Genomic DNA, 56,236 nt, shown 5'->3' on the forward strand with positions numbered 1-56,236 from the left:
GGTGGCGCGGGGGGGGGCCCGGGGGGGCGGGGGGGGGGGGTTGGGGGGGTTCCCCCCCCCCCGGGGGGGGCGGGGGTGGGGGGGGGGGGGGGGGGGGGCCGGGCCGCCCCCCACCCCGACGGACTCTCGGAGCCTGTCGGGCGATCTCTGACCGGGCGGCGCGCCCTGGCACGCACTCCCCCCCACGCCGATGCCTTGAGGGCCAGGGGCCGCCTCCGGCGTTGCCGGGATGTCCGCGTAGCTCCTTCCCCAAGCTCTCAACTCCGTTCGAGCAGGGGAGGCCCCATCCGAGGACATCCCGGCGCCTTGGAATCGCACGCACCTTACCGCGTCCGCGTTCCGATCGAAGGTCACCCGGCAGGCTCTCAGACGGCGAGCGCCTGGGCGCGGCGCTTCACCTCCGTGCCGCGATTCTCGCTCAGTGCCTGGGCGGGGGTGCCCGGCAGGGTCGGGTCGGGGGTGAAGAGCCACTCCAGCATCTCTTCGTCGTTGAAGCCGTCGTCCCGCAGGAGGGTCAGGGTGCCGGAGAGGCCCTTGACCACCTTGTTGCCGGCGATGAAGGCAGCCGGCACCTGGAGAGCCCGGTTCTCACCGCGGCGTACGGCGATGAGCTGGCCCTCCTTGACCAGCTGCCGCACACGTGTCACCTCGACACCGAGCATGTCGGCGATGTCGGGGAGGTGGAGCCAGGCGGGGACGAGAGCATCGATCTTTGCGTCAATCTCGGTCACGGGACAAGCCTGCCATCCCGGACCGACAGTCGGTAGCCGGGCCGACCGTACGGGCGGTGCCGGTACGCCGTCGGAGGGTCGGCGGCCGTGGAGTACGGGTGTCAGAGGGCCGTCGACTTCAGAGGTACGGAGGGATCGGCGGCCCGCGCCGGGTCGATGCGGGTGCCCGCCTCGATGAGCCTGCGGCCCTGCGCCAGGTCGCGGGGGCGGCCCACGGCGAGGACCGCCACCAGGACGCCGTCGCGCAGCCAGCACACCGACCAGGTGGGGTCGGCGGCGTCGCCGCGCCACAGCAGGGTGTCGGCGCCCGCGTGGTGGCCCGCGTACTGCACGAACCGGTCGAACTGCTCGGACCAGAAGTACGGGACGGGGTCGTAGGCGGGCGGCGCCGGGTGGTCCCCGCCCGCCGCCGCGACGATGTCGGCGGCCACGGTCCGGGGGCCCTGGAGCGCGTTGTCCCAGTGGTGGACGAGCAGGCGTTCGCCGTAGCGGGCGGACGGGAACGAGGCGCAGTCGCCGACCGCGTACACGTCGGGCAGCGAAGTGCGCAGCGCGGCGTCGGCGGTCACCGAGCCGTCGGGGCCGAGCGCGATGCCCGAGCCGGCCAGCCAGCCGGTGGCGGGGCGGGCGCCGATACCGACGACGACGGCCCCGGCCGGGATCGCGCGGCCGTCCGCGAGGACCACCCGGCCCGGTTCGACGTGGTCGACCCGGGCGCCGGTGAGAAGCTCGGTGCCGCTCTCCACGTACCAGGCGGCCATCGGGGCAGCGACCTCGGCGGGCAGCGCACCGGCGAGCGGCCGGTCGGCGGCCTCCAGGACGGTGACCGCGCAGCCGGCGGCGCGGGCCGCGGTGGCGAACTCGGCGCCGATCCAGCCCGCACCGACGACCACGACGTCCTGCCGCTCGTCGAGGACGGGCCGCAGCCGTGCCGCGTCGTCGAGGGTGCGCAGCAGGTGGACGCCGGGGACACCCTCGGTGCCGGGCAGGACGATCGGTTCGGCGCCGGTCGCGATCACCAGCACGTCGTAGGGGACGGGACCGGACGGGGTGTCCAGTTCGTGCGCCGCGGCCCGCAGGCCGGTGACGTCGAGGCCCAGTCCGAGCTCGATGTCCAGTGCCTCGAAGTCGATGTCGAAGGCGGAGTCCTCGGCCTTGCCGAGCAGCACCGCCTTCGACAACGGGGGCCGGTCGTAGGGCTGGTGGGGTTCGGCGCCGATCACCGTGACGGGGCCGGTGAAGCCCTGTTCCCGCAGGGCCACGGCCGTCTGCACACCGGCCATGCCCGCGCCGACGACGACGACACGGCGCTCCGACTGCTGCGACTGCTGCTGATCGCTCACCCGTACACCATAAACACCTGACAGAACGTCACGGCAGGGGGAGTTCCTCCACGGTGCTGGTGCCGCTGCCCTCCTGCGACTCCCATTCCCACCGCTCCTCCAGCCGGACCCGGCCGTCCGGGAGATCGACGACGGTGGAGACGCAGTGGCCGCAGGACGTCGTTCCGTCCTGCTTGAGCTGCACGTACCGGAAGTCGAGGACGTCACCGGCGCGGGTGCCGACGAGATGGCCGCGGACCACGTCGCCGCCCGCGTACTCGGCCCAGATCCGGCCGTCCTCCTCGTGGTACGTGAAGCGGGTACGGGTACCGACCTGACCGGGTGCCTGGTCGGCGACCGGCGAGAGGACGACTCCGTCGAGCGAACGGGCCATGGCGCTGCTCCCTTGCCTGGGTCCGGCGGTCCCTCGCCCGGGTCCGGTGGGCGAGGTTTACGACCTCGTCCACGATTGGCAGTGGAGGAAGTCGTTAGGGTGGCCACGGTAAGACACTCGCGGGAGCCCGGACGCAGCGGGCTGAGAGGGAGGCTGAAGCGGCCTTCGACCGTACGAACCTGATCCGGGTCATGCCGGCGAAGGGAGGGGCTGGACGCCCATGCGTTCTTCTCACCACGAGGGCCGGTCCGACCGGGACGGGGGGCCGTACGACGTCCTCGTCGTCGGGGGCGGGATCATCGGCCTGGTGACCGCCTGGCGGACCGCGCAGCGCGGACTGCGCACCGCGGTCGCCGATCCCGATCCCGGCGGCGGGGCCGCCCGCGTGGCCGCCGGGATGCTGGCCGCCGTCACCGAACTCCACTACGGCGAGGAGCTGTTGCTGGGGCTGAATCTCGCCTCGGCCGCCCGCTACCCGGCGTTCGTGGCGGAGCTGGAGGAGGCGAGCGGCCGGGACACGGGCTTTCGCGCCTGTGGCACGCTCGCCGTCGCGCTGGACTCCGACGACCGGGCCCATCTGCGGGAGCTGCACGCCCTGCAACGGCGTTCGGGCCTGGAGTCGGAGTGGCTGACGGGCCGCGAGTGCCGCCGCCTGGAGCCGATGCTCGCGCCGGGCGTGCGCGGCGGGCTGCGGGTCGACGGTGATCATCAGATCGATCCGCGCCGACTGGCCGCCGCGCTGCTGACCGCGTGCGAGCGGGCCGGGGTGGTCTTCCACCGGGCCCGGGCGGAGCGTCTGACGGTGGTGCGCGACCGGGCCACTGGAATCGTGCTCGCCGGGGGCCCGGAGCTGGCCGCCGACCAGGTCGTGCTCGCCGCGGGGAGTCTCAGCGGCCGACTGCCGGGCCTGCCGGACGGGGTCGCGCCACCGGTCCGGCCGGTGAAGGGGCAGGTGCTGCGGCTGACCGTGCCCGCCCGGTACGCGCCCTTCCTCTCCCGGACGGTCCGGGCCGTGGTCCGGGGCGGCCCCCTCTATCTCGTACCGCGCGAGAACGGCGAACTGGTCGTCGGTGCCACCAGCGAGGAGATGGGCTGGGACACCACCGTCACCGCGGGCGGCGTCTACGAGCTGCTGCGGGACGCCCACGAGCTGGTGCCCGGCATCACGGAGCTGCCGCTCGTCGAGACCCGGGCCGGTCTGCGTCCCGGCTCCCCCGACAACGCCCCGTTGCTGGGCCCCACCGCGCTGCCCGGTCTGCATCTCGCGACCGGCCACCATCGCAACGGGGTGCTGCTCACGCCCGTCACCGGAGACGTCATGGCGGCGTCGCTGGCCGAGGGCGAGCTGCCCGAGGTGGCCCGCCCCTTCACCCCGTACCGCTTCTCGCCAGCCGTCGACTCCGTACGTCAGGAGCAGCCCGCATGACCGAGCCCGCGCCCTCCCCCGCTCCCGATTCCGTGCCCCTCACCGACCCCGCGCCCGGCCCCTCCCCCGCCTCCGTGTCCGTGTCCGTGAACGGGGAGGTCCGGCACCTCGCCGCGGGCACCGCCCTGGACGCGCTGGTCGCCGGGCTGACCTCGGCCCGCTCCGGTGTCGCGGCGGCCGTCAACGAGAGCGTCGTGCCGCGCGGGCAGTGGTCCGCCACGGCGCTGCGCGACGGAGACCGGGTCGAGATCCTGACCGCGGTCCAGGGAGGCTGACCGTGTCCGACGACCTCCTCGCCCTCGGCGACACCACGTTCGGCTCCCGGCTGATCATGGGCACGGGCGGGGCGCCCAGCCTCGATGTGCTGGAACGCTCCCTCGTCGCCTCCGGCACAGAGCTGACCACCGTCGCGATGCGCCGCCTCGACCCGACCGTGCAGGGCTCGGTGCTCTCCGTCCTGCGACGGCTCTCCATCCGCGTCCTGCCGAACACGGCGGGCTGCTTCACCGCGGGCGAGGCCGTGCTGACCGCCCGGCTGGCCCGCGAGGCCCTCGGCACCGACTGGGTCAAGCTGGAGGTGGTGGCCGACGAGCGGACCCTGCTGCCCGACCCGGTCGAGCTGCTGGACGCCGCGGAGACCCTGGTGGACGACGGTTTCACCGTGCTGCCGTACACCAACGACGACCCGGTGCTGGCCCGCCGTCTCCAGGACGTGGGCTGCGCGGCGGTGATGCCGCTCGGCTCCCCCATCGGCTCCGGTCTCGGCATCCGTAATCCGCACAACTTCCAGCTGATCGTCGAGCAGGCGCGGGTGCCGGTGATCCTCGACGCGGGCGCCGGGACCGCCTCGGACGCGGCGCTGGCGATGGAGCTGGGGTGCGCGGCGGTGATGCTGGCCTCCGCCGTGACCCGGGCCCAGGAGCCCGAGCTGATGGCCGCCGCGATGCGGCACGCGGTGGCGGGCGGACGGCTGGCGTACCGGGCGGGCCGGATCCCGCGCCGGCACTTCGCCGAGGCGTCGTCGCCGGTGGCGGGGCGCGCGGTGCTGGACCCGGAACGCCCGGCCTTCTGACCGGGGCACCCGGGCGGGCCCGTCGGGCCGGGGAGGCGACGTGTCCCTGTCACGCCTCGGCTGCGGTTCGGCCCCGGGACCGTCCGGGCCGTCGGACGTGTCCGCCGCGGCTCGTAGACTCACATCCGTGGATACGACCCTCCAGGACCCGCTCGTCGGGCAGCTGCTCGACGGCCGCTACCGCGTCGATGCCCGCATCGCCGTGGGCGGCATGGCCACGGTCTACCGGGCTGTGGACACCCGGCTCGACCGGGTGCTCGCCCTCAAGGTGATGCATCCGGCACTCGCCACCGACGCGTCCTTCGTGGAGCGGTTCATACGCGAGGCCAAGTCCGTGGCCCGGCTCGCGCACCCGAATGTGGTCGGGGTCTTCGACCAGGGCGCCCAGGGCCAGTACGTCTACCTCGCGATGGAGTACGTCCCGGGCTGCACGCTGCGCGACGTGCTGCGCGACCGCGGCGCCCTCCAGCCGAGGGCCGCGCTGGACATCCTGGAGCCGGTGCTCGCCGCGCTCGGCGCCGCGCACCGGGCGGGCTTCGTGCACCGCGACATGAAGCCGGAGAACGTCCTGATAGGGGACGACGGCCGGGTCAAGGTCGCCGACTTCGGTCTGGTGCGGGCGGTGGGTTCCGTCACCAGCACCACCGGCTCGGTGCTCGGGACCGTCTCGTACCTCGCCCCCGAGCAGATAGAACACGGTACGGCCGACACCCGTACCGACGTGTATGCGTGTGGTGTGGTCCTGTACGAGATGCTGACCGGGTCCAAGCCGCACGTCGGCGACACCCCCGCCCAGGTCATCTATCAGCACCTCAACGAGGACATCCCGGCCCCGTCGGCCGCCGTCCCGGAACTCCCGGTCGAGCTCGACGACCTGGTGGCGAGCGCCACCGCCCGTAACCCCGAGGTCCGCCCGTTCGACGCGGTGGCCCTGCTCGCCGAAACCCGCGAGGCCCGTTCCGCGCTCACCGACGCCCAGCTGGACGCCGTACCGCCGCAGGCCCTCGCCGAGGCGCACGGCTCCGCCGAGGACCGCACGAGCGTGATCCCGCGGCTGCTCCCGGCCGACCAGGGCGTCGCCCATCACACCAGCCGACTGGAAATGCCCCTGCCGGAGCCGCCGCGGCCCGCACCGCGCGCCCCGTGGCGCCGCGGCCCCCGGCGCTCCGTCGTCACCGCGCTGGTCGCCGTGCTGCTGGTGCTGGGGATCGGCACCGGTGTCTGGTACATCAACTCCGGGCAGTTCACCCGGGTGCCCTCGGTGCTCGGCCAGACCGAGAAGACCGCCCAGAAGCGGCTCTCGGACGCCGGTCTGGAGCTCGAGGGCGTCGAGCGGGCCTACAGCGACACCGTGGAACGAGGCAAGGTCATCAGCAGCGACCCCGGTTCGGGCGACCGCATCCGGGGGAACGACGCGGTGAAGCTCGTCGTCTCGCGCGGCCCCGAGATCGTGAAGGTGCCCGATGTCCAAGGCCTCGCGCTCGCCGACGCCAAACGTGATCTGAAGGAGGTCGGCCTGGTGCCCGGCATGGTCACCAAGGAGTTCAGCGAGGAGACGGCGCGGGGCGAGGTGATCCGTACGGACCCCGCGGCGGGCGCCGAGCGCCGCTCCGGCTCCGCGGTCGCCCTGGTCGTCAACAAGGGCGCTCCGGTCGATGTGCCCGATGTCACCGGGCTGTCCGTCGAGGACGCCACCGCCGCGCTGGACGAGCAGGGGCTGAAGGCCGAGGTGCTGCCCGACCGGGTCCACTCCCCCGAGGTCGCCGGCGACATCGCCCATCAGTCGCTGGGCGAGGGCAGCCGGGCTGCCGAGGGCGACACCATCACGCTCACGGTCTCCAAGGGGCCCCGAATGATCACCGTCCCGGACGTCACCGGGAAGGGCGTCGACGACGCGAGGAGCGAACTGGAGGACGCGGGCTTCGACGTCAAGGTCGACCGCCCCTTCCTCTCCTTCAGCGACACGATCGCGAGCCAGTCCGTCGCGGGCGGCGAACGGGCCCCCGAGGGCGGCACCATCACCATCAGGACCAAGGGGCTCTAGATCCACATGCGCAACCCAGTCGGCGGCCACGTCCCCGTGGCCGGCGGTCTCGCCAAGGTCGGCCTGCCCTATGCCAGGGAAATGGGGGCGGAGGCGGTGCAGGTCTTCGTCGCCAATCCGCGCGGCTGGGCGACCCCCGTGGGCAACCCCGCCGAGGACGAGCGGTTCCGCGCCGAGTGCGCCGCCGCGTCCGTACCGGCGTACGTCCATGCCCCGTATCTGATCAACTTCGGTTCGCACACCGAGGCCACCGTGGAGAGGTCGGTGGACTCGCTGCGCCATTCGCTGCGCCGGGCCCGTGAGATCGGAGCGCTGGGCGTCGTGGTGCACACCGGGTCGGCGACCGGCGGCCGGCCGCGCGAACGGGCCCTCGCCCAGGTGCGTACGCACCTGCGGCCGCTGCTGGACGAGCTGACGCACGACGACGACCCGTACCTGCTGCTGGAGTCCACGGCCGGTCAGGGGTCCTCGCTCTGCTCACGGACCTGGGACTTCGGCCCGTACTTCGAGGCGCTCGACTCCCACCCCAGGCTCGGCGTGTGCCTCGACACGTGCCACATCCACGCGGCGGGCCACGACCTGTCGGGCCCGGAGGGCATGCGGCAGACCCTGGACCTGCTGGTCGAGACCGTCGGCGCGGGCCGGCTGAAGCTGATCCACGCCAATGACTCCAAGGAGGCGGCGGGAACCCACAAGGACCGGCACGCGAACATCGGCGCCGGGCACATCGGCGAGGGGCCGTTCCGGGAGCTGTTCTCCCATCCGGCCACCGCGGGCGTGCCGCTGATCATCGAGACACCGGGCGGAAAGGACGGCCACGCGGCGGACGTGGCCCGGCTGAAGGGGTTGCGCACCCAGGACTAGTGCCGTGACCGGCAAGGTATGCCCGGAAGGAGCGTCGTCCGGCGCGTGCGCCGCAGGGCGGCGAAAGCCCTCGGACGGGGTCTCCCCTGCTCGGACGAAGTCGGGAGCTTGGGGAAGGGCTGCGCGGGCTCTCGGCCAACGCCGCAAGCGCGCATAGCAATACCGTCGCCACCACGCCGGTCGACAAGTGGATGATCGGCCGGGGCAAGGGCCACGCGGTGGTGCACCAGTACCACCACTGAGGGCGGACCGGGCGCGTCCGTCGCCCATCGGGTCAGAGCTCGGGGCCGTCCCCGGGCTCCTCCTGGTACGAGTAGCGCTGCTCGCGCCACGGGTCGCCGATGTTGTGGTAGCCGCGCTCCTCCCAGAAGCCGCGGCGGTCCGCCGTCATGTACTCGACGCCGCGGACCCACTTGGGCCCCTTCCAGGCGTAGAGGTGCGGCACGATGAGCCGGAGCGGGAAGCCGTGCTCGGCGGTGAGCAGCTCACCGCCCTTGTGGGTGGCGAAGATCGTTCGGTCCGAGGCGAAGTCGGAGAGCCTCAGATTCGAGCTGAAGCCGTACTCGGCCCAGACCATCACGTGCGTGACGTTCGGCGCGGGCGGCGCGAGTTCCAGAACCGTACGGGCGAGGACCCCGCCCCATTCGGCGCCGAGCATGCTGTATTTCGTGACGCAGTGCAGGTCGGCCACGACCGAGGAGTACGGCAGCGCCGAGAACTCCTGATGGTTCCAGCAGTGCTTCGCGCCGTCCGCGGTGGTACCGAAGACGCGGAACTCCCAGCGGTCCGGCTTGAACTTGGGCACCGGCCCGTAGTGGGTGACCGGCCAGCCGCGCTGGAGTCGCTGTCCCGGCGGAAGCTCCGACTGCTCTGACGCGCGGTTTTCCCGGCTTTCCGGCTGACCCATGCCTCCATGGTGACAGACAGACAGGGGTGGTTCCGACCAGGGTGTAGATAATTCCGGCAAATCCCACTAAGCGTGTACTTACTGGACGATCAACGAGCGCGGTGCGAGGATTCGGCCAACTTGCCGTATTCGTTGGCATTCACTGTCATTCACCGGTATAGGCCGGTACCCACCGGCCGGAAGGAGCCTCTCCGATGCAGGGCGATCCCGAGGTCCTTGAGTTCCTGAACGAGCAGCTGACCGCCGAACTGACCGCGATCAACCAGTACTTCCTTCATTCCAAGATGCAGGAGCACGCCGGCTGGCTGAAGCTCGCGAAGTACACCCGCGCCGAGTCGTTCGACGAGATGCGGCACGCCGAGATCCTCACGCACCGGATCCTCTACCTCGACGGACTGCCCAACTACCAGCGACTGTTCCACGTGAGGGTGGGGCAGACCGTCACGGAGATGTTCCAGGCCGACCTGCAGATCGAGGTGGAGGCGATCGACCGCCTGCGGCGCGGGATCGACCTGATGCGCGGGAAGGACGACATCACGTCGGCGAACATCTTCGAGGCGATCCTCGCCGACGAGGAGCACCATGTCGACTACCTCGAAGCCCAGTTGGAGCTCGTCGAGAAGCTCGGCGAACCGCTCTACATCGCGCAGCAGATCGAGCAGCCGCACGACGAGGGACACAGCGGCGAGACGGGCCTCAAGGGGTACGGAGGACACTAGTGCCGCGCTCCGAAAGCGCTGGCCGGCGAAAGAGGTCAGGCCGCCTCGGGGAGCCGGGCAGGCAGTACGGCACCCGGGGCGAGGGCGTCGGTATCGCCTCCGGTGGCGTCGGAGTCGGCGCCGGGCGTCCGCTTCCGGTCGAGCAGCTCACGGCGCGAGCAGGTGCCGCGGCCCAGGACGGCCTGGATGGCACGGACGCAGCCGCCGCAGTCCGTGCCCGCCTTGCAGACGGAGGCGATCTTCCGGGGGGTGCAGGCTCCGGCTTCCGCATGCTCCTTGACCTGCTGCTCCGTAATGCCGAAGCACGAGCAGACGTACATGCGGTTCACCTCCCGACGGGTTCGGTCCTTGACTGCCAGACCGTCCCCCTACCCGGTGAGGCAAACCTAACCTTACCCTGTGCGCAAGGTGCCCGGAACCTTCGAAAGCCTTGTGGGGCACGGATCACAGCGATCCGTGCCCCACAGTCGTACGCCTGTCACCCGAGGTGACGCGGTGCCGCCTACTGGTCGCGGTACATCTCGGCGACCAGGAACGCCAGATCGAGGGACTGGCTCCGGTTGAGGCGGGGGTCGCAGGCCGTCTCGTAGCGCTGGTGCAGATCGTCCACGAAGATCTCGTGCCCGCCGCCGACGCACTCGGTGACGTCGTCGCCGGTGAGCTCCACGTGGATGCCGCCCGGGTGCGTGCCGAGGCCCTTGTGCACCTCGAAGAAGCCCTTGACCTCGTCCAGGACGTCGTCGAAGCGGCGGGTCTTGTGGCCGGAGGCCGCCTCGAAGGTGTTGCCGTGCATCGGGTCGGTCACCCACGCCACGGTGGCGCCGGACGCGGTGACCTTCTCCACCAGCTCGGGGAGCTTGTCGCGGACCTTGTCCGCGCCCATGCGGACGATGAAGGTCAGCCGGCCCGGCTCCCGGTCGGGGTCGAGGCGCTCGACGTACCGCAGCGCCTCCTCGGCCGTCGTGGTCGGACCGAGCTTGATGCCGATCGGGTTGCGGATCTGCGCGGCGAACTCGATGTGCGCGTGGTCCAGCTGCCGGGTGCGCTCGCCGATCCAGACCATGTGGCCGGAGGTGTCGTACAGGCGGCCGGTGCGCGAGTCGACACGGGTCAGGGCCGACTCGTAGTCCAGCAGCAGGCCCTCGTGCGAGGCGTAGAACTCGACGGCCTTGAACTCCGCCGGGTCCGTGCCGCACGCCTTCATGAAGTTCAGCGCGTTGTCGATCTCGCGGGCGAGCGCCTCGTAGCGCTGGCCCGACGGCGACGACTTCACGAAGTCCTGGTTCCAGGCGTGCACCTGGCGCAGGTCGGCGTAGCCACCGGTGGTGAAGGCGCGCACCAGGTTCAGCGTGGAGGCGGACGCGTGGTACATCTGCTTCAGCCGCTGCGGGTCCGGGACCCGGGCCTCCTCGGTGAAGGCGAAGCCGTTCACCGAGTCGCCGCGGTAGGTCGGCAGGGTGACGCCGTCGCGGGTCTCGGTGGGCTTGGAGCGCGGCTTGGAGTACTGGCCGGCGATCCGGCCCACCTTGACGACCGGCACGGACGCCGCGTAGGTGAGGACGGCGCTCATCTGGAGCAGCGTCTTCAGCTTGGCCCGGATGTGATCGGCCGACACGGCGTCGAACGCCTCGGCGCAGTCACCACCCTGGAGCAGGAACGCCTCGCCCTTGGCGACGGCTCCCATACGGGCGCGCAGCTGGTCGCACTCGCCCGCGAACACGAGCGGCGGATACGACGCGAGTTCCGCGAGTACATCGCGCAGAGCCTCGGCATCGGGGTACTCGGGCTGCTGCGCCGCGGGAAGGTCTCGCCAGGTGTTGCCACCGGCGACGGAGGTATTGGCGTTCACGGTCACACCGACAACATTACGGGGTCCGGCGCCGCGTCCATCCGAAAGCTCAATAGTTGAGACGCGCGCTCGGATGACCGACGCCTGGCCCATCCGCCCGCCGGGGCCGCCGCCTGTCCGCCGGGGGATCCGCCCACGACGTCCCGGGCGGATCCCCCGGCGGGGATCGCGCCGGTTTCCATTGGGGGATGCCCCGCCCATCCGCTAGGGTTCGGGGCATGTTCGCGCAGACGACCCAGAACTGGTGGTGGACCGCTCATCCGGCGGCCCACTGATCGATCGCGCGACAGACCACGCGAAGGCCGCCCGAGGGGCGGCCTTCTTCGCGTTCGGGAGCCGTTCCTCCTCATGGAAGGAACACCCGTGTCCCAGCCCCAGCCCCGCCCCCGCCGCACCGGCTCCGTCGTCGATCGGCTGCTCGGTGACGACTGCCCGCCGTTCGCCCTGCTGCACCGGCGCACCCCCGGCCACGACCAGGACGTCGTCGAGGTCCTGATCGGCCCGGTGCGGGAGGTGGACCGGCTCGCCGACCTCCCGGTCGGGCCGCTGCCCTCCCTCGCCCTGGTGCCGTTCCGGCAGATCGCCGAGCGCGGCTTCGACGTGCGCGACGACGGCACGCCGCTGTCCGTGCTGGCCGCCCAAGAGGTGCACGAACTGCCGCTCGCCGAGGTGCTGGAGCACCTGCCGGTGCGGGACGTGCCGGTCGTCGGCGGTGGCTTCGACGTCCCCGACGAGGAGTACGCGGAGATCGTCCGCAGGGTCGTCGAGGACGAGATCGGGCGGGGCGAGGGCGCTAACTTCGTCGTCCGGCGCACCTTCCGGGGCGAGATCCCCGGCTTCGGCCGGGCCGACGCGCTGGCCCTGTTCCGGCGGCTGCTGGCCGGTGAGCGGGGCGCGTACTGGACGTTCGTGGTGCACACCGGGAGCGGACGGGGGCCCGACGGGGCTTCCCCGGAGGGGGCTTCCCCGGAGGGGGCTTCCCCGGAAGGACGGGGGACGGCCGGGCGGACGCTGGTCGGGGCGAGCCCCGAGGTGCACGTGCGGATGTCCGGCGGGACGGTCGTGATGAATCCGATCAGCGGCACGTACCGCTACCCCGCCGAGGGACCGACCGCCGAGGGCCTGCTGGAGTTCCTCGCCGACCGCAAGGAGCGCGACGAGCTCTCCATGGTCGTCGACGAGGAGCTGAAGATGATGTGCACCGTGGGCGACATGGGCGGGGTGGTGGTCGGGCCCCGCCTCAAGGAGATGGCCCATCTCGCGCACACCGAGTACGAGCTGCGCGGACGCTCCTCGCTCGACGTGCGGGAGGTGTTGCGGGAGACCATGTTCGCGGCGACGGTCACCGGCTCGCCCGTGCAGAACGCCTGCCGGGTCATCGAGCGGTACGAGTCCGGCGGGCGCGGCTACTACGCGGGGGCGCTGGCGCTCCTGCGGCAGGAGCCGGGCGGGGCGCAGACCCTGGACTCGCCGATCCTGATCCGTACCGCCGACATCGGGGCCGACGGCCGGCTGCGGGTGCCGGTCGGGGCGACGCTGGTACGCCACTCGGATCCGGAGGGCGAGGTCGCCGAGACGCACGCGAAGGCGGCCGGGGTGCTCGCCGCGCTGGGAGTGCGGCCCGGCCGGCCCGCGGCAGGAGCGGCGGGCCCGGCGCGGCTGGCCGACGACCCGCGGGTGCGGGCGGCGCTGGACGCCCGGCGGGACGGGCTCGCCCCGTTCTGGCTGCGGATGCAGGAGCGGACCCATGAGGGGGCCGGCCGTGCGCTGGTGGTCGACGGGGAGGACACCTTCACCGCGATGCTGGCCCATCTGCTGCGCTCCTCGGGGCTTCAGGTGGCGGTGCACCGCTTCGACGAGCCGGGGCTGCGCGAGCGGGTGCGCGGCCACGCGGGTCCACTCGTGCTGGGTCCCGGGCCCGGGAACCCCGGCGACACGGCCGATCCGAAGATGCGGCTGCTGCGCGGGCTCGCGGCGGAGCTGGTCCGCGACCACCGGCACGGGCTGCTGGGGGTCTGTCTGGGCCATGAGCTGATCGCGGCGGAGCTGGGGCTGGACATCGTCCGCAAGACCGTGCCCCATCAGGGCGCCCAGGTCCGGATCGATCTCTTCGGGCGGCCGGAGACGGTCGGCTTCTACAACAGCTTCACGGCACGCTGCGACGAGGCGGCGGCCGTCGAGCTGGCGGCGCACGGCATCGAGTCGAGCGTGGACCCGGCGACCGGGGAACTGCACGCGCTGCGCGGACCGGGCTTCGCGTCGGTGCAGTTCCATCCGGAGTCGGTGCTGACGCTGCGCGGCACGGCGATCGTGGCGGAGCTGCTCGCGGGGCTGCCGGTCGTCGGCTGAGACGCGCCCGAGGAGCGGGACGGGCCCGGGGACCGGCGCGGCCCCCGGGCGTCAGCCCGCCGGGAGCGCCGGTACGAGGACGTTCTCGCTGCGGCGGCCGGCCAGATGGTCGGCGATGTTGCGCACCGTGGTGTCGATGATCTGGGACACGGCGTCCCGGGTGTAGTACGCCTGGTGCGAGGTCACGACGACGTTGGGGAAGGTGACGAGCCGGGCGAGGGTGTCGTCGTCGATACCCTCCAGGGACTTGTCGACGAAGAAGAGCCCTGCCTCCGCCTCGTACACGTCGAGTCCGACGCCCAGGAACCGGCCCGCGCGCAGCTCGGCGACCAGCGCGTCGGTGTCGACGAGACCGCCGCGGCTGGAGTTGACCAGGATCGCGTCGTCCTTCATCCGGGCCAGGGCCCGGGCGCCGATCAGGTGGTGGGTCGCGGGCAGCAGCGGGACGTGCAGGCTGATCAGGTCGGACTCGGCGAGGAGCCGGTCCTTGTCGACGTACTCCATGCCGAGTGCGGTGCAGACGGGGTTCTCGGTGACGTCCCAGCCGAGCAGTCTCATGCCGAAGCCGTGGGCGATACGGGTGAACGCCTCGCCGATCCGGCCCGTGCCGATCACCCCGGCCGTGCGCCCGTGCATGTCCCGGCCGAGGAGGCCGTCGAGCCGGAAGTCGAAGTCGCGGGTGCGGCCCGCGGCCCGGACGACGCGGCGGTTGACCGCCATCGCGAGGGTCCAGGCGAACTCCGCGACCGAGTACGGCGAGTAGTGGGAGACCCGGGCGACCCGCAGGGCGAGCCGTTCGGCGACGTCGAGATCGATGTTGTTGAAGCCGGTGGACCGCTGGGCGATCATCTGCGTGCCCCCGGCCGCGAGCGTCTGCAGGACTGGGCTGCCGAGGTCCGCGTTGACGCTGGTGGAGATGATCTCGTGGCCCGCCGCGATGGGGGCGGTGTCGGCGGTGAGGAAGACGTCCAGGCACCGGACCTCGTGCTGCCCGGCGAAGGCCCTGTCGAAGGCCCTCTCGAGCAGCGGCTTCTCGTCGGACTGCACACCGAAGGCCAGGATTTCCACGACTGCTCCCGTTCGACGCGCGGACCGGGGGCCGGGGCAGGCGCCGGTCGTCGCCCATGTGCCGGTCATCGCGAATATACGGTCCCGGTCCCCGCCGCGCCGCTCGGAGGCCGCCGCCCGCTCGGGGGCCCGGACGCCCGCTCGGCGGGCCCGGACTCGCTCAGACGTCGTCGAGGCCGCGCTCGATCGCGTATCGCACGAGCTCCACGCGGTTGTGCAGCTGGAGCTTGCCCAGGGTGTTCTGGACGTGGTTCTGGACGGTGCGGTGCGAGATGACCAGACGCTCGGCGATCTGCTTGTACGAGAGCCCCTTGGCGACCAGCCGCAGCACCTCGGTCTCGCGCTCGGTGAGCCGCGGGGCCCCCGGCTCGTCGGCGGCGACGGGCGCGGGGTCGGAGGCGAGCCTGCGGTACTCGCCGAGGACCAGTCCGGCCAGGCCCGGGGTGAAGACGGGGTCGCCGGCCGCGGTGGACCGCACGGCCTCGGTCAGCTCCTGCGTACTGGCCGACTTGAGCAGGTAGCCGGTGGCGCCGGACTTGACCGCCTCCAGCACGTCGGCGTGCTCGCCGCTCGCGGAGAGCACCAGCACCCGCAGACCGGGCAGGGCGCCGACGAGTTCCTTGCAGACCTGCACGCCGGGCATGCCGGGCAGGTTGAGGTCGAGGACGAGGACGTCGGGCGTGACCGCCTTGGCCCTGCGGACGGCCTGCGGCCCGTCGCCCGCGGTCGCCACCACCTCGAAACCTGACTCGGACAGATCGCGGGCGACGGCGTCGCGCCACATCGGATGGTCGTCGACCACCATCACCGTGGTGGTCCGCTCCTCGGCGCTCCGGTCGCCCTGAATGCTCATCCCGCTGATCCTGCCTTCCCCCGTGAAACCTTCGGAACCTTCAACTCCACCTCGGTGCCCTGACCGGGCACCGAGACCAACTCCGCCGTACCGCCCAGGTCACGCAGCCTGCCGCGGATCGACAGCGCGACCCCCATCCGTCCCTCCCCCTCCGCCTGGGCGAGCCGCCCCTCCGGAATGCCCGGCCCGTCGTCCCGGACCGTCACGACCACTTCGTCCGGCCAGTCCTCGACAAGGATCCACGCCTGGGCGTTCTCCCCCGCGTGCACCCTCACATTGTCCAGGGCGGCACCGACGGCGGCTGCCAGCTCCGCCGCGGTGGCGGGGGCGAGCAGCACCGGGGCCCCCGGCTCCGCGAAGGTGATCCGGGAGCCCGCGTGCGGGGCGAGCAGGGTGCGCAGGTCGCAGACCGTCGGCCCGGACGGTTCGTCGTCGACCTCCACGCTGCGGACCACCGCGCCCTCGGCGGCGTCCTCGGAGACCCGGGTGGCGGGCACCAGTCCGCTGGTGACCAGGGTGCGCAGGGCGATCTCCTGCTCCCCGGCCAGCCGGCCCAGCTCGGCCGCCTCGCCGCCCAGCGCGGTGCCGCGGCGCTGCACCATCGCCAGCACCTGGAGGACGCTGTCGTGGATGTCGCGGGCGAGCCGTTCCCGTTCCCGGGTGGCGGCCTCGATCTCCAGGGCGCGGGCGAGGGTGCGTTCACTGGCCCGGGCGACCTCGACGACGTACCCGATGGCGATGGAGGCGACCCAGACCAGCAGGACGTTGTGGAAGGTGTCCCGGCTGGGATCGCCGCGTTCGACGATGTTGACGACGGCGACGAGGGTCGAGGCGAACGCCGCCCAGCGCCAGCCGCCCTTGAGGGCGAAGGCCAGCACCGAGCCCGCGGTCCAGATGGACGGCAGCGTGGGGCCGTCCACCGACTGGGCCTCGAAGTCGGCGAGCGGGGTGAGGAGGATGCCGGCAAGGGCGAGCGTCAGGTCCACGACGAGAAAGCGCTTGGTGCAGGCGACGGCGCCGGAGACCTTCGGGAGCGAGGCGAGCGTCCAGACCGCCAGCACGGTCAGGAAGACGACGGCGACCCACGGCCGGTCGTACCGCTCCCGGCCGAACACGGCGAGCAGCACCGCGTAGACCATCGTCAGCACGCGATAGGCCGTCAGGGCACGCCACAGCGGCTGCTCGACCGACATCCGTACGACGCGTTCGCGCCTGGCCACTTCTTCCCCCTCGGGCAGGATCGGCGCGCTGTGCGCCGAACCGTTCCGTCACCCCTGTGTTCCGGACTCTCCGCCCGCGCGCTTCTCCTCCGCGCGGCGCTTGGTCTCCTCCGCGCGGCGCTTCGCCTCCTCCGCGATCTGCCGCTTGGCGACGGTCGCGTAGATGTCGACGTACTCCTGCCCGGAGAGCTTCATGATCTCGTACATCACCTCGTCGGTGACCGAGCGCAGGATGAAGCGGTCCCCGTCCATGCCGTGGTAGCGGCTGAAGTCGAGCGGCTTGCCGATCCTGATCCCCGGGCGCATCAGCTTGGGCATCACCTTGCCGGGCGGCTGGATCTTCTCCGTGTCGATCATCGCGACGGGGATGACGGGGGCGCCGGTGGCCAGCGCGACCCGGGCGAGTCCGCCGGGCTTGCCCCGGTAGAGACGGCCGTCGGGCGACCGGGTGCCCTCCGGGTAGATGCCGAACAGCCCGCCGCTCTCGATGACTTCGATGCCCGCCCGGACGGCGGCCTCACCGGCGCCCCGGGCGCCCGAGCGGTCCACCGGGAGCTGGCCGACGCCCTTGAAGAAGGCGGCGGTGAGCTTCCCCTTCACGCCGGGCGTGGTGAAGTACTCGGACTTGGCGATGAAGGTGACCTTGCGGTCCAGGACGGCGGGCAGGAAGAACGAGTCGGAGAAGGACAGGTGATTGCTCGCGAGGATCGCCGGCCCGTGCGCGGGGATGTTCTCCAGGCCCTCCACCCAGGGCCTGAAGGCGAGCTTCAGCCCGTTGCCGATGGAGAGCTTCATTGCGCCGTAGATCAACTCGGTGCCTCCTGTGTGCTGTCCGACAGACCTTAACCCGTGCGGGCGTCCCCGCTCCCGCCCGGACCGGGCGTTGCGGCGGACGGGGCCGGGACGGCCCTGGTCGGTGTCAGTCCGGTCGCGTACGGTGAAGCAATCCTCTGTACTTCCCTCTCTCCTTCCCCTTCAAGTCTCGTTCCCCTTCGAGCTCTCGTCCCCTTCGAGCCTCACGAACAGGAGATCCCCGGTGCCGGTCCTGCCTGGAGCCGAGCCGTTCCGCCACGAGGGCGGAGAGGTCGGTGTCCTTCTCTGCCATGGATTTACCGGTTCCCCCCAGTCGCTGCGCCCCTGGGCCGACCATCTGGCGGAACGCGGCCTCACCGTCTCGCTCCCGTTGCTGCCCGGACACGGCACCCGCTGGGAGGACATGCAGGTCACCGGCTGGCAGGACTGGTACGCGGAGGTGGACCGGGAGCTGCGCGGGCTGCTGGAGCGGTGCGGCCAGGTCTTCGTCTGCGGCCTCTCCATGGGCGGCGCGCTGACGCTGCGGCTGGCGGCGAAGCACGGTGACGCGATCAGCGGGCTGGTGCTCGTCAATCCGGCGAACAAGGTGCACGGTCTGTCGGCGTACGCGCTGCCGGTCGCCCGCCACCTGGTGCGGACGACGAAGGGCCTGGCGAACGACATCGCCAAGGAGGGCTCGCCGGAGCTGGGGTACGACCGCGTGCCGCTGCACGCGGCGCATTCGCTGCGGCAGTTCCTCCGCCTGGTCGACGCCGAGCTGCCCCAGGTCACGCAGCCCCTCCTGCTGCTGCACAGCCCGCAGGACCATGTGGTGCCGCCCGCCGACTCGGCCCGGATCCTCGGCCGGGTGTCGTCGACGGACGTCGAGGAGATCCTGCTGGAACAGAGCTACCACGTGGCGACGTTGGACCACGATGCGGAGCGGATCTTCGACGAGAGCCACAGGTTCATCGGCCGCCTCGCTCCGAGCGTCGGGAAGAAGGGGAGCGGGTCCGGTGGCTGAGCACGAGGCGGAGCGCACGGGAGGCGAGGACGGGCGCGAGTCCCTTCCCGCCGAGGGAACCGCACGGCCCGTGGAGGGCGTGGCTCCGGAGGCGGCGGACGCGCCCGGGGACGGACGCCGAGGCGGCGACCGTACGGACGCGCGGGACGCGGGCCCGTCGTCGGCTACGGCCCCGGCCGAGAAGGCGTCCGCCGACGCCGGCCCGCCGGACGGCCCCGGCCCGGGAGAGGGCCCGGACAACGAACGGCTCGACGAGGACGCGGCCTGGCAGGCGATCGTCGCGGGGTACGGCGAGGAGCCGCCGGACCCGCCGGGCGCCAGGCCGTTCCGGTCGATCGAGGACCTCGCGGGGCTGGAGGACGACCGGTCGGGCGTGCTCGATCCGGACAAGGGGATCGGCAAGAAGGCCCCCGGGCCGCCGGAGCGCCCGCTCGGCAGCTCGGTCGTGTTCGCGCCCGGTGTCGGCGGACCGCGCGACTACGAGCTCGCGAAGCCCGAGGACGACGACCTCGACGACACGGACGAGGGGCACTTCGTCCCCCCGGAGCCGCCGCCGCTGCCGGAGGCCGACGTCACGGCGAAGTTCGCCTGGCTCGCGGTCGTCGGCGGTCCGGTGCTGATGCTGCTCGCGGTCCTGCTGCGGTGGGAGATCACCTGGTGGCTCGGCACGGTCTGCGTCGGCGGTTTCGTGGGCGGCTTCATCACCCTGGTGGCGCGGATGGGGGACGACGACGAGGACGAGGACGACCCGGGTCGCGGGGCGGTCGTCTGAGAGCCTGTCGGGGCGGGGCGCCCGTCACCCGGGCTCCCCGCGTGCCCCGTTCCTGCGGCAACCGGGGGCGGACGGCGGGATCAGGGCCTGAGCGCGGGCACCCGTAGCACCGCCAGGACCGGCAGGTGGTCGGTGGCCGCCCGCAGGTCCGCGTCGGCGAGGCCCGGCAGCCCGGTGGGGACGCCGCAGCCGAGCACCTCGATCCCCTCCGTCGCGAAGACCGCGTCGATGCGCTGTTGGGGGTGGTCCGACGGCGAGGTGTTCTCGTCGCCCCACGGCCGTACCGCCCAGCAGTCCTGGAGCCGCCCGGCCAGCCGCCGGAACGCGGCCCCGCCCGGGGTCTCGTTGACGTCCCCGGCCGCGATGGCGTGCTCGACGCCCATCGCGTCCAGCTGTTCCAGCACCATCCCGGCCTGGGCCAGGCGTTCGTCGGAGCGCAGGCTCAGATGGAAGCTGAGCAGACCGATCCGGGTGCCCGCGATCCGTACCACCGACGTGGCGAATCCTCTGCGGTGCAGACCGGGGGTCAGCGGCAGCAGGAGGTCCTCCGTGCGCTCCACGGCGGCCCGCAGCGAGCAGAGCAGCAGCGGCCCGGCCGCCGTGGCGCCGCCGCCGAGCACGACGAGATCGGTACGGGCCGCGAGCCAGGCGGCGTGCTTGCGCCAGCGGAAGAAGCGCGGGGCCTCCTGGACGAGGACGAGGTCGGGGGCACAGGCGCCGATGACACGGGCCAGTGCCTCGCGGTCGTCACGCATCGACCGGACGTTGTAGCCGAGCACTCTGATGACCGCCGAACCGTCCGGCTCGGTGCGGGAGTCGGGCAGTGGCGTCGCAACCATGGGAACCACGATACGGCGGACGCCCGTCGCGTCCCATGGGGCGCGACGGGCGTCCGGCTCCGTACGGTGGCGGGCTCGGAGCCGCCGGGCGGCCTGACGGCCTCTCAGCCCTGGCGGGCCAGGTCCGCCGCACCCACCAGCCCCGCCTTGCCGCCCAGTTGGGCCGCGAGCACCTGGGCGTGCGGGCGCCACTGGCTGCCGATCAGCCAGCGGCGGAAGGACTTGCGGATCGGTTCGAGGACCAGTTCGCCCTCGTCCGAGACGCCGCCGCCGATGATGAACGCGGACGGGTCGAAGAGCGAGGCGAGGTCGGCGAGTCCGGCACCGGCCCAGCGGGCCAGCTCGCGGAACGAGTCGATCGCCACCGGGTCGCCCTGCCGGGCGGCCTGGCTGATGTGCTTGCCCTCGATGCCGTCGATCGTGCCGTCGCCGAGCGACAGCAGGACCGCGGCGTTCTCGGGGGTGGCGTTGGCGCGCTGCCTGGCGTACCGGACGAGGGCGCGGCCGGAGGCGTACTGCTCCCAGCAGCCCTGGCTGCCGCAGCCGCAGAGCAGACCGTCCGGAACGACCCGGATGTGGCCGAACTCGGCGGCCACGCCGAAGCGTCCTCGGCGCAGCTTGTTGCCGATGATGATGCCGCCGCCGAGGCCGGTGCCGAGCGTGATGCAGATGACGTCGTCGTGGCCCTGGCCGGCACCGAAGCGGTACTCGCCCCAGGCGGCGGCGTTGGCGTCGTTCTCGACGACGACGGGAAGGCCGACGCGCTGTTCGACCTTGTCCTTCAGCGGCTCGTGCCGCCAGTCGATGTTCGGTGCGAACAGGACGGTGGCGCGCTTGTCGTCGACGTATCCCGCGGCGCCGATGCCGACCGCGTCGATGCGGTGCCCCTCGCTCGCGCCGGACACCGCGTCCGCGATCGCGTCCACGATGCCGCCGGCCGTCGACGGGGTCGGCACCTTGAACGTCGAGAGGATGCGGCCCTCCTCGTCGACCACTCCAGCCGCGATCTTCGTGCCGCCGATGTCGACGCCGATGGTGAGTCCCATGAATCCCTCAGTTTCGGTCGAGCCCCGCTGGGGCCAACCGTACCCGAGCCGCGGACCCGGACTTCGTCACTGTCAGTCCAGGTCGATGTGCTCGCCGCCGGAGGCTCCCCCGTCGCGCGGGTCGGTGGGGTCGTCGGACCGCTTCCCGGTGCCGGCCCGGTCCCCCGCGTCCCTGGTCCAGCGGCGTTCCTGACCCTGGACGGCGGAGCGGTAGGCGGCGAGGAGCTCGCCGCCGGCCGCGGCGAGATGGTCGAAGACGTCCGGGTTGCGTTCGATGACGGGCTGGGCGGCGGACTTCGCCTGCTTGATGATCTGCTGCACGGTGCCCTGGGCCGCCGGGCCCAGCAGCGGCGTCGGGAGGGACGAGATCCGGTCGGCCACGGCGTCGATCAGCTTGCGCAGCTCCTCGGCGGCGGTTCCGGGGCCCGGGCCGTGGTGGGCGCGGCGGCGGGCCTTCTCCGCTTCGAGGTCCTCGGCGCAGGCCCGTGCCCACGCGTCGTCGTCGACGGGACGATCGGTGGCTTCGCTCATGGCGGACTCCTGCGACGTGGTTCGCCCGCGGTCGCGCCTGCGGGACCGTACGGGTACGTACTACCGACGTTACCCGAACGGTGGGGTGCCGTTCAGTCCGTACGGGGCCACAGCCCGGGGTCGGGGGTGAACCTGACCCGGAGCACCCCGTCGGTGAGGGCGGCGCCGGAGACGGTGCAGCGGCGCAGTCCGGACTCCAGGGGGATGATCCGGTGGAACGGGCCGACGGTGAGCAGCAGTTCGTCGCCGCGGCGCACCAGTTGCAGGTCCGACTTGACGGCTCCGGGCAGCGGCAGGCACCAGACGAGGACGGGGCCGCCGTCGGCCGACGGGGCGCCCATGGCCCGGGGGCCGGGCGGCGGTGTGCGTCCGTCGTCCGCGGCGCCCGGTTCGCCGGTCCGCCGGGGGTCCTCGATCCACCACGGGTCGTCGGCCCGGCCGGGGGCCGGTTCGTCCGGTGCGGCGCACAGTCCGTCCCCCGCCCCGAAGCCGCCGGTGGCCGCCCCGGCGGGCGCGGTGGAGCGGGCGAGGCCGTCGAGGAGGGCGAGGTCGCCGAGGTTCCGGGGGTCGCGGCCGAGGTGGGGCACCTCGTACAGCGCCGTCGTGGGGCCCCATTCCTCGTACCAGTGGTCGACGGTCTTCTCCTGCCGCGCGGCGAGGTCCGCGAACCAGGGGTCGCCGGAGTGCCGGGGCAGGACCCGGTTCACGGCGAGGGCGTCGACGCGCAGCCCGTGCAGGGCGAGGCCGGTGCGGGCGCTGCGCAGGGCGTCCTCGGCGGCCGGCCCCGGTTCGGCGACCAGCCGGAGCGTGGTGGCGCGGTCCTCGATCAGGGCCTGGACGGCGGCCAGTTCGGCGTCCTTGCGGGCGGCGGCCTCGTACAGCCACTGGGCGGGCATGGGCACCCCGGCGAGCTGGGCGAGCATGGGGCGCAGGGCGCGGGCGGCCTGGCGTTCCGGGGGCAGCAGTCGGCGCAGATAGCGGCGCAGCTGTTCGGGGAGGGCGAGGACGGCGAGTGCTTCGCGCAGCGGCGGCAGGTCGACGACGAGGAGGTCGAAGCGGCCGTCCGACCAGTCGCCCTCGGCGGCGCGGCGCAGCGCGTGCAGCAGGGCGAGCTGGGAACTGCCGGGGAGTTCGGTGAGTTCCTCGCCGTCCATCCGGTGCCCGCCGAGCAGGTCGAGCACGCCGGAGGCTCGGTCCTGGAGGGCGAGGAGTTCGCCGCGGAAGTGCTCGCCGGAGTCGATGCGGGCGGACCGGAGGCCGTCGGTGACCTCGACGGGCTCCGTGCCGTCGGGGAAGCCGGGTATGGGGTCGGCGGAGAGCAGCAGGACGCGGCGGCCCCTGCGGGCGGTGGCCAGGGCGGTCGCCGCCGCGACGGTGGTACGGCCCGCGCCGCCGGGCCCGGTGACGAGAACCGTACGCACCGGGTCAGCCCTTCGGCACGGACTCGACGCGCTTCTTCAGGCCGGCCAGGGCCCGGTCGATGATGACCTTCTCGGCCTTGCGCTTGATCATGCCAAGCATCGGGATCTTGACGTCGACGGTCAGCCGGTAGGTGACCTCGGTGCGGTCGCCGTCGCCGAGCGGGGCGAGCGCGTAGGTGCCGTCGAGGGCGCGCAGCATCTGCGACTTGACGAGGGTCCAGCTGACCTCGCGGTCGCCGGTCCAGGTGTACGCGAGGGTGTGGTCGTCCTTGATCGCCCCGGCGTCGAGGACGAGGCGGACCTTCTCGGCACGGCCCCGGTCGTCGGTGGCGAGCACCTCCGCCTCCTTGACCTCGCCGGTCCACTCCGGGTAGCGGGCGAAGTCGGCGATCACTCCCATGACGTCGGCCGGTGCCGCCTCGATCGTGATCGTCGAGCTGGTGTGTTCAGCCATCGCCGTGGCTCCTCCAGTGCGGTGTGACCGGTGCGTCGGCAGATGCCTGCCGTCAGAAGGCTATCGCGTGCCCGCGGTGCTCCGTCCCAGGGTCCGGCGCCGTGGCCGGTGGGGCGGCCGTGCGGGTCGAGGTCCGCCGCCGGGCCCGGGGCCCGTGCCGGGAGCGGCCATCGGGCCTGTCACCACTCCAGGGCCCACGGCCTTCCGGTGGAGGCGAAATGGCCGACGTTCACGCATTCGGTCGCGCCGATCCGCATCCGGCGGACCAGGGGCTGGTGGACGTGGCCGAACAGCGCGTAGCGGGGGCGGGTCGCGCGGATGGCGTCGAGCAGGGCCCGGCTGCCGCGCTCGAAGCGGCGCGCCACCGTGTCGTAGGTCAGTTCCGGCACGTCGGGCGGGATGTGGGTGCAGAGCACGTCGACCGTGCCGACCGCCTCGATCTTGGCCGCGTACTCCTCGTCGTCGATCTCGTACGGGGTGCGCATCGGGGACTTCAGGCCGCCGCCGACGAAGCCGAGGACCCGGCCGCCGATCTCGACGCGCCCGCCGTCGACGACCGTGGTGCCCGGTCGGGCGTACTCGTCCCACAGTCCGGGGATGTCGACGTTGCCGTAGGTGGCGTACGTCGGGGTGGGGAAGGCCGCGAAGAGTTCCGCGTACTGCTTGCGCACACCCGCGACGATCGCGGCCTCGCGGTCCATGCCCGCCCACAGGCGACGGCCGAGCTCGCGGGCCTCCTCGAAGCGGCGGGCGGTGCGCAGGGCCACGAGCCGGTCGGTGTTCTCCACGCCGAAGAGGTCGGGGAAGATGCCGCGCGAGTGGTCGGCGTAGTCGAGGAAGAGGACCAGGTCGCCGAGGCAGATCAGGGCGTCGGCGCCGTCCCCGGCGCGGGCCAGGGCCTCGGTATTGCCGTGCACGTCACTGACCACGTGGAGGCGCGTGCGCCGCGCGGCGGGGCTGACTCGGGTGTCCGGTACGGCAGGCATGGCGGCCAGCCTAGTGCCGCCCGGACAGGGCCCGCGGACCTGCGGCGGGCCCCGGGCCATGACGCGCGGTGGGCTACTGTGCGCGCAAGGATCGCCATCGTGTGTGACGCACAAGACATTGGCCCGAACCCCCTATCGAGAACTGAGTACTGGTGGGTAACGTCCGGGCAGTCCAGTCGTGCTCACTTCACACATGAGCATCTGCCTATCTTGGACCGCAGTCGGTGGGTCACACAGAGCCGTGGCACCGGAGCCCGATGAGGAGCAGCAGTCTTGCGCGAGTTCAGCCTTCCGGCCCTGTACGAGGTCCCCTCGGACGGCAACCTGACGGATCTCATCCGCCGCAATGCCGCTCAGCATCCCGACGTCGCGGTGATGAGCCGCAAGGTGGGGGGCGCGTGGGCCGACGTGGACGCCAGGCAGTTCCTCGCCGAGGTCAGAGGGGTCGCCAAGGGGCTGATCGCGGCGGGCGTCGAGGCGGGCGACCGGGTGGCCCTGCTGTCCCGCACCCGTTACGAGTGGGTCCTCCTCGACTTCGCGATCTGGAGCGCGGGCGGGGTCACCGTCCCCGTGTACGAGACCAGCTCGCCCGAGCAGATCCAGTGGATCCTCGGGGACTCCGGCGCCGCCCTGTGCGTCGTGGAGTCCGCGGCGCACGAGGCGTCCGTGGAGTCGGTCCGGGCGGATCTGCCCGCCCTGAAGGGGATCTGGCAGATCGAGGCGGACGCGATCGCCCGGCTGACGGAGGCGGGCGCGGACGTCCCGGACGAGACCGTGGACACGCGGATGGCGAGCGCCAAGGCGGACGACCCGGCCACCATCGTCTACACCTCGGGCACCACCGGCCGCCCCAAGGGCTGTGTGCTCACGCACCGCAGCTTCTTCGCGGAGTGCGGCAATGTCGTCGAACGGCTCAAGCCTCTGTTCCGTACCGGCTCGTGCTCCGTGCTGCTCTTCCTGCCCACCGCGCACGTCTTCGGACGGCTGGTCGAGGTGGCGTCGGTCATGGCGCCGATCAGGCTCGGCTGCGTACCGGACATCAAGCACCTCACCGATGAACTGGCCTCGTTCCGGCCGACGTTGATCCTCGGCGTGCCGCGCGTCTTCGAGAAGGTCTACAACGGGGCACGGGCCAAGGCGCAGGCCGACGGCAAGGGCGCGATCTTCGACCGGGCCGCGAACACGGCCATCGCGTACAGCCGCGCGCTGAGCACCCCGCAGGGGCCGTCCCTGGGACTGCGCCTGAAGCACAAGCTGTTCGACAAGCTGGTCTACGGCAAGCTGCGCGCGGTGCTGGGCGGACGCGGCGAGTACGCGATCTCCGGCGGCGCGCCGCTGGGCGAACGGCTGGGCCACTTCTACCGGGGCATCGGCTTCACCGTCCTGGAGGGGTACGGCCTGACCGAGACCTGCGCGGCCACCGCGTTCAACCCGTGGGACCGCCAGAAGATCGGCACGGTCGGCCAGCCGCTGCCCGGCTCGGTGGTCCGGATCGCCGACGACGGCGAGGTGCTGGTGCACGGCGAGCACCTGTTCACCGGCTACTGGAACAACGAGGCGGCCACGGTCGAGGCGCTGGCCGACGGCTGGTTCCACACGGGCGACCTCGGCACGCTCGACGAGGACGGCTACCTCGCGATCACCGGCCGCAAGAAGGAGATCATCGTCACGGCGGGCGGCAAGAACGTCGCTCCCGCCGTGATCGAGGACCGCATCCGCGGGCACGCCCTGGTCGCCGAGTGCATGGTGGTCGGTGACGGGCGGCCGTTCGTCGGCGCGCTGATCACCCTGGACGAGGAGTTCCTGCGCCGCTGGGCCGAGGAGCACGGCAAGCCGGCCGGGGCGACGGCCACCTCGCTGCGCGAGGACCCGGAGCTGCTGGCCGAGGTGCAGCGGGCGGTGGACGACGGGAACGCCGCGGTGTCCAAGGCGGAGTCGGTCCGCAAGTTCCGCATCCTGCCCTCCCAGTTCACCGAGGAGGCGGGGCACATCACCCCGTCGCTGAAGCTGAAGCGGAACGTGGTGGCGAAGGACTACGCGGACGAGATCGAGGCGATCTACCAGCGCTGACCGCGACCGCGCGGACCACCGGCGCCGACCACGGATCACCGGCGCCGAGCGCACGAAACCCCGGCGCCGAGCGCACGAACCACCGGAACCGAACGCGACCGAGCGAACGGGCCCGCACCGGACAGGGTGCGGGCCCGTTCGCGTTCTACCGTCCGGACGGCGTCAGAGCAGCTCCTCGAGCCGCTCGGCCAGCAGGTCCCAGCGCCACTTCTCCTCGACCCAGGCCCGTCCCCGCTCCCCCATCCGCTGCCGCAGCTCCGGGTCGTGCAGCAGGGTGACGATCCGGTCGGCGGTCTCCTCGACGGAGCCGCCGCGCACCACCCACCCCGTCTCGCCGTCGAGCACGGCGTCCGGCGCGCCGCCCGAGTCGCCCGCGACGACCGGCAGCCCGGTCGCGGACGCCTCCAGGAAGACGATGCCGAGGCCCTCCACATCGAGCCCGCCGCGCCGGGTGCGGCACGGCATGGCGAAGACGTCGCCCGCGCCGTAGTGGGCGGGGAGTTCCTCCCACGGCACGGACCCGGTGAAGTGCACCGACTCCTCGACACCCGTCCGACCGGCCAGCCTCTTCAGGTCGTCGGCGTACGGTCCGCCACCGACGATCAGCAAGGCCGCGTCCGGGACCCGCTCCAGGATCGCGGGCATCGCCAGGATCAGCGTGTCCTGGCCCTTGCGCGGCACGAGCCGTGACACGCAGACGACGACGGGCCGGTCGGCGAGCCCGAGCCTGGCCCTGACCAGGTCCCCGCCGGAGCCCGGATGGAAGGTCTTCTCGTCGACGCCGGGCGGCAGCTGGACCATCCGGCCGGCCGCCGCGGGGCTGAGCGCCGAGGCGATCCGGGAACGGGTGTACTCCCCGAGGTAAGTGAGGGTGTCCGTGCCGTCGCCGATCCGTCGCAGCAGCCGACGGGCCGCAGGCAGCTGGGCCCAGCCGGCCTCGTGCCCGTGCGTGGTGGCGACCAGGCGGCGGGCCCCGGCCCGGCGCAGCGCCGGGGCCATCAGCCCGAGCGGGGCCGCGGCGCCGAACCATACGGACGTACAGCCGTGTTCGCGCAGCAGCCCCACCGCACGCCGGGTGACCCGGGGGGTGGGCAGCAGCATCGTCGTGGGGTCCCGGACGACGGTGAACGGCTGCTCGGCGTCGAAGGCGGAGGTGGCCGCGACGCCTTCCGCGGTCCGCTTCCAGGTGGAGGCGTACACGACGACCCGCTCGGGGTCCAGCCGCAGGGCCATGTTGTGCAGGAACGCCTGGATGCCACCGGGGCGCGGCGGGAAGTCGTTGGTCACGATCAGGGTCTTGTCCATCGCGGCCGACAGTACCGGGCGGGTGGTCTTGATGGCCGACGCAGGGGGCGGGCGGGCATGATGGCCCCTCGTGCCGCGCGAGTCCGCTCGTGTCCGCGCCGTACGCACCGCACACGCACGACGGAACGGATGAGCTGCCATGACGGGATCGACCGGGGCGCGGCTCGCTCCCGCGGTGTGGGCCCTCACCAGGATCGCGCTGCTGCTCTGCGTCACGAAGGTGATCGTCCTGCCCGGTCCGGACGTGACCGACGACGTCTCGGTGATCTACCGGGGCTGGTCGGAGGTGCTGCGCTCCGGCACGTACCCGATGTCGGACGTGACCTGGCAGTACCCGCCGCTCGCCGCACTCGCGGTGCTCTCCCCCGCCCTGCTGCCCTTCCTCGACTACACCTCGGCGTTCTTCGTCCTCGTGCTGCTGTGCGACGGTCTGGTGCTGGGGCTGCTGCTGCGCGCGGGCCGCTGTAAGGACCGGTCGGCGGCGGGGGTGTGGGTGTGGGTGGCCGGGGTGCCGCTGCTGGGAACGACCGCGTACGCCCGCTACGACCTGATGGTGACGGCGGTGGCGGTGGCGGGGCTGCTGGCGGGCGTGCGGCACCCGCGGGTGCTGGGGGTGCTGGCCGCGGCCGGGGCGCTGCTGAAGGTGTGGCCGGCGCTGATCCTGGCCGGCACCGCGCCCGGCTCCCGGACGCGCCGGGCGTGGACGGCGGCGGCGGTGACGGCGGCCGGGCTCGCACTCGGCTGCGCGCTGGCGCTCCCCGGGGCGTTCGCCTTCCTCGGCTTCCAGCGCGACCGGGGCACCGAGGTCGAGTCGCTGGGGGCGCTGGTGTTCCACGTGGCGCGGGCGTCCGGCTGGCCGGGGCGGGTGGAACTGCACTACGGCTCGCTGGAGTTCCTGGGGCCGGGGGTGGAGCTGGTGAGCACCGTCTCCCTCGCTCTGTCCGTACTCGCGCTCGGCTGGCTGCTGGTGTGGCGGCTGCGCGCCCGTACCTTCCGGGCGAGCACCTCGGCCGACGCGGCGTTCACAGCGGTCCTGCTGTTCACGACCACGAGCCGGGTGATCAGCCCGCAGTACATGCTGTGGCTCGTCGGGCTCGCGGCGGTCTGCCTGGTCTTCCGGGGCAGCGGGATGGGGCTGCCGGCCGGGCTGGTGCTGCTCGCCACCGGCGTGACCCAGGCGGAGTTCCCGTTCGGCTTCGACAACGTGGTGGCCAGTGACGCGACGGGCGTGGCGCTGGTGTTCCTGCGCAACGGTCTGCTGGTCGCGGCGACGCTGATCGCCTGCCGTCGGCTGTGGCGGCGCACGGCACCCGGGGCCCCCGGCGACGACGCCGGGAGCCGGCACGGGATCGCGGCGGGCCGCCGTCGCGCCGCCCGGGAGTCGGAGCGCGTCGGTTCCTGAGCCGTGTGCGCGGACCGTGGCAGGGGCATGTCCGGGACCGGCCGGGCTTACGACCTCGTCCACGATTGTCAGCGGCGTCGCGGCGTCTGGGACCTCCGCCTTGGATTCGAAGGCTCCAGACGCCGCTCCTTCCTCCACTGCCCATCGTGGACGAGGTCGTTACGGGCTTCCCCCGGACAGGCTCAGCCGAGCCGGGCGCGCAGGTACTCCCGCCAGCGCGCGGTGAACGCGGCGGGGGTGCTGGAGAGCACCTCCCGCAGGGCCCGTTCCACCGCCCCGCCCCGCTCCCGCTGTCCGGCGACGGCACGGTAGAACGCGGAGAGCCTCCGCTCGCCCCAGGCGTCGGCGATCAGCTCGCAGGCCAGCAGGCCGCCCTCGTACGCCTTCGCCAGCCGGGCCTCGTCGCCCGCGAATCCGAAGTCCTCGTCCGCCGGGAGCGCGGCGGGAAGCTCCCCGCGCCGGACCGCGGCGGCCAGTTCGGGCGCCGCCTGCGCGGCGGTGCGGTGCTCGGCGCGGTAGGCCACCCGGTCCGCGAAGCCCTCGGAGAGCCAGACCGGGGTGGCGCCGGTGGTGCGGGCCCGGGTGGCGACATGGGTGATCTCGTGGGTGAGGACGACCCGTTGCCCGAACGCGCCGAGTGCGCCGTACGCCTGCGGATTGACGATCACCCGGTCCGCGGGGGCCCCGTCCGGGCCGCCGGGCCGCGCGGTGGTGACGGCCGCCATGCCCCGGTAGTCGGCGGCGGGCGCGCCCAGCAGCCCGGCCATGTCCTCCACGGTGTGCGGTACGAGCACCAGCACCCGGCCGGGCCAGCGTTCCGGCCAGGCACCGGAGACCACGGGCACCGCCCGGTCGGCGGCCCGGGAGATCGCGCGCAGCTCGCGCCCGGTGCGGCCGACGCCGAGGACGAGACTGTGCGTGCCGCGCACCGCCCGGACCCGCCCCTGCTGCCAGAGCAGGCCGGCGCCGCCGTCCGCGCCCGGCCGGTCGGCGGTGAGGTACCAACGGCCGTCCGCCCCGTCCCGGCGCAGGTCGAGCACCCGGTCCGCGGTGGCCGGGGCCCGGTCGTACCCCTTGATCCGGTAGCTCAGCCGGACGTGCGCGGTGACGCGGTCGGCGCCCGGTCCGGTCAGCTCCGTGACCCGGTACGTCCAGGAGGCCAGCGGCACGTCCGCGAGGTTGTCCAGCTCCTGGCGCTGGGCCGCGCGCAGCCCGGTGGCGCGGGGATCGACGGAGGCCAGGTAGGCGTCCGTGTCATGGGCCGTCACGGCGGCGGCGCGGCGGTCGAGGAGGGCGCGCACGGAGCGGGCGTCGTCCCCCGTGACGCGATCGGCGGAACCGGCCCCGGAGCCGCCGGGGGCCGCGCAGCCGGACAGGAGCAGCGCCCCGGCGAGCAGCACTCCCGCCGCGCGCCGCCCACCGTCCCGTCCCCGTCGCCGACCCATCCGGTCGAGAGTACGGGGCCGGTCGCGGGTGAGGGCACCGCGGGCGACCGGGAACCGGACGCGGACGGCCGGTCAGACGCGGGTGACCGAGGAGACCGGCATCATGCCGACGGGGTCGTAGCGCACCGGGGCGCCCGGGTACGGGGCGTGGACGACCCGGCCGTTGCCGACGTACATGGCGATGTGGCTGGCGTCGGCGCGATACGCCACCAGGTCCCCGGGGCGGGCCTGGGAGAGCGGCACCATGTGTCCCGCGTACCGCTGGGCCTGCGAGGTGCGGGGCAGGCCGACACCTGCCCGGGCGTACGCCCACTGCATGAGTCCGGAGCAGTCGAAGCCGTCGGGTCCGTTGGCCCCCCAGACGTAGGGACGTCCGAGGGCCTGCTGGACCGCCATGACGGCGACGGCCGCCCGTGCGGAGCCGGCCGGCGGTCCGGCCGCCGCCGCGAACGCGTCCTCGCGGCCGGAGCGGGAGGCGTTGGCGAGGTCCGTCCGGTCGGCGCCGGGCAGCGTGCCCAGCAGCCGCTTGGCCTGGGCGAGTTTGCGCTCGACGGTCCGCTTGTGGCGGGCGGCCGTCTCGCGGTTGCGTTCCAGTCCGGCCAGGGCGCGGGCGGCCTCCACGCGGGTCTGTTCGAGGGAGCGCCGGGTCTGCCGGAACTCCCGAAGCCCAGCCGCCTGACGCTCCGTCAAGCGGTTCAGCGCCGCCGCGCGTTCGAGGTAGGTGTCGGGGTCGGAGGAGAGAAAGAGCTGCACCGACGGGTCGAGGCCGCCGGAGCGGTACTGCGCGGTGGCCAGCGAACCGAGCGAGGTGCGCAGCCGGTTGAGGTGTTCCTGCCCCCGGGCCGCCCGGTCGCGCGCCCGGTTCGCCTCGTCGCGCAGCCGGTCGGCGCCCTCTGCGGCCCTGTTGTACTGCTCGGTGGCACGCTCGGCCTCGACGTACAGCCGGTCGATCCGGGCCTTCACGCTCCGGGGCGTGTCCTGCGGCTCGGCGTTCGCGGTGGCCGCCCCGAGCGTGGCGGCGGCGGTCGCCGTCGCGGCCGACAGAACGGTGGCGCGAGCACCCCGGTTGAGACCGGGCTGTGTGGAACGGCGATGGGACACCACAGGACACCGCACTCCCTTCCGCTGTGCGCGGATGTGCGCGGCCCCTGCCGCCCGGACGGGCGGACCGACGACGGGAGCCGCACAGCAGGCAGACAGTAGTCGTACGGCCGGGCGGCGACCAGGACCTCGCCGGGCGGCCGGACGGGCGGGAAAGCGGGCGCCCCGCCGGTGACCTGTGGTCTCCGGCGGGGCGGGCCGATCTGCGGGGCGCGGGAATTCGCCCGTTCGGGCGTCGTCAGGCGACGCGCACGCCGAACTGGAAGCTGCCCATGGTGTTCATCGACTCGTAGCGGACGTACGCGCCCGGGTACGGGGCGTGCAGCACGGTGTTGTTGCCGGCGTAGAGGCCCACGTGCGAGGTGTTGTTGAAGAAGACCAGGTCGCCCGGCTTCAGCGCGCCGCGCCCGATCCGGGGGCCGTCGTTGACCTGCGTGTACGTGACCCGGGAGATCTGGACGTTGGCCTGTGCGTAGGCCCACTGGGTCAGCCCGGAGCAGTCGAAGGAGTTGGGGCCGGTGTGACCGGAGGCGTACGGCTTGCCCACCTTGGTGGAGGCGGCGCTCAGGGCGGCCGCGCCGCGGGCGGAGGCCGGGGCCTCGTTGCCCAGCTCGACCCGGTCGACGGCGTCGCGGCTGGCGCGGCTGCTGGCGCGCTGTTCGGCCTCCTGCATCTTCGCGCGCTCGGCCGCGGTCAGCGTGTTGAGCAGCTGGCGCGCCTTGGCGAGCCTGGCCTGGAGCTGCTTCTTCTTCTCGCCCATCACCTTGCGGGCGTCCGCGAGGTCACCCAGCTTGTCCTGGGCCTCCTTGCGCTGCTGCGCGAGGACCCGCTGCTTCTCCTGGATCTTCCGCAGCGCATCGGCCTGCTTGGCCGTCAACTGGTCGAGCGCGGAGGCCTCGTCGAGGAAGGTGTCCGGGTCTGAGGAGAGGAAGAGCTGCACCGACGGGTCGAGGCCACCGGAGCGGTACTGCGCGGCGGCGAGCGAACCGAGGCCGCTGCGCAGGTTGTTGATCTCCTGCTGGCCGCGGGCCACCTTGTCCTGCAGCGCGCTGACTTCCTTCTCCAGCTTCTGCTGCTTCTCCTTGGCGCCGTAGTACTGCTCGTTGGCCTCGCCGGCCTCGTGGCCGAGCTTGTCGACCTCCGCCTTGACCTCGCTCTTGGAGGGCTTGGGGTCGGCCTGGGCCGCCTGGGAGGACAGGGCCACGGCTGCGGCGGCGGTCGCGGTGAGCACGGTCACACGGGCGCGGCTCGGCTGCTTGGGACGACGGTGGGACGCCACGAAGGCGATCTCCTTCTTCCTCCGGCCGCCTACCGGGCTGTGGGGGGCTCGGGTCCCCGGCTCCGTGCACGTCACGGACTCGGCGGGTCCTTCGCCGTCACCCCGGATGGGTGATCAACCGAGCGAAGGTTCGATGGTGACCCTAGTGACCAACTTGTGATCAGTTCAAATCCTCAACGGAAAAATCTCACCACAGCAGGTACTTCTTTACCCATATCACACAGGCCGTAGCGACGGCCTGACGGTGCGTTCCATGAAATCCGGCGAGTCGTGACAACCATCATGAGACGCGCGAAAGACGCTTCAGGAGCAAGGCGGACGCGACGGGCCGGGCGCCCGCCTTCGCCACCCCGTCGGCGACCTCGCGGTCGGTGGAGACCACCACGACCGGGCGTCCCGGCGGTTCGGCACGGGCCAGTTGGCGGATCAACTCGTCGGCGGTCACGCCCGGCTTGCTGAACAGCACGCGGACGCCGCGCGGCGGCGCGAGCAGAACCGGGGCGGCGAGTTCGGCCCCGTCGAAGACACAGGTCATCTCCGCGCCGGTCTGCGCGGCGAGCACCGAGAGGCCGCCCAGCAGCCTCAAGCGCTGCTTCTCCAGCGGCAGTTGGGGGTAGCCGGTCTTGGTGACGTTGTAGCCGTCCACGATCAGGTGCGCCTGCGGCAGCGCGAGCAACTGGTCGAGCAGGGCCGGGTCGGTCTCCGAAAGCGCCCTGGCGGCAATGTCCTTGGGCGACATCCGGCCGGGCTCGACCGCGTCGACCCCGTCCGCGGGGCGGACCGAGGCCGGGGGCAGGGCCAGTTCACGGCGCAGCCCCCGGGCCGCGTCGAGCACCGTGTCCAGCAGCAGCCGCAGTCGCATGTCCTCGACCGAGCGGCCCTCCCGCGCGGCCCTGCGGCCCGCCTCGGCGGACGCCTCGGCCTCGCCGAGCCGCGCCTTGAGCCGACGGCTCTCGCTCTCCGCCGCGGAGAGCTGGGCAGCCGCCTCGGCGCGCACGGCATCGGTCTCCGCCCGGCTGCGGCGCAGCGCGGCCTCGCCGCGCCTGACGTCGTTGACCGCGCTGCGCAGTTTGCGCTGGAGGGAGTCGGCCTCCTTGCGGGCGGCGTCCAGTTCGGCGCGCAGCCGTTCCGTCTCGCTCCTGGTCTGGGCACGGGCCCGGGCGAGCTCCTCGCGCAACTGCTCCAGCTCGCGGCGGCTCGCCTCGTCGGCCCGTTCGGCCTCGGCGCGCTGGACCTCCTCGCCCGCGGCGGCGACCAGCTTCACCCAGCCCACCGGGCGCAGCACATAGGCGGCCGCGGCGACGTCGACGGGATCGGCGGCCGCGGGCGGCGAACCGGATTCCAGGGCACGGGCCAGCTCCGGCTGCTGCTCCCCCAGCCGTTCACCGATGCGCTGCCGGAACAGCGCGTCGCTCTCCAGCGCCGCCGCCATCGCGTTCCCGGCGAACTTGGCGCGCCGGGTCGGCGTGAAGCGGGCGTACTGTCTCAACGGGGCCGGGAGTTCGCCGACCGTCAGACCGCCGAACGCGTCCGAGACCAGCGCGACGACCCGCCGTCGCACGCCTTCGGGCAGCGGGCGGTCGAGCGCCTCGACAGCGCCGTCGGCCGCCTCGGCCGGTTCGGCGCCGCTTGCGGGCCGCTCCACCATCCGTCACCTCAAAATCGATTGTCTGTGCGCGGCTCCGTCAGGAGTCGGCACCCGGCCTGGCGACCAGTTCGATCTGGTCCACCGCGTTGCACCAACGGCAACGCACCGACTCGATGGTCTCACTGACCACCTCGCGTTCCTCGACGGTTGCCTCCCCGGCCAGGTCGAGATGGACGTACTCGACGACCTTGGAGGAACGCGTCACGTCGAAGCGCGTGAGATTTCCGCAGAGCGTGCAGCGCCAGCGGGTCCCGTCGGTCGGCTGCGGAACCGTCGTCATCGTTGCGTCCTCTTTCGTCGATCCTGATGCCGTCTGTTTCAAGGATCTCGCGGTGCGCCGTCGAACTGCGGATTGTCCTGCCGTGCAAGGGGCCGCTCTGCTCACCACCGGCCCCTCTTAACCCTACGGCCTCGCCGCGTCCGCCCGACACGGCGAGGCGGTCTGTCCCGTTCCCTCCACTTGCGTCATGCTCTGTTCATGATCGATCTGCGAGTTGCGGCCGGCAGGCTGACCAGCGGACTCCTACGGACGGTCACCTCCGGCGGCCCGCTGGTCACCCACACCCTGATCGCGGCGTGCTGCCTGATCTTCGTGCTCGGCCCGCTCTCCGGCCTCCGCCCGCCCCAGGGCACCGCCGAGGCCGTGCTCGCCGCACAGGCCGGCTACTTCGAACGCTGGGGGGTGATCCCGAACGAGCTGTGGAACGGCTCCGGGCGCGTCCTGCTCACCCCGCTCACCGCCCTCTTCGTGCACGGCAGCTGGCTGCATCTGCTCGGGAACATGCTGTTCCTGTACGTGTTCGGGGCGATGACGGAGGAGCGCATGGGCCGCGCCGAGTTCGCCCTCTTCTACGTGGTGTGCGGCTATCTCGCGCTGGCCGCCTACGCCGCCGTGCACGCCACGTCCGACCAGACACTGGTCGGCGCCTCGGGGGCCATCTCGGCGGTACTGGGGGCCTTCCTGTACCTGTTCCCCAGGGCCCGGGTCACCAGCCTGTTCCCGTTCCTCTTCTTCCTGCCGCTGCGCTTCCCCGCCTGGATCGTCCTGATCTTCTGGTTCGTCCTGCAGTGGCTGGCGGTCCGGAACTCCGGCGACGGCGGGCCCGGCGTGGCCTATCTGGCCCATGTGGTCGGCTTCGCGCTCGGCTTCCTCTACGCATGGGGGCGCTACCGGCGTGCGGATAGAGTGAAGGCCCCAGCAGCGGCCACCGAGGGAGAGAACCAGCCGTGATCAGCGCGATCGTGCTCATCAAGACCAGCGTGGACCGGATTCCCGAGATCGCCGAGGCCATCGCCGCGCTGGACAACGTCAGCGAGGTCTTCTCCGTCACCGGCACCTACGACCTGATCGCCATGGTCCGGGTGGCCCGGCACGACGACCTGGCGGACGTCATCCCCGGCCGGATCAGCAAGATCCCCGGCGTCGAGGCCACCGACACGCACGTGGCCTTCCGCACGTACTCGCAGCACGACCTGGAGGCCGCCTTCAACATCGGCCTCGACGCGTAGCGTCCGCCTCCCGCACCCCGGTGGAGGCGGCGCCGCCTCCCCCACCGGGGTCACGCACCTCTCAGCCCCGGTCCGGCACGCAGCGACCGCCTTCGGTGCGGTAGGTCCACCGGGCGCCCTGACCGACCAGCTCCCTGACCGCCCGCACGAAGCGCTCGATGTGCTCGTCGGGCGTACCGGCGCCGAAGCTCACCCGGATCGCGTTGAGCGACCTTTCGCCCGGCGCGGCCTCCGGAGCGCCGCACTCGCCGACCTCCTGCGGGTCGCCGCCCAGCAGCGTACGGACCAGCGGGTGGGCGCAGAACAGTCCGTCGCGCACCCCGATGCCGTACTCGGCGGAAAGCGCCGCGGCGAAGTGCGAGCTGTTCCAGCCCTCCACCACGAACGAGATGACACCGACCCGCGGGGCGTCGTCGCCGAACAGCGAGAGCACCGTGACCTCGGGGACCTCGGCGAGCCCGGCGCGGACGGCGGCGACGAGCCGCTGCTCCCGGGCGACCAGGTCGTCGAAGCCCGCCTCGGTGAGCGCCTTGCAGGCGGAGGCGATGGAGTACACGCCGATGACGTTGGGGGAACCGGCCTCGTGACGGGCCGAGGTGGTGTGCCACTCGACGTCCACACCGCCGTCGGCCCGGCGGGCGACCTTGCGCGAGGCGCCGCCGCCGGCGAGGTACGGCTCGGCGTCCCGGAGCCAGTCGGCCCGGCCCGCGAGCACGCCCGAGCCGAACGGCGCGTACAGCTTGTGCCCGGAGAAGGCGACCCAGTCGACGTCCAGTTCGGTGATGTCGATGGGGTGGTGCGGGGCGAGCTGCGCGGCGTCCAGCACGATCCGGGCACCGTGCGCGTGCGCGGCGGCCGCCAGCTCCCTGACCGGCCACAGTTCGCCGGTGACGTTGGAGGCGCCGGTGACGCAGACCAGCGCGGGGCCGTAGGGGTCGCGGTCGGCGAGCGCCCGCTCCAGCGTCTCGACGGCCTGGGCCGGGGTGCGCGGGGCGTTCAGGTACGTCACCCGGGCGTCGCGCCACGGCAGCAGCGAAGCGTGGTGCTCGGTCTCGTACACGAACACCTGGCAGTCGGCGGGGACCACCGCGGCCAGCAGGTTGAGCGAATCGGTGGTCGAGCGGGTGAAGACGACCTGGTCGTCGGGGCGGCAGCCGAGGAACTCCGCGACGGTCTCGCGGCTGCTCTCGAAGAGGTCCGTGGAGAGCTGCGAGAGGTACCCGGCGCCGCGGTGGACGCTGCCGTAGTACGGGGCGTACGCGGCGACGTCGTCCCAGACGCGCTGGAGGGCCGGGGCGCTGGCGGCGTAGTCGAGTGCGGCATAGGTGACTTCACCACCCGTGACCAGCGGAACCGTTACATCCTTTCCCAGAACCGACAGAGGGGCACAAAGCGACTGGTCGGCGGCAGCGGTGAGGACAGACATGGCGAACTCCCGTAGAAGGCAGGCGAAACGCATGCGCCGGCGGATACGCGGCAGCGCAGCGGAAAGAGAAAGAGGGCGCGGAAAGGGCGAGAACGCCCTAGCGCATTCGCATGCTCACAAGAGACTCCCTAGGGACCAGGACCCCGGGGGTTGGCATTCACTGATGCCGAGGGGCCCGCGCTTGCCGCAGACCTCGCTGCCTGCGGCCTGGTCTTCACCCGGGGCACCCCGCCACGGACGGAGGGTTGCCGGACAGCGGGCCGGGGCCGTAGTCGCTGTCACTCATGACCTGCCTGCATCCTGCCATACGGATGCGAACGCGCAAGGGCGCGGTCCAGGATCCGGACCGCGCCCTGCGTCACATTCCGTCGGTTCGGAGGCTGTCGGATGTCCGATCGCTGCTCACCCGACGGGTGCTCAGGTGTTGCTGGCCGCCACCCAGCGCTCCAGCGCGCGCCGTGCCGCCCCGGAGTCGATGGACTCGGCGGCCTTCTCGATCCCGGCGGCGAGCTGCTCGTTCAGCGTGCCGTCCGTCGGGTCCAGGGCCACCAGCGCCGCGGCCGAGTTGAGAAGCACGGCCTCCCGTACGGGCCCGTGCTCACCGGCCAGCACCCGGCGGGCCACATCCGCGTTGTACGAGGGGTCGCCGCCGCGCAGTGCCTGGGCCGGGACCAGTTCCAGACCGATGTCGCGCGGGTCGAACGCCTCCTCGCGCACCGCTCCGTCGCGGACCACCCAGACCCGTGAGGTCGCGGTCGTCGTCAGTTCGTCGAGCCCGTCGTCGCCGCGGAAGACGAGCGCCGAGTTGCCCCGTTCGGCGAGGACGCCGGCGACGATGGGCGCCATCCGCAGATCGGCGACGCCGACGGCCTGGGCGCGCACCCGGGCCGGGTTGGTGAGCGGGCCGAGGACGTTGAACGTGGTCTGGGCTCCCAGCTCCTTGCGGGCGCGGGCCGCGTACCGCAGCGCCGGGTGGAACTTCACGGCGAAGCAGAAGGTGATGCCCGCCTCCTCGGCGACCTCGACCACGCGCCGCGCGCCGAGGTCCAGGTTGACTCCGAGCTTCTCCAGCACGTCGGAGGAGCCGCTCGCCGACGAGGAGGCGCGGTTGCCGTGCTTGACGACCTTGGCGCCGGTGCCCGCGATGACGATCGCCGACATCGTGGAGATGTTGACCGTCTTCGCGAGGTCGCCGCCGGTGCCGACGATGTCGACCGTGCGGCCGGGGACGTCGATGGTGTTGGCGTGCTCGTACATCGCGCGCACCAGTCCGGACACCTCGTCGACCGTCTCGCCCTTGGCACGCAGGGCCACCGCGAAACCGGCGATCTGCACGTCGGTGGCCTCGCCGCTCATGATGCGGTCCATCGCCCACGCGGTGTCGTCCGCGCTCAGGTCCTCGCCGCGCAGCAGCGGGTTCAGCACGCCGGGCCAGGAACGGTCCGCCACGCTGTCGCCGCCGCCCGGGGTCACAACGTTCATGGTCCGCTCCTGGGGTCCACAGCCGATAAAGGGTTCGGCTCCCACCCTATCGAGGGCGGGGGACAGCGAAGAGCCCCGTCCATCGGATGGACGGGGCTCCTGCTGTGGCGATCAGTTCAGGCGATCAGTGGTGACCGTGGCCGCTGGTGATCTCCTTGTACTCCTCGACGGTGGGCTTGGCGATCTGGTTGTTCTCGCCGTAGAAGCCCTTGCTGAGCCGGGCGCGCAGCTTCTGCATCGCGGAGACCTTGCGCTCGACACCGTTCTCGTCGACCGTCGGGCCGATCTCGAGCGGCTCGTACTGCTCGTGCTGGGTGAGCGTGTGCAGCTGCCCGGGAGCGAGCGGCTCGTGGATCTCGACGAACTCACCGTGCGGCAGGCGCTTGATGATGCCGGACTCGCGCCCGTGCAGCACCTTCTCCTTGTCGCGGCGCTGGAGGCCGAGGCAGATCCGCCGGGTGATGATGAACGCGATGACCGGGCCCGCGAAGATGAAGATCCGGATGAACCAGGTGATGGCGTTGATCGACAGGTGGAAGTGCGTAGCCCACAGGTCGTTGCCACCGCCGATGAAGACGATGACGTAGACGGTGATCCAGGCGACGCCGAAGGCCGTCCGGGTCGGGGCGTTGCGCGGGCGGTCCAGCAGGTGGTGCTCGCGCTTGTCACCGGTGACCCAGGACTCGAGGAACGGGTAGACCGCGATGATCGCGAGGACCAGTCCGAAGAGCGCCAGCGGGATGAACACACCCAGGACGAGCGTGTGACCCCACAGGTTGATCTCCCAGCCCGGCATCACTCGGATCAGACCCTCGGCGAAGCCCATGTACCAGTCGGGCTGGGCGCCGGTGGACACCTGGTCCGGCCGGTACGGGCCGATGGACCAGACCGGGTTGATCGTGGCGATGGCCGAGATGATGGCGATGATGCCGAAGACCAGGAAGAAGAAGCCGCCAGCCTTCGCCATGTACACCGGCATGAGGGGCATGCCGACGACGTTCTTCTGGGTGCGGCCGGGGCCGGGGTACTGCGCGTGCTTGTGGTAGACGACGAGGATCAGGTGCGCCACCACGAGACCGAGCATGATGCCCGGCAGCAGCAGGATGTGGATCGAGTAGAACCGGGCGACGAAGTCGTGACCGGGGAACTCCCCGCCGAACAGGAACATCGAGATGTACGTGCCGACGATCGGCACGGACAGGATCGCGCCCTGGGTGAAGCGGATACCCGTACCGGACAGCAGGTCGTCCGGGAGCGAGTAGCCGGTGAAACCGGTGAACATGCCGAGCACGAACAGCAGGAAGCCGAACAGCCAGTTGATCTCGCGCGGCTTGCGGAAGGCGCCCGTGAAGAAGACGCGCATCATGTGCACGAACATGCCGGCCAGGAAGATCAGCGCGGCCCAGTGGTGGATCTGGCGGACCAGCAGACCACCGCGGACGTCGAAGCTGATGTCCAGCGTCGAGGCGTAGGCCTCGGACATCCTGATGCCCTGCATCGGCTCGTACGAGCCGTGGTACACGACCTCGTTCATGCTCGGGTGGAAGAACAGCGTCAGATACACACCCGTGAGGATGATGATGATGAAGCTGTAGAGCGCGACTTCCCCGAGCATGAAGGACCAGTGGTCCGGGAAGATCTTGCGCATGTTGGCCTTGGCCAGGGTGTAGATCCCCAGTCGGCCGTCCGCCCAGTCGGCAACCCGCTCACCGGCGGGCGCCTTGCGATTGCCCGGCGCCGAGGAGCCGGGGGCTTGCGTGGTCGCAGTACTCATCCGCGCTCCCAGAATGCAGGACCGACGGGCTCTTCGAAGTCACCGAGCGCTTCGAGGTTGCCCTCGCTGTTCACGCCGATGCGCAGCTGCGGAAGGGCGTGACCGGCCGGGCCGAAGATGACGCGGGCGCCGTCGGAGAGGTCGAAGGTGGACTGGTGGCAGGGGCAGAGCACGTGGTGCGTCTGCTGCTCGTAAAGGCTGATCGGGCAGCCGACGTGGGTGCAGATCTTGGAGAAGGCCACGATCCCCTCGTGCGCCCACTTGCGCTCGCGCGCGTCCTTGATGTCCTCCGGACGGATCCGGACGATCATCAGCGCCGCCTTGGCGATCTGGTTGTTGAAGTCCTCCGCCTCCTCCGACAGGCCCTCGGGCATGGCGAAGGTCAGCGAACCGACCACGACGTCCTCGGGACGCAGCGGCTGCATGGTGTTCATGTTGATGAGCTGCTTGCCCTGGGCCCACAGCGACTTGCGGAGCTTCTTCTCCGGCAGCGGGCCGAGGTCGCGCAGCAGCACCACACCGGAGAGCGGCACCAGGGCCAGCGCGCCGAACATGGTGTTGCGGATCAGCTTGCGCCGACCGAGCGCGGACTCCTTGGCGCCCTGGGCGAAGTCCGCCAGGACCTTCGCCTTGACCTCGGGAGCGGCCTCGATCGGGTGACGCTCGTCGGCGACCTCCGCGTCGGACATCAGGGTGCGCGCCCAGTGGACGGCCCCGGCACCGATCGTGAAGAGGGCCACGCCCAGGGTCAGACCCAGGGAGAAGTTGAGCACGCTCACATGGCCGAAGGGCCAGATGTACACGATCTTGTCGACCGGGAAGACGACGTACGACGCGATGAAGCCGATCGTCGCCAGCATCGACAGCGTGAAGAACAGGGCGACGGTGCGCTCGGAGCGCTTCGCGGCCCGCTCGTCGATGTCCTGGATGCGCGGCTCGTGGGCCGGCAGCCCCGGGTCGGCGAACGGGTTGTCCGCGACCTCTACCGCGGCGCGCGCGGTGTCCTGCACGGTGGGCAGGTTCTCGTCTGGAATCTCTTGGCTACTCATGACTTCTTGGCCTTAGCGGTGTGGGCCGCGACCCAAACGGCGAGTGCGATCAGGGCGCCGAGACCGAAGATCCAGGCGAACAGACCTTCGCTGACCGGACCCAGGCCACCCAGCGCGAGACCACCGGGGCTCGGGGTGTCATCGCTGTTCACGGCCTTGACGTAGGCGATGATGTCCCGCTTCTGCTGCTCGGGCATCGTCGTGTCCGGGAAGGACGGCATGTTCTGCGGGCCGGTCTGCATGGCCTCGTACAGGTGCTTCGTCGACACGCCCTCGAGGCTGGGTGCGTACTTGCCGTTCGTCAGCGCACCGCCCTGACCGGTGAGGTTGTGGCACTGGGCACAGTTGGTACGGAACAGCTCGCCACCCTTGGCGGCGTCCGCGCCGGAGGGGTCGTACTGCTGCTTGGTCGGCGTGATCGGACCGGCGCCGAGGGACGCGACGTACGCCGCGAGCTGGTCGATCTCGGCCTGGCTGTAGATGTTCTTCTTCTTCGGCACCTGGGCGCCCGGCTGCTGCGCGGGCATGCGGCCCGTGCCGACCTGGAAGTCGACGGCGGCAGAGCCCACGCCGACCAGGGGCGGCCCGTCGGTGGTGCCCTGACCGCCGGTCCCGTGGCAGCTGGCGCAACCGACGGCGTACAGCTTCTTGCCCTCGTCGATGGCGAGGGACTGGGCGGTTTCGTCGGCCTGCGCCTTACTCGCGGGCGCAAACGCGGCATACAGCCCCCCGGTAGCCGCCAGCGCGAGGAGTAGTACGACGACCGCCGCCAACGGATGGCGTCGTCGAGCGGAGAGCTTTTTCACGGATTACCCCGGTGTCAGGATCTTCTGCGTCGATGCTGGATGTGGTTCGGGTCGAGCCCGGTTACTTGATCGTGTGGTTCGGGTCGGGCCCGATCACTTGATCATGTAGATCGTGGCGAAGAGGCCGATCCACACGACGTCGACGAAGTGCCAGTAGTAGGACACGACGATGGCCGAGGTGGCCTGTTCGTGGGTGAACCTCTTGGCCGCGTACGTCCTGCCGAGGACGAGCAGGAAGGCGATGAGCCCGCCTGTCACGTGCAGGCCGTGGAAGCCGGTCGTCAGGTAGAACACCGAACCGTACGGGTCGGAGGAGAGGGAGAGCCCCGCTTCCTTGACCAGCTCGGTGTACTCGAGTACCTGGCCTCCGATGAAGATCGAACCCATCACGAAGGTGATGATGAACCAGGTGCGGAGCTTCTTCACATCGCCCCGCTCAGCGGCGAAGACGCCGAGCTGGCAGGTGAGTGAGGAAAGCACCAGGATCGTGGTGTTCGTCGCCGAGAACGGGAAGTTCAGGTGCCCGGCCATCTCCTTCCAGTGATCCGGTCCCATCACCGATCGCAGGGTGAAGTACATCGCGAAGAGGGCCGCGAAGAACATCAGCTCGGAACTCAGCCAGATGATGGTTCCGACGCTGGTGAGGTTCGGTCGATTGACCGACGGGTGCGCGTGCCCGGTTTCTACTGTCGTTGCTGTCGCCACGACCGACATTATGTCGGTCGCTTATCCCGCCCTCACTCCGGGGGGTGCCGTTCGGTGTGTCAACCGGGTGTGCCCTCCCCTAACGGTCCATGAAACCGCTGTCACGGGCGATGCTGACAGGCCGTCGGGCGGAGTACGATCCGCGCATCGGTTCATGCCCGCCAAGCCCCGCAGACACGGATGTCACGGAGGAACAATGCAGCCGACCGCCACGGTCCTGGTCTACAGCGACGACGCCAACACCCGTGAGCAGGTGAGGCTGGCAGCCGGGCGCAGGCCCGCGGCCGACGTGCCCGAGGTGGAGTACGTGGAGTGCGCCACCCTGCCCGCCGTCCTGGAGGCGCTGGACAACGGCGGGATCGACGTCTGCGTGCTGGACGGCGAGACGGCGCCCGCGGGCGGCATGGGCGTCTGCCGGCAGATCAAGGACGAGGTCTTCCACTGCCCGCCCGTCCTGCTGCTGATCGGGCGCCCGCAGGACGCCTGGCTGGCCACCTGGAGCCGTGCGGACGCCGCGGTGACCCTTCCGGTCGAACCGGTCGAGTTCGCGGACGCACTGGCCGCCCTGCTGCGCAGCAGGCGCTGCGTGGACGCCTGAGGCCCGTCGCACCACCCGTCCTCTCAGAAGGGCAGCGCACTCCCCGGGTCGTCAGACCTGGGGGCGCAGGCGTGCCGCCTGGACCGTGTCCGCGCGTTCCGGCTCGGCGTCATTGCGCAGTGCGCTGCCCTTCTGCCATTTGTCCCAGGACAGGTTCCAGTCGCCGTAGCCATTGTCGAACGGGGTCATCGTCTCGCCCTGGCTGCCGACGACCGTGACGAGGTCGCCCTCGCGCACGGTGTTGAAGAACCACTCGGCCAGGCTGGTGGTCATGCCCGTGCAGCCGTGGCTGACGTTCGCGTACCCCTGCGAGCCGGTGGACCAGGGGGCCGCGTGGACATACTCGCCGCTCCAGGTGACGCGTGTCGCGTAGTAGACCTGCAGGTCATACGAGTCGTCGGAGCCCGCCGCGATGCCGATCGTCTCGCCGCGCATGCGTACGGAGTACTCCTTGGACAGCACCACCTTGACCCCGTTCCGGGTGGCGAAGCCGGGTTTGCCGGTGGTGACCGGAATGGTGTTGATCACTTTCCCGTCGCGCTTGACGGTCATCGTGTGCGCGGCGGCGTCGGTGACGGCCTCGACGCGATCGCCGGTGGTGAGCTTCAGCGCCTTCGTGGGCGCCCCGTACAGGCTGTCGGTGACCTTGATGCCCGCAAGGCCGCTGCTGACGTCGATCCTGGCCCTGGCGGGCCAGTACTCCTTCGGACGGTAGTGCAGGGTCTTGTCGTCGACCCAGTACCAGGATCCGGTGACGGCGGGCGTGGAACGGACGCTCAGGGCGCGCTCCACGACGGCCCTGGCGGCCTTGTCCTTGATGGGGGCGCTCAGTTCCGCGGTGATGGGCTGCCCCACGCCGTAGGTGCCCGCCTTGGGGCCGAAGGCGACCTTCAGCGTCTTCTTCCTGGTGGCGCCGGTCTCGAAGGAGAGCGTGCGGCTGCCGGGGGCGCCGTCGCCGTCCTCCACGCTGACCCGCACGGTGTACCGGTGGCCGGCGGCGAGCGGGGATGTGGAGCGCCAGCGCTTCCCGTCGGCGTCGAGTTCGCCCGCCAGGCGGCGTCCGGTGGCGTCCGCGGCCGTCACGTCCGTGATCCGGCCGTCGTCGTCCTTGACACCGACCTCGATCGGACGGTCGGAGTCCGCCTTCTTGTCGCCCTCCGGCAGGTTGGAGGTGATCTCGTCCCCCGCGTCGTAGGGCTTCGCCGCGAGCGGGTGGTCGTCCGAGGCTCCGCATGCGGTCGCGGCCGCTACCAGGGTCGCGACCAGCAGCGTGCCGCTCACTAGGGGGCGGATGCGCAGCGTGTGGTCCATGAACACACGTTATGGATATTTCATCCCTTTTGGCGCGTCTTGTGCGTGCAAACGGGGGCCCGTACCTCCTTTGGTGGAGAGGTACGGGCCCCCGTCCGGTGGAGCCGATGGATCGGTGACCTCAGGTCACTGGGTGCGGTTCTCGCCGTGGTAGTACTCGAAGACCCAGCCGAGCAGGCCGATGAGGATCATCGGGGCCGAGAAGTACATCAGCCACCAGCCGAAGATGACGCCCATGAAGGCGAGGGTGCCACCGATGGCCAGGGAGAGCGGCTGCCAGCTGTGCGGGGAGAAGAACCCCAGCTCGCCGGCCTCGTCGGCGATGTCCGCCTCCTTGTTGTCCTGCGCCATGGCGTCGACCCGCTTGGCCGTGAAGGCCAGGTAGAAGCCGATCATGACGGCCAGGCCGAAGGCCAGGAGGAGCGTGGTGGTGCCGACCGGCTCCTTCGCCCACACGCCGTAGGTGACGGCCATGGCGAGGATGAAGACGCTCAGCCAGAGGAACATCTTGCCCTGGATCTTCACTTGCCCGCCTCCTTGCCGCCGGCGAGGGCCTTCTCACCCTCGGGGGCGAACTCCAGCTGCTCCAGGGCCGCGATCTCCGGGTGGTGCAGGTCGAACGCCGGGGATTCGGAACGGATCCGCGGCAGCGTGAGGAAGTTGTGCCGCGGCGGCGGGCAGGAGGTCGCCCACTCCAGGGAACGGCCGTAACCCCACGGGTCGTCGACCTCGATCTTCTTGCCGTACTTGGCGGTCTTCCACACGTTGTAGAAGAACGGCAGCATCGACAGGCCGAGCAGGAACGAGGCGATCGTCGAGACCGTGTTCAGCGCGGTGAAGCCGTCGGCGGCGAGGTAGTCCGCGTAACGACGCGGCATGCCCTCGGCACCGAGCCAGTGCTGCACCAGGAACGTGCCGTGGAAGCCCACGAACAGCGTCCAGAACGTGATCTTGCCGAGCCGCTCGTCCAGCATCTTGCCGGTGAACTTCGGCCACCAGAAGTGGAATCCGGCGAACATCGCGAAGACCACGGTGCCGAAGATGACGTAGTGGAAGTGCGCGACGACGAAGTACGAGTCCGTGACGTGGAAGTCCAGCGGGGGCGACGCCAGGATCACACCGGTCAGACCACCGAAGGTGAAGGTGATCAGGAATCCGATGGCCCAGAGCATCGGGGTCTCGAAGGACAATGACCCCTTCCACATCGTGCCGATCCAGTTGAAGAACTTCACCCCGGTGGGTACCGCGATGAGGAACGTCATGAAGGAGAAGAACGGGAGCAGCACACCGCCGGTGGCGTACATGTGATGCGCCCACACCGTCACGGAAAGACCCGCGATGGCGATCGTGGCACTGATCAGACCGATGTAACCGAACATCGGCTTCCGGCTGAACACCGGAATGATCTCGGAAATGATTCCGAAGAATGGCAGGGCGATGATGTACACCTCTGGATGGCCGAAGAACCAGAAGAGGTGCTGCCAGAGCAATGCCCCGCCATTGGCCGCATCGAAGATATGCGCACCGAATTTACGGTCGACCTCCAGCGCGAAGAGCGCGGCGGCGAGAACCGGGAAGGCCAGCAGGACCAGCACACCGGTGAGCAGGACGTTCCAGGTGAAGATCGGCATGCGGAACATCGTCATGCCGGGTGCGCGCATGCAGATGATCGTGGTGATGAAGTTGACCGAACCGAGGATCGTACCGAACCCGGAGAAGGCCAGACCCATGATCCACATGTCGGCGCCGACACCCGGCGAACGGACCGCGTCCGACAGCGGGGAGTAGGCGAACCAGCCGAAGTCCGCCGCCCCCTGCGGGGTGAGGAAGCCGGCCACCGCGACCAGCGAGCCGAAGAGGTAGAGCCAGTAGGCGAACATGTTCAGCCGCGGGAACGCCACGTCGGGGGCGCCGATCTGCAGCGGCATGATCCAGTTCGCGAAACCGGAGAACAGCGGCGTCGCGAACATCAGCAGCATGATCGTGCCGTGCATCGTGAACGCCTGGTTGAACTGCTCGTTCGACATGATCTGCGTGCCGGGACGGGCCAGCTCGGCGCGCATGAAGAGCGCCATCAGGCCGCCGATGCAGAAGAACGCGAACGACGTGACCAGGTAGAGCGTGCCGATCGTCTTGTGGTCGGTGGTGGTCAGCCACTTGACGACGATGTTCCCCGGCTGCTTGCGCCGGACCGGCAGCTCGTCCTCGTACGAGTCGTCTGCTGCCGCGGCACCCTGAGGTTCGTTGAGGATGCTCACAGTTTGTTCGTCTCCGCATTCCTGGCCGGGTCAGTCTGCTTGATGCCGGCCGGCACGTAGCCCGTCTGGCCCTTCTTCGCCAGCTCCTTGAGGTGCGCCTGGTAGCGCTCCGGGGAGACGACCTTGACGTTGAAGAGCATCCGGGAGTGGTCGGCGCCGCAGAGCTCGGCGCACTTGCCCATGAAGGTGCCCTCCTGGTTGGGGGTCACCTCGAAGGCGTTGGTGTGGCCCGGGATGACGTCCTGCTTCATGAGGAACGGCACCACCCAGAAGGAGTGGATGACGTCGCGCGAGGTCAGGACGAAGCGAACGCGCTCACCCTTCGGCAGCCACAGGGTCGGCCCCGGGTTGCCGTTCTGGGGGTTCCGCGTGCCCGGGATGCCGTAGTCGTAGACACCCTCCGCACCCTTGGGGAAATCCTTCCGGAACCTGTCCGGAATGGCGTCGAGCTGTGCGGGGATCTTGCTGCCCGTGGCGGTCGAGCCGTCCACGTTCTCGATGTAGTTGAATCCCCAGCTCCACTGGTACCCGACCACGTTGATGGTGTGGGTCGGGTTCTTGAGTTCGAGGAGCTTCGACTGATCGCGCGCGGTGAAGTAGAAGAACACCGAGACGATGATCAGGGGGACCACGGTGTACAACGCCTCGATGGGCATGTTGTACCTGGTCTGCGTAGGAACCTCGACCTTGGTGCGGCTGCGCCGGTGGAAGATGATGGACCACAGGATCAGGCCCCAGACGAGGACACCCGTGGCGAGCGCTGCCGCCCACGAGCCCTGCCAGAGGGAGAGGATCCGCGGTGCTTCTTCCGTGACCGGCGTAGGCATTCCGAGGCGGGGGAAGTCCTTGTATGTGCAACCGGTGGCGGTTGCCAGGATCAGGCCCGCAGTCAGCACCTGCGGCAGCTTCCGCCGCATCGGGCGCCGCGACGAGCGGTCGGAGCCGTTGGGACTCACGTAGCGCCTTCCCGAGAGTCTCGCCCACGCGGTCGGCGCGGCCGGTCCTTCTGGTCGGTCGCCGCCCTGACGCGGGCAGGGGTTTGGATGTTTATGCGGACCAAACCCTACTGGACGCCATTTGGGGTCGCGCGGGGAGGGTGCCCAACGCGCCGCCCGACTCCCCGAAGGGGTGGAATACGGGCTCATGACCGCTATCTGACGCCCCTTTTCCTGGTGCCGCGGCCGGGTCCCGCGCGGGACCCGGCCCCCGACGGGGCGGGGCGCGCCGCGGCGTGCGGGGGCGCGACACGGAGGAGAGCCGGGGCACGGGACCCGGGCCGCGCCGGGCCGGGACGAGGCGGGCCGGTGCCGCGGCCGGAGAGGTTCGCCGGGAAGCTCACGGCGTCCGGTGCGGTGCGTCGCAGGGCGGAGGATCGCCCTCGTACGGGACGTACCCGGGTGAGGCGACAACGCGGCGAGGTGCCGGGCGTCGCGAGCCGGTGAACCTTTCCGGCCACAGCACTAGTGCCGTGACCGGCACTAGCCTGGCCGCGTGCCCTACTTCGATGCCGCTTCCTCCGCTCCCCTGCACCCCGTCGCCCGCCAGGCGCTGCTCGCCGCGCTGGACGAGGGGTGGGCCGACCCGGCCCGGCTCTACCGCGAGGGGCGGCGCGCCCGGCTGCTGCTGGACGCAGCCCGGGAGGCCGCCGCCGAGGCCGTCGGCTGCCGTCCGGACGAGCTGACTTTCACTCCTTCGGGGACGCTGGCCGTGCATTCCGGAATCTCCGGCGCCCTCGCGGGCCGTCGGCGCGTCGGTCGTCATCTGGTCGTCTCCGCGGTCGAACACTCCTCCGTACTTCATGCGGCGTCCACCCATACGGCGGGGGGCGGGGAGGTCACCGAGGTCGCGGTGGACCGGTCGGGGGCGGTGAGTGCGCCGGAGTTCGCGCGGGCACTGCGTACGGACACCGCGCTGGCCTGTCTGCAGTCCGCCAATCACGAGGTCGGCACCGAGCAGCCGGTCGCCCGGGTCGCGGAGGCCTGCCGGGCCGCGGGGGTGCCGCTGCTGGTGGACGCGGCGCAGTCGCTGGGCTGGGGTCCGGTACCGGAGGGCTGGTCGCTGCTGACGGCCTCCGCACACAAGTGGGGCGGGCCCTCGGGGGTCGGGCTGCTGGCGGTGCGCAAGGGGACGCGGTTCGCGGTCCGGGGACCGGCCGACGAGCGGGAGTCGGGGCGGTCGGCCGGGTTCGAGAACCTTCCGGCGGTGGTGGCGGCGGCGGCTTCGCTGCGGGCCGTGCGAGCCGAGGCCGCGGCGGAGGCGGCACGGCTGCGGGCCCTGGTGGGCCGGATCCGGGCCGGGGTTCCGGAGCTGGTGCCCGACGTGGAGGTGGTCGGCGATCCGGTGCGGCGGCTGCCGCACCTGGTGACCTTCTCCTGTCTCTATGTCGACGGGGAGACCCTGCTGCACGAACTGGACCGGGCCGGGTTCTCCGTGTCCTCCGGCTCGTCCTGCACCAGCAGCACACTGACCCCGAGCCATGTCCTGAAAGCGATGGGGGTGCTGTCGGAGGGGAACGTACGGGTGTCGCTGCCGCGGGGCACCACGGACGAGGACGTGGACCGCTTCCTGGACGTGCTCCCGCGAACGGTCGCGGAGGTGCGGGAGAGGTTGGGCGCGCCCGTGCCGGATCCCGGGGAGGCCGCCGGGGGCGACTGCCTGGTGGTGGACGCCCGGGGGAAGCGCTGCCCGGTGCCGGTGATCGAGCTGGCGAAGGTGATCGGGCAGGTGCCGCGGGGCGGGACGGTGACGGTCCTCTCCGACGACGAGGCGGCGCGCCTGGACATCCCGGCGTGGTGCGCGATGCGCGAGCAGGAGTACGTGGGAGAGGAGCCGGCGGACCGCGGCTCGGCCTATACGGTCCGCCGGCTGACCTGAGATTCCGCCGGGCGGGTCAGCCCAGGTGCGCGCGGACCTCGGCGGCGGCCTCGTCGCCGTACGCCTTGGTGAAGCGCTCCATGAAGTGGGCGCGGCGCAGGGTGTACTCCTGGGTGCCGACGGTCTCGATGACCAGGGTGGCGAGCATGCAGCCGACCTGGGCGGCGCGCTCCAGGCCGACACCCCAGGCGAGGCCGGAGAGGAATCCGGCCCGGAAGGCATCGCCGACGCCGGTCGGGTCGGCCTTGCTCTCCTCGTCCGGGCAGCCGACCTCGATCGGCTCGTGGCCGGCGCGCTCGATGCGGACGCCGCGGGCACCGAGGGTGGTGACCCGGTGGCCGACCCGGGAGAGGATCTCCTCGTCGCTCCAGCCGGTCTTGGTCTCGATGAGGCCCTTCTCGTACTCGTTGGAGAAGAGGTACGTGGCGCCGTCGAGGAGGATGCGGATCTCCTCGCCGTCCATCCGGGCGATCTGCTGCGAGAAGTCGGCGGCGAACGGGATGCCCCGGGAGCGGCACTCCTCGGTGTGGCGGAGCATGCCCTCGGGGTCGTCGGCGCCGATCGAGACGAGGTCGAGGCCGCCGACCCGGTCGGCGACGGACTTCAGCTCGATGAGCCGGGCCTCGCTCATGGCACCCGTGTAGAAGGAGCCGATCTGGTTGTGGTCCTCGTCCGTCGTGCAGACGAACCGGGCGGTGTGCAGGACCTCGGAGATCCGGACCGAGCCGGTGTCGACGCCGTGGCGGTCGAGCCAGGCGCGGTAGTCGTCGAAGTCGGCCCCGGCGGCACCGACCAGGATCGGGTTCGTGCCGAGCAGCCCCATGCCGAAGCAGATGTTGGCGGCGACACCGCCCCGGCGCACGTCGAGGTTGTCGACCAGGAAGGAGAGGGAGACCGTGTGCAGCTGGTCCGCGACCAGCTGGTCCGCGAATCGGCCGGGGAACGTCATGAGGTGGTCGGTGGCGATGGAGCCGGTGACTGCGATGCGCACGGGAAGAGTGCTCCTGCGGAGATCGGGGGGAACGGGATGGACGTGTTCCCGGGGGGCGGCGTGACAGTTCACGCTACCGTTCCCGGTGCGCACCCTGAAGGGGGGAAAACTACCCGATAGTAGGGCTTTCTTCTCCGCGCGGGCGATGCCTACGGTGCCCTCATGTCGAATCACATCGCCCCGCACGAGTCCGAGATCAGCCTGTCCGAGCTGCGCGGTGACTGCGCGCGGATGGCGCCGCACTGGGTGGCCCGCGCGAAGCCCGCCCCCGACCGCGTGGCCCCGGAGCGGATCCACGGCGTGACCGTGCCGGCGGCGTCCGCCCGGCTGGTCGACGGCATGTCCGAGTACGGCGACTGAGCGCCGGGCCCGCGCCTCGGCCGGGGAACCGTGCCCTGGCCCCCGCGCCCTTCGGCCCGGCGCCGGCTGCCGGCCGCGCGGACACGGCCGCCGGGCGCGCGATTCCCCCGGCTGGAGTACGGCGGCCCCGCTCCGGGGAACCGTGCGGCCCTGTGCCCCGTCCCATCGTCGTCCCGACCCCAGGGACGGACGGCAGGCCGGCCGACGGCCTGTGACGACGGCAGCGCAGGCGAAGGAGCGGATCCGGTTGAGCACCGAGCGACCCGACAACGACGTGACCGGCCCCCGGGACGAGGGGAGCGGCGCCCGGCGAGGTTCACCGCGCGAGGATGCTCCGGACGGGGCGCCCGGGAGTGCTCCGGACGCGGCGGCGTCCGCCCGGCCACGGCTCCCGAAGCGTTCCGTGGTCGTGGCCTCGGTGGCGGCGGTCCTGCTGGCCGGGGGCGGTGGCGCGTACTGGGCGGCGACCGCCGCGAACGGCGACGGCGGGAGCGGCGGCGGTGCTGCGGCCGGTGGCGGGGGCTCCGCCCCTCCCCCGCTGGCCCTGGACGAGCGTGCGGACGTTCCGCCGGCTGCGCCGGACGGGCCCCCGCAGGGCATCGCGGTCGGTGAGCCCGATCCGCACGGGGGCAAGGTCGTCCACCGCGTGTCCGGGACGCTGCCGCAGGGGCCGGGCCGCGCCGAGGTGCGCCGTGCGGTGGGCACGGTCACGGCGTCGGAGGTGACCCGGCTGGCGAAGGCGCTGGGCCTGGCGGGCACGCCCCGGGCGGAGGGCACGTCCTGGACGGTGGGCTCGGACAAGGACGGTTCGGGGCCGCTCCTGAGGGTGGACAGGCAGGCCCCGGGCACCTGGACCTTCGCTCGGTACGGCTCCGGGGGCACGGACGACTGCCGCCGGGGTGCGTCGGTCTGTTCGAGCGGGAGCACGGCTCCGGACGGCAGCGGCTCACCGGTGAGCGAGAGCGCCGCCAGGGCCGCCGCGACACCGGTCCTGAAGGCGGCGGGGCTGGACGACGCCGCCCTCGACTCCCGCCAGGTGATGGGCTCCGCACGGGTGGTGAACGCCGATCCGGTGGTGGACGGGCTGCCCACGTACGGCTGGTCGACCGGTGTCCAGGTGGGGCCGGACGGCGACGTGGTCGGCGGCAGCGGGCGCCTGAAGGGTCTGGAGAAGGGCGACAGCTATCCGGTGATCAGCGCGGGCGAGGCGCTGAAGCAGCTGAACGGTTCGTCGTCGCGGACGGGCCGGGGCTCCGGGATCGAAGGGTGCGCCGAACCCGTACCGCTGGAGGGTGACCTGAAATCGCCGGGTGTCCGTTGCGGGACGCGGACCGGGGCGGAGCCGCCGACGACGACGGTCACGATCGACAAGGCGGTGTTCGGCCTGTCGATGCAGCACGTGGCGGGCGAGCCGGCCCTCGTGCCGTCCTGGCTCTTCTCGGTACGGTCCGCCGCGGGCGGCGCGGGCACGACGCTGGCGCGGGTCGCCGTGGACCCCGCGTATCTGGCGAAGGCGAAGGACGCCCCGGCGGCGCCGCCGGGCGAGACGGGCGGCACGTCCGGCGGCTCCCGGCAGATCCAGTCGTACAGCGCCGACGGCCGGAACCTGTCGGTGACGTTCTGGGGCGGGGTGTGCGGCACGTACGCGGCGAGCGCGGCCGAGGACGGGAAGGCGGTGCGGGTGACGGTGACGGAGTCGAAGCAGGAGGGGAAGAAGGTCTGCGTGACGATGGCCCAGGAGCTGACCCGGACGGTGACGCTGGACGCACCGCTCGGTGACCGGGCGGTGATCGACGCGGCCTCGGGCGCCCGCGTACCGGGCGCCTGACGGCCTGGTACGCACACGGCCGTGAACACGGCAGGCTCGTACGCGCGGCCTGTACGCACGGCGAAGGCGGCGGCCCCGGAATCCGGGGCCGCCGCCTTCCGTGTGGTTTCCCCGCCCCCGCCTTCAGGAACCGGCGTCTTCGGGGCTCAACCGCCTTCGCGGCCAGGTGCCTCGGGGCTCAGTTGAAGGAGTCGCCGCAGGCGCAGGAGCCCGTGGCGTTCGGGTTGTCGATCGTGAAGCCCTGCTTCTCGATGGTGTCGACGAAGTCGATGGAGGCGCCGCCCAGGTACGGAGCGCTCATCCGGTCGGTGACGACCTTGACGCCGTCGAAGTCCTTCACGACATCGCCGTCGAGCGAGCGCTCGTCGAAGAAGAGCTGGTAGCGCAGGCCCGAGCAACCGCCGGGCTGGACGGCGACGCGCAGCGCCAGGTCGTCGCGGCCTTCCTGCTCCAGCAGGCTCTTGACCTTCGCGGCGGCGGCGTCGGACAGGAGGATGCCGTCGCTCACGGTGGTGGTCTCGTCCGATACGGACATCTGCTTCTCTCCCGGGGTTGTACGGAGACTGCTTGCCGACGTTGCAACCGTCGGGACCGCGGATTCATTCCGGGCCGAGCGCTTGCCTGTTCCCCTCATGCTCGCACACGGGCCCCTTCAGGGGATGCGTCACATCGACGCTATGGACATCGTCAAAGTGACATAAACCGGTTATGATAGATAACGTCATTTCGACGAAAAGGCTCCTCCGCAGAGAAGAAAGGGTGCGTGACGTGACCACGGCCCACCCCGTCCAGGATCTCGACGTCCAGCCGACGCCCCTCGCGCTGCTCCTCCTCGGCCGCGAGGCCGACCCGAGGAGCGAGCGCGGTGTCGAGTGTCCCGGCGACCTGCCCGCCCCGTCCGACCCGGACCTCGTGGAGCGCGCCCGCGCCGCCAAGGAGAAGCTCGGGGACAAGGTGTTCGTCCTCGGCCACCACTACCAGCGCGACGAGGTCATCCAGTTCGCCGACGTCACCGGCGACTCGTTCAAGCTCGCCCGGGACGCCGCGGCGCGTCCGGAGGCGGAGTACATCGTCTTCTGCGGTGTGCACTTCATGGCCGAGTCCGCGGACATCCTGACCACGGACGACCAGCAGGTCGTGCTGCCGGACCTGGCCGCGGGCTGTTCGATGGCCGACATGGCCACCGCCGAGCAGGTCGCCGAGTGCTGGGACGTGCTGACCGAGGCCGGGATCGCGGACCAGGTCGTACCGGTCTCGTACATGAACTCCTCCGCCGACATCAAGGCGTTCACCGGGCGGCACGGCGGCACGATCTGCACCTCGTCCAATGCCGAGCGGGCCCTGGAATGGGCCTTCGAGCAGCGGGAGTCCGGGGCCGCCAAGGTGCTCTTCCTGCCCGACCAGCACCTGGGCCGGAACACCGCGGTCCGGGACATGGGGATGTCCCTCGACGACTGCGTCGTCTACAACCCGCACAAGCCGAACGGCGGCCTGACCGTCGAGGAGCTGCGGAACGCGAAGATGATCCTGTGGCGCGGGCACTGCTCGGTGCACGGCCGCTTCTCGCTCGACTCCGTCGACGACGTGCGCGAGCGCATACCGGGCGTCAACGTGCTGGTCCACCCGGAGTGCAGGCACGAGGTCGTGGCGGCGGCGGACTACGTCGGCTCCACGGAGTACATCATCAAGGCCCTGGAGGCGGCCCCGGCCGGCTCGAAGTGGGCGATCGGCACGGAACTGAACCTGGTGCGCCGCCTGGCGAACCGGTTCGCCCCCGAGGGCAAGGAGATCGTCTTCCTCGACAAGACGGTCTGCTTCTGCTCGACGATGAACCGCATCGACCTGCCGCACCTGGTGTGGGCCCTGGAGTCGCTGGCCGACGGCAAGCTCGTCAACCGGATCCAGGTCGACCCGGAGACGGAGAAGTACGCGAAGCTGGCGCTGGAGCGGATGCTGGCGCTGCCGTAACCGCGCGTCGGGCCCCTGTCCCGGCCCATCGGCGCCCGTAGCCCCGGCCCCGTCCGGTCGCGGCTGCGGGCGCCGCGGCTTCTGAGCGGCCGGGCCACGCCCACAACGGCCCGCTCCGGCCGCTCGGCCCCGACACCACTGCCGCAGGGGCGGCGCCCGGCCGCACCGTACCGGGCGCCCTTCGCCTTCCGCAGGTCGCCCGGAACGGCTCCGTCGCAGCGGCGAGAGGCCAGGAGACCGCGGACGCAACGGAACGGCCCGTCCCACGGGTGAACGTGGAACGGGCCGTTCCTGTGGTCGGCGGGCCGGTCGACCGGCCCGCCGTCTTGTCGGCTACACGCCCGACGGCTCCGCCGTGCGCGCC

General features: G+C 71.7%; 54 protein-coding genes and 2 riboswitches (1 of these 56 only partly in view). Of the genes, 19 read left to right on the forward strand and 35 right to left on the reverse strand.

The window, feature by feature from the left end; genetic code table 11:
- Window positions 1-365 precede the first annotated feature (365 nt).
- The 3 genes from ACFYY6_RS08885 to ACFYY6_RS08895 form a co-directional block, all read right to left on the reverse strand.
- Window positions 366-731 (reverse strand): Rv2175c family DNA-binding protein, encoded by a 366-nt coding sequence (locus ACFYY6_RS08885; RefSeq protein WP_073788863.1) that lies wholly within the window; start codon window positions 729-731, stop codon window positions 366-368.
- Between the two features lie 101 nt (window positions 732-832).
- Entirely contained in the window at window positions 833-2,014 is a 1,182-nt protein-coding gene (locus tag ACFYY6_RS08890; RefSeq protein WP_386608729.1) for an NAD(P)/FAD-dependent oxidoreductase, read from the reverse strand.
- Window positions 2,015-2,102: 88 nt separating this feature from the next.
- Window positions 2,103-2,447: a hypothetical protein gene (locus tag ACFYY6_RS08895; protein WP_351524451.1), complete on the reverse strand. Its 345-nt coding sequence runs from the start codon at window positions 2,445-2,447 to the stop codon at window positions 2,103-2,105.
- A gap of 109 nt (window positions 2,448-2,556) precedes the next feature.
- A riboswitch (TPP riboswitch) is annotated at window positions 2,557-2,670 on the forward strand.
- Here ACFYY6_RS08895 and thiO point away from each other — a divergent pair.
- From thiO to ACFYY6_RS08920, 5 genes are all read left to right on the forward strand, one after another.
- A complete protein-coding gene (thiO, locus tag ACFYY6_RS08900; RefSeq protein ID WP_351524452.1) occupies window positions 2,668-3,873 on the forward strand; it encodes a glycine oxidase ThiO in 1,206 nt (401 codons plus the stop codon). (Overlaps the previous riboswitch by 3 nt.)
- Window positions 3,870-4,148 carry a sulfur carrier protein ThiS gene (gene thiS, locus ACFYY6_RS08905; RefSeq protein WP_389192311.1) on the forward strand — a complete coding sequence of 93 codons (279 nt, stop codon included), beginning with the start codon at window positions 3,870-3,872 and terminating at the stop codon, window positions 4,146-4,148. The genes thiO and thiS overlap by 4 nt, the downstream gene beginning before the upstream one ends.
- A gap of 2 nt (window positions 4,149-4,150) precedes the next feature.
- Entirely contained in the window at window positions 4,151-4,945 is a 795-nt protein-coding gene (locus tag ACFYY6_RS08910) for a thiazole synthase (RefSeq protein ID WP_389192314.1), read from the forward strand.
- 127 nt (window positions 4,946-5,072) lie between these two features.
- Window positions 5,073-6,989, forward strand: a complete 1,917-nt coding sequence (gene pknB / locus ACFYY6_RS08915; RefSeq protein ID WP_351524455.1) for a Stk1 family PASTA domain-containing Ser/Thr kinase — start codon at window positions 5,073-5,075, stop codon at window positions 6,987-6,989.
- Window positions 6,990-6,995: 6 nt separating this feature from the next.
- The gene (locus ACFYY6_RS08920) at window positions 6,996-7,853 is read left to right on the forward strand and encodes a deoxyribonuclease IV (protein ID WP_389192317.1); all 858 of its coding nucleotides are present in this window, start codon (window positions 6,996-6,998) and stop codon (window positions 7,851-7,853) included.
- 274 nt (window positions 7,854-8,127) lie between these two features.
- On the opposite strand, the gene ACFYY6_RS08925 is transcribed toward ACFYY6_RS08920, so the two are convergent.
- Window positions 8,128-8,760 (reverse strand): sulfite oxidase-like oxidoreductase, encoded by a 633-nt coding sequence (locus ACFYY6_RS08925; RefSeq protein WP_351524457.1) that lies wholly within the window; start codon window positions 8,758-8,760, stop codon window positions 8,128-8,130.
- Between the two features lie 194 nt (window positions 8,761-8,954).
- Between ACFYY6_RS08925 and bfr the strand changes: the two genes are divergently transcribed.
- Window positions 8,955-9,479 carry a bacterioferritin gene (gene bfr / locus ACFYY6_RS08930; protein ID WP_073788879.1) on the forward strand — a complete coding sequence of 175 codons (525 nt, stop codon included), beginning with the start codon at window positions 8,955-8,957 and terminating at the stop codon, window positions 9,477-9,479.
- A 35-nt stretch (window positions 9,480-9,514) separates the two neighbouring features.
- Here the strand turns inward: bfr and ACFYY6_RS08935 are convergent, their stop codons facing one another.
- Entirely contained in the window at window positions 9,515-9,799 is a 285-nt protein-coding gene (locus ACFYY6_RS08935; protein ID WP_351524458.1) for a (2Fe-2S)-binding protein, read from the reverse strand.
- 182 nt (window positions 9,800-9,981) lie between these two features.
- The gene (locus ACFYY6_RS08940) at window positions 9,982-11,328 is read right to left on the reverse strand and encodes a class II 3-deoxy-7-phosphoheptulonate synthase (protein ID WP_351524466.1); all 1,347 of its coding nucleotides are present in this window, start codon (window positions 11,326-11,328) and stop codon (window positions 9,982-9,984) included.
- Between the two features lie 218 nt (window positions 11,329-11,546).
- Here ACFYY6_RS08940 and ACFYY6_RS08945 point away from each other — a divergent pair, with 218 nt between their 5' ends.
- Window positions 11,547-11,603, forward strand: coding sequence for a trp operon leader peptide (locus ACFYY6_RS08945; RefSeq protein WP_078513512.1), 57 nt, complete (start codon window positions 11,547-11,549; stop codon window positions 11,601-11,603).
- Window positions 11,604-11,691: 88 nt separating this feature from the next.
- Window positions 11,692-13,677 (forward strand): anthranilate synthase family protein, encoded by a 1,986-nt coding sequence (locus ACFYY6_RS08950; protein ID WP_389192320.1) that lies wholly within the window; start codon window positions 11,692-11,694, stop codon window positions 13,675-13,677.
- A 51-nt stretch (window positions 13,678-13,728) separates the two neighbouring features.
- On the opposite strand, the gene ACFYY6_RS08955 is transcribed toward ACFYY6_RS08950, so the two are convergent.
- From ACFYY6_RS08955 to ACFYY6_RS08970, 4 genes are all read right to left on the reverse strand, one after another.
- Window positions 13,729-14,745, reverse strand: a complete 1,017-nt coding sequence (locus ACFYY6_RS08955) for a 2-hydroxyacid dehydrogenase (RefSeq protein ID WP_351524460.1) — start codon at window positions 14,743-14,745, stop codon at window positions 13,729-13,731.
- A gap of 160 nt (window positions 14,746-14,905) precedes the next feature.
- The gene (locus ACFYY6_RS08960) at window positions 14,906-15,598 is read right to left on the reverse strand and encodes a response regulator transcription factor (RefSeq protein ID WP_351524461.1); all 693 of its coding nucleotides are present in this window, start codon (window positions 15,596-15,598) and stop codon (window positions 14,906-14,908) included.
- Entirely contained in the window at window positions 15,595-16,818 is a 1,224-nt protein-coding gene (gene macS, locus ACFYY6_RS08965) for a MacS family sensor histidine kinase (protein ID WP_388649522.1), read from the reverse strand. The genes ACFYY6_RS08960 and macS overlap by 4 nt, the downstream gene beginning before the upstream one ends.
- Before the next feature lie 48 nt (window positions 16,819-16,866).
- Complete coding sequence (locus tag ACFYY6_RS08970) at window positions 16,867-17,628, reverse strand: lysophospholipid acyltransferase family protein (RefSeq protein ID WP_351524463.1); 762 nt, start codon at window positions 17,626-17,628, stop codon at window positions 16,867-16,869.
- A gap of 226 nt (window positions 17,629-17,854) precedes the next feature.
- On the opposite strand from ACFYY6_RS08970, the gene ACFYY6_RS08975 reads away from it, so the two are divergent.
- The gene (locus tag ACFYY6_RS08975; RefSeq protein ID WP_351524464.1) at window positions 17,855-18,634 is read left to right on the forward strand and encodes an alpha/beta fold hydrolase; all 780 of its coding nucleotides are present in this window, start codon (window positions 17,855-17,857) and stop codon (window positions 18,632-18,634) included.
- On the forward strand, window positions 18,627-19,406 hold the full coding sequence (locus ACFYY6_RS08980) for a hypothetical protein (protein WP_389192323.1): 780 nt from the start codon (window positions 18,627-18,629) through the stop codon (window positions 19,404-19,406). The genes ACFYY6_RS08975 and ACFYY6_RS08980 overlap by 8 nt, the downstream gene beginning before the upstream one ends.
- 80 nt (window positions 19,407-19,486) lie before the next feature.
- Here ACFYY6_RS08980 and ACFYY6_RS08985 read toward each other — a convergent pair whose 3' ends face one another.
- The 6 genes from ACFYY6_RS08985 to ACFYY6_RS09010 all read right to left on the reverse strand — a co-directional run bounded on the left by ACFYY6_RS08985 (window position 19,487) and on the right by ACFYY6_RS09010 (window position 24,683).
- Window positions 19,487-20,245: an endonuclease/exonuclease/phosphatase family protein gene (locus tag ACFYY6_RS08985; protein WP_388649528.1), complete on the reverse strand. Its 759-nt coding sequence runs from the start codon at window positions 20,243-20,245 to the stop codon at window positions 19,487-19,489.
- Between the two features lie 104 nt (window positions 20,246-20,349).
- The gene (locus tag ACFYY6_RS08990; protein ID WP_351525460.1) at window positions 20,350-21,291 is read right to left on the reverse strand and encodes an ROK family glucokinase; all 942 of its coding nucleotides are present in this window, start codon (window positions 21,289-21,291) and stop codon (window positions 20,350-20,352) included.
- A gap of 72 nt (window positions 21,292-21,363) precedes the next feature.
- Window positions 21,364-21,822, reverse strand: coding sequence for a DUF5304 domain-containing protein (locus tag ACFYY6_RS08995; RefSeq protein WP_360112489.1), 459 nt, complete (start codon window positions 21,820-21,822; stop codon window positions 21,364-21,366).
- 92 nt (window positions 21,823-21,914) lie between these two features.
- Window positions 21,915-23,243, reverse strand: coding sequence for an ArsA-related P-loop ATPase (locus ACFYY6_RS09000; RefSeq protein ID WP_351623636.1), 1,329 nt, complete (start codon window positions 23,241-23,243; stop codon window positions 21,915-21,917).
- A gap of 4 nt (window positions 23,244-23,247) precedes the next feature.
- Window positions 23,248-23,697, reverse strand: a complete 450-nt coding sequence (locus tag ACFYY6_RS09005; protein WP_073788906.1) for an SRPBCC family protein — start codon at window positions 23,695-23,697, stop codon at window positions 23,248-23,250.
- Window positions 23,698-23,876: 179 nt separating this feature from the next.
- Window positions 23,877-24,683 (reverse strand): metallophosphoesterase, encoded by an 807-nt coding sequence (locus ACFYY6_RS09010; RefSeq protein WP_351525457.1) that lies wholly within the window; start codon window positions 24,681-24,683, stop codon window positions 23,877-23,879.
- Between the two features lie 273 nt (window positions 24,684-24,956).
- On the opposite strand from ACFYY6_RS09010, the gene ACFYY6_RS09015 reads away from it, so the two are divergent.
- Window positions 24,957-26,753 (forward strand): AMP-dependent synthetase/ligase, encoded by a 1,797-nt coding sequence (locus ACFYY6_RS09015; protein ID WP_389192326.1) that lies wholly within the window; start codon window positions 24,957-24,959, stop codon window positions 26,751-26,753.
- Between the two features lie 162 nt (window positions 26,754-26,915).
- Here ACFYY6_RS09015 and ACFYY6_RS09020 read toward each other — a convergent pair whose 3' ends face one another.
- Complete coding sequence (locus ACFYY6_RS09020; protein WP_351623640.1) at window positions 26,916-28,058, reverse strand: glycosyltransferase family 4 protein; 1,143 nt, start codon at window positions 28,056-28,058, stop codon at window positions 26,916-26,918.
- 139 nt (window positions 28,059-28,197) lie between these two features.
- On the opposite strand from ACFYY6_RS09020, the gene ACFYY6_RS09025 reads away from it, so the two are divergent.
- Window positions 28,198-29,460 carry a glycosyltransferase 87 family protein gene (locus tag ACFYY6_RS09025; protein WP_389192329.1) on the forward strand — a complete coding sequence of 421 codons (1,263 nt, stop codon included), beginning with the start codon at window positions 28,198-28,200 and terminating at the stop codon, window positions 29,458-29,460.
- Between the two features lie 182 nt (window positions 29,461-29,642).
- On the opposite strand, the gene ACFYY6_RS09030 is transcribed toward ACFYY6_RS09025, so the two are convergent.
- The 5 genes from ACFYY6_RS09030 to ACFYY6_RS09050 form a co-directional block, all read right to left on the reverse strand.
- On the reverse strand, window positions 29,643-30,905 hold the full coding sequence (locus ACFYY6_RS09030; RefSeq protein ID WP_386608721.1) for a hypothetical protein: 1,263 nt from the start codon (window positions 30,903-30,905) through the stop codon (window positions 29,643-29,645).
- A gap of 72 nt (window positions 30,906-30,977) precedes the next feature.
- Window positions 30,978-32,009, reverse strand: coding sequence for an NlpC/P60 family protein (locus ACFYY6_RS09035; protein ID WP_351518510.1), 1,032 nt, complete (start codon window positions 32,007-32,009; stop codon window positions 30,978-30,980).
- A gap of 235 nt (window positions 32,010-32,244) precedes the next feature.
- Window positions 32,245-33,285 (reverse strand): NlpC/P60 family protein, encoded by a 1,041-nt coding sequence (locus tag ACFYY6_RS09040; RefSeq protein ID WP_351518512.1) that lies wholly within the window; start codon window positions 33,283-33,285, stop codon window positions 32,245-32,247.
- Between the two features lie 280 nt (window positions 33,286-33,565).
- Window positions 33,566-34,930, reverse strand: a complete 1,365-nt coding sequence (locus tag ACFYY6_RS09045; RefSeq protein ID WP_351518540.1) for an NYN domain-containing protein — start codon at window positions 34,928-34,930, stop codon at window positions 33,566-33,568.
- Between the two features lie 40 nt (window positions 34,931-34,970).
- The gene (locus ACFYY6_RS09050) at window positions 34,971-35,213 is read right to left on the reverse strand and encodes a hypothetical protein (protein WP_073782241.1); all 243 of its coding nucleotides are present in this window, start codon (window positions 35,211-35,213) and stop codon (window positions 34,971-34,973) included.
- 198 nt (window positions 35,214-35,411) lie between these two features.
- Here ACFYY6_RS09050 and ACFYY6_RS09055 point away from each other — a divergent pair, with 198 nt between their 5' ends.
- Complete coding sequence (locus ACFYY6_RS09055) at window positions 35,412-36,164, forward strand: rhomboid family intramembrane serine protease (protein WP_351518514.1); 753 nt, start codon at window positions 35,412-35,414, stop codon at window positions 36,162-36,164.
- Window positions 36,161-36,442, forward strand: coding sequence for an Lrp/AsnC family transcriptional regulator (locus ACFYY6_RS09060; protein WP_073782239.1), 282 nt, complete (start codon window positions 36,161-36,163; stop codon window positions 36,440-36,442). The genes ACFYY6_RS09055 and ACFYY6_RS09060 overlap by 4 nt, the downstream gene beginning before the upstream one ends.
- 61 nt (window positions 36,443-36,503) lie before the next feature.
- Here the strand turns inward: ACFYY6_RS09060 and ACFYY6_RS09065 are convergent, their stop codons facing one another.
- The 6 genes from ACFYY6_RS09065 to ACFYY6_RS09090 form a co-directional block, all read right to left on the reverse strand.
- Complete coding sequence (locus ACFYY6_RS09065; protein WP_351518516.1) at window positions 36,504-37,868, reverse strand: aminotransferase class V-fold PLP-dependent enzyme; 1,365 nt, start codon at window positions 37,866-37,868, stop codon at window positions 36,504-36,506.
- 172 nt (window positions 37,869-38,040) lie between these two features.
- A riboswitch (SAM riboswitch) is annotated at window positions 38,041-38,158 on the reverse strand.
- 127 nt (window positions 38,159-38,285) lie between these two features.
- Window positions 38,286-39,350: an anthranilate phosphoribosyltransferase gene (gene trpD, locus ACFYY6_RS09070; RefSeq protein ID WP_351623645.1), complete on the reverse strand. Its 1,065-nt coding sequence runs from the start codon at window positions 39,348-39,350 to the stop codon at window positions 38,286-38,288.
- Window positions 39,351-39,474: 124 nt separating this feature from the next.
- The gene (locus ACFYY6_RS09075) at window positions 39,475-41,124 is read right to left on the reverse strand and encodes a cytochrome bc complex cytochrome b subunit (protein ID WP_351518520.1); all 1,650 of its coding nucleotides are present in this window, start codon (window positions 41,122-41,124) and stop codon (window positions 39,475-39,477) included.
- The gene (locus tag ACFYY6_RS09080; protein WP_351518522.1) at window positions 41,121-42,173 is read right to left on the reverse strand and encodes a Rieske 2Fe-2S domain-containing protein; all 1,053 of its coding nucleotides are present in this window, start codon (window positions 42,171-42,173) and stop codon (window positions 41,121-41,123) included. Before ACFYY6_RS09080 ends, ACFYY6_RS09075 begins: the two co-directional genes overlap by 4 nt.
- Entirely contained in the window at window positions 42,170-42,979 is an 810-nt protein-coding gene (locus ACFYY6_RS09085) for a c-type cytochrome (protein WP_351518524.1), read from the reverse strand. The genes ACFYY6_RS09080 and ACFYY6_RS09085 overlap by 4 nt, the downstream gene beginning before the upstream one ends.
- 93 nt (window positions 42,980-43,072) lie before the next feature.
- Window positions 43,073-43,693: a heme-copper oxidase subunit III gene (locus ACFYY6_RS09090; protein ID WP_351518526.1), complete on the reverse strand. Its 621-nt coding sequence runs from the start codon at window positions 43,691-43,693 to the stop codon at window positions 43,073-43,075.
- 187 nt (window positions 43,694-43,880) lie between these two features.
- Between ACFYY6_RS09090 and ACFYY6_RS09095 the strand changes: the two genes are divergently transcribed.
- Window positions 43,881-44,282: a hypothetical protein gene (locus tag ACFYY6_RS09095; RefSeq protein WP_389192334.1), complete on the forward strand. Its 402-nt coding sequence runs from the start codon at window positions 43,881-43,883 to the stop codon at window positions 44,280-44,282.
- A gap of 51 nt (window positions 44,283-44,333) precedes the next feature.
- Here the strand turns inward: ACFYY6_RS09095 and ACFYY6_RS09100 are convergent, their stop codons facing one another.
- From ACFYY6_RS09100 to coxB, 4 genes are all read right to left on the reverse strand, one after another.
- Complete coding sequence (locus ACFYY6_RS09100) at window positions 44,334-45,593, reverse strand: Ig-like domain-containing protein (protein WP_351518528.1); 1,260 nt, start codon at window positions 45,591-45,593, stop codon at window positions 44,334-44,336.
- Between the two features lie 126 nt (window positions 45,594-45,719).
- Window positions 45,720-46,118, reverse strand: a complete 399-nt coding sequence (locus ACFYY6_RS09105; protein WP_351518530.1) for a cytochrome c oxidase subunit 4 — start codon at window positions 46,116-46,118, stop codon at window positions 45,720-45,722.
- Window positions 46,115-47,851 carry a cytochrome c oxidase subunit I gene (ctaD, locus tag ACFYY6_RS09110; RefSeq protein WP_351518532.1) on the reverse strand — a complete coding sequence of 579 codons (1,737 nt, stop codon included), beginning with the start codon at window positions 47,849-47,851 and terminating at the stop codon, window positions 46,115-46,117. Before ctaD ends, ACFYY6_RS09105 begins: the two co-directional genes overlap by 4 nt.
- On the reverse strand, window positions 47,848-48,807 hold the full coding sequence (gene coxB, locus ACFYY6_RS09115) for a cytochrome c oxidase subunit II (RefSeq protein WP_351518534.1): 960 nt from the start codon (window positions 48,805-48,807) through the stop codon (window positions 47,848-47,850). The genes ctaD and coxB overlap by 4 nt, the downstream gene beginning before the upstream one ends.
- Window positions 48,808-49,342: 535 nt before the next feature.
- On the opposite strand from coxB, the gene ACFYY6_RS09120 reads away from it, so the two are divergent.
- Window positions 49,343-50,725 carry an aminotransferase class V-fold PLP-dependent enzyme gene (locus ACFYY6_RS09120; RefSeq protein ID WP_351525855.1) on the forward strand — a complete coding sequence of 461 codons (1,383 nt, stop codon included), beginning with the start codon at window positions 49,343-49,345 and terminating at the stop codon, window positions 50,723-50,725.
- 16 nt (window positions 50,726-50,741) lie between these two features.
- Here ACFYY6_RS09120 and ACFYY6_RS09125 read toward each other — a convergent pair whose 3' ends face one another.
- Window positions 50,742-51,716, reverse strand: coding sequence for a carbohydrate kinase family protein (locus ACFYY6_RS09125; protein WP_351525853.1), 975 nt, complete (start codon window positions 51,714-51,716; stop codon window positions 50,742-50,744).
- A 162-nt stretch (window positions 51,717-51,878) separates the two neighbouring features.
- Between ACFYY6_RS09125 and ACFYY6_RS09130 the strand changes: the two genes are divergently transcribed.
- Window positions 51,879-52,076: a hypothetical protein gene (locus ACFYY6_RS09130; protein WP_351525851.1), complete on the forward strand. Its 198-nt coding sequence runs from the start codon at window positions 51,879-51,881 to the stop codon at window positions 52,074-52,076.
- A gap of 247 nt (window positions 52,077-52,323) precedes the next feature.
- Complete coding sequence (locus ACFYY6_RS09135; protein ID WP_389192337.1) at window positions 52,324-53,904, forward strand: hypothetical protein; 1,581 nt, start codon at window positions 52,324-52,326, stop codon at window positions 53,902-53,904.
- Window positions 53,905-54,082: 178 nt separating this feature from the next.
- On the opposite strand, the gene ACFYY6_RS09140 is transcribed toward ACFYY6_RS09135, so the two are convergent.
- Entirely contained in the window at window positions 54,083-54,439 is a 357-nt protein-coding gene (locus ACFYY6_RS09140; RefSeq protein ID WP_148834544.1) for an iron-sulfur cluster assembly accessory protein, read from the reverse strand.
- Between the two features lie 224 nt (window positions 54,440-54,663).
- On the opposite strand from ACFYY6_RS09140, the gene nadA reads away from it, so the two are divergent.
- Entirely contained in the window at window positions 54,664-55,872 is a 1,209-nt protein-coding gene (gene nadA, locus ACFYY6_RS09145) for a quinolinate synthase NadA (protein ID WP_386608719.1), read from the forward strand.
- 333 nt (window positions 55,873-56,205) lie between these two features.
- On the opposite strand, the gene ACFYY6_RS09150 is transcribed toward nadA, so the two are convergent.
- A protein-coding gene (locus ACFYY6_RS09150; protein WP_389192340.1) for an efflux RND transporter permease subunit crosses the window boundary here: on the reverse strand, window positions 56,206-56,236 show its 3' portion. Its footprint extends 3,113 nt past the window's final position; the window shows 31 of its 3,144 coding nt (coding positions 3,114-3,144); the start codon falls outside the window, past its right edge; its stop codon occupies window positions 56,206-56,208.

It is taken from the genome of Streptomyces sp. NPDC001750 (genome assembly GCF_042892615.1).
GTDB lineage: Bacteria > Actinomycetota > Actinomycetes > Streptomycetales > Streptomycetaceae > Streptomyces.

What these genes read in the sequence shown, in the direction of transcription:
- ACFYY6_RS08935 (WP_351524458.1), bottom strand. Translation starts at nt 9,799, where the DNA reads ATGTACGTCTGCTCGTGCTTCGGCATTACGGAGCAGCAGGTCAAGGAG.
- ACFYY6_RS09055 (WP_351518514.1), top strand. Translation starts at nt 35,412, where the DNA reads ATGATCGATCTGCGAGTTGCGGCCGGCAGGCTGACCAGCGGACTCCTA.
- ACFYY6_RS08985 (WP_388649528.1), bottom strand. Translation starts at nt 20,245, where the DNA reads ATGGTTGCGACGCCACTGCCCGACTCCCGCACCGAGCCGGACGGTTCG.
- ACFYY6_RS08990 (WP_351525460.1), bottom strand. Translation starts at nt 21,291, where the DNA reads ATGGGACTCACCATCGGCGTCGACATCGGCGGCACGAAGATCGCGGCT.
- ACFYY6_RS09020 (WP_351623640.1), bottom strand. Translation starts at nt 28,058, where the DNA reads ATGGACAAGACCCTGATCGTGACCAACGACTTCCCGCCGCGCCCCGGT.
- ACFYY6_RS09095 (WP_389192334.1), top strand. Translation starts at nt 43,881, where the DNA reads ATGCAGCCGACCGCCACGGTCCTGGTCTACAGCGACGACGCCAACACC.
- ACFYY6_RS09005 (WP_073788906.1), bottom strand. Translation starts at nt 23,697, where the DNA reads ATGGCTGAACACACCAGCTCGACGATCACGATCGAGGCGGCACCGGCC.
- ACFYY6_RS08895 (WP_351524451.1), bottom strand. Translation starts at nt 2,447, where the DNA reads ATGGCCCGTTCGCTCGACGGAGTCGTCCTCTCGCCGGTCGCCGACCAG.
- ACFYY6_RS09140 (WP_148834544.1), bottom strand. Translation starts at nt 54,439, where the DNA reads ATGTCCGTATCGGACGAGACCACCACCGTGAGCGACGGCATCCTCCTG.
- ACFYY6_RS09075 (WP_351518520.1), bottom strand. Translation starts at nt 41,124, where the DNA reads ATGAGTACTGCGACCACGCAAGCCCCCGGCTCCTCGGCGCCGGGCAAT.
- ACFYY6_RS08925 (WP_351524457.1), bottom strand. Translation starts at nt 8,760, where the DNA reads ATGGGTCAGCCGGAAAGCCGGGAAAACCGCGCGTCAGAGCAGTCGGAG.
- ACFYY6_RS09130 (WP_351525851.1), top strand. Translation starts at nt 51,879, where the DNA reads ATGTCGAATCACATCGCCCCGCACGAGTCCGAGATCAGCCTGTCCGAG.
- ACFYY6_RS08890 (WP_386608729.1), bottom strand. Translation starts at nt 2,014, where the DNA reads ATGGCCGGTGTGCAGACGGCCGTGGCCCTGCGGGAACAGGGCTTCACC.
- ACFYY6_RS09090 (WP_351518526.1), bottom strand. Translation starts at nt 43,693, where the DNA reads ATGTCGGTCGTGGCGACAGCAACGACAGTAGAAACCGGGCACGCGCAC.
- ACFYY6_RS09080 (WP_351518522.1), bottom strand. Translation starts at nt 42,173, where the DNA reads ATGAGTAGCCAAGAGATTCCAGACGAGAACCTGCCCACCGTGCAGGAC.
- trpD (WP_351623645.1), bottom strand. Translation starts at nt 39,350, where the DNA reads ATGAACGTTGTGACCCCGGGCGGCGGCGACAGCGTGGCGGACCGTTCC.
- ACFYY6_RS09050 (WP_073782241.1), bottom strand. Translation starts at nt 35,213, where the DNA reads ATGACGACGGTTCCGCAGCCGACCGACGGGACCCGCTGGCGCTGCACG.
- ACFYY6_RS09025 (WP_389192329.1), top strand. Translation starts at nt 28,198, where the DNA reads ATGACGGGATCGACCGGGGCGCGGCTCGCTCCCGCGGTGTGGGCCCTC.
- ACFYY6_RS08995 (WP_360112489.1), bottom strand. Translation starts at nt 21,822, where the DNA reads ATGAGCGAAGCCACCGATCGTCCCGTCGACGACGACGCGTGGGCACGG.
- ACFYY6_RS09030 (WP_386608721.1), bottom strand. Translation starts at nt 30,905, where the DNA reads ATGGGTCGGCGACGGGGACGGGACGGTGGGCGGCGCGCGGCGGGAGTG.
- ACFYY6_RS09010 (WP_351525457.1), bottom strand. Translation starts at nt 24,683, where the DNA reads ATGCCTGCCGTACCGGACACCCGAGTCAGCCCCGCCGCGCGGCGCACG.
- ACFYY6_RS09065 (WP_351518516.1), bottom strand. Translation starts at nt 37,868, where the DNA reads ATGTCTGTCCTCACCGCTGCCGCCGACCAGTCGCTTTGTGCCCCTCTG.
- thiS (WP_389192311.1), top strand. Translation starts at nt 3,870, where the DNA reads ATGACCGAGCCCGCGCCCTCCCCCGCTCCCGATTCCGTGCCCCTCACC.
- ACFYY6_RS08920 (WP_389192317.1), top strand. Translation starts at nt 6,996, where the DNA reads ATGCGCAACCCAGTCGGCGGCCACGTCCCCGTGGCCGGCGGTCTCGCC.
- thiO (WP_351524452.1), top strand. Translation starts at nt 2,668, where the DNA reads ATGCGTTCTTCTCACCACGAGGGCCGGTCCGACCGGGACGGGGGGCCG.
- ACFYY6_RS09100 (WP_351518528.1), bottom strand. Translation starts at nt 45,593, where the DNA reads ATGGACCACACGCTGCGCATCCGCCCCCTAGTGAGCGGCACGCTGCTG.
- ACFYY6_RS08960 (WP_351524461.1), bottom strand. Translation starts at nt 15,598, where the DNA reads ATGAGCATTCAGGGCGACCGGAGCGCCGAGGAGCGGACCACCACGGTG.
- bfr (WP_073788879.1), top strand. Translation starts at nt 8,955, where the DNA reads ATGCAGGGCGATCCCGAGGTCCTTGAGTTCCTGAACGAGCAGCTGACC.